At 63.1% G+C, this 47430-nt stretch carries 42 protein-coding genes; 18 read left to right on the forward strand and 24 right to left on the reverse strand.

Features of this window, described 5'->3' with window-relative positions; translation table 11 throughout:
- Positions 1 to 213: 213 nt before the first annotated feature.
- The 3 genes from hpnK to KHO23_RS32420 are packed head-to-tail and all read right to left on the reverse strand — an operon-like array spanning position 214 to position 2635.
- Complete coding sequence (gene hpnK / locus KHO23_RS32410; RefSeq protein WP_211616826.1) at positions 214 to 1038, reverse strand: hopanoid biosynthesis-associated protein HpnK; 825 nt, start codon at positions 1036 to 1038, stop codon at positions 214 to 216.
- Positions 1028 to 2281: a bacteriohopanetetrol glucosamine biosynthesis glycosyltransferase HpnI gene (hpnI, locus tag KHO23_RS32415; protein ID WP_211616828.1), complete on the reverse strand. Its 1254-nt coding sequence runs from the start codon at positions 2279 to 2281 to the stop codon at positions 1028 to 1030. The genes hpnK and hpnI (KHO23_RS32415) overlap by 11 nt, the downstream gene beginning before the upstream one ends.
- Before the next feature lie 12 nt (positions 2282 to 2293).
- On the reverse strand, positions 2294 to 2635 hold the full coding sequence (locus tag KHO23_RS32420) for a hypothetical protein (protein WP_211616830.1): 342 nt from the start codon (positions 2633 to 2635) through the stop codon (positions 2294 to 2296).
- Between the two features lie 352 nt (positions 2636 to 2987).
- Between KHO23_RS32420 and KHO23_RS32425 the strand changes: the two genes are divergently transcribed.
- Entirely contained in the window at positions 2988 to 3647 is a 660-nt protein-coding gene (locus tag KHO23_RS32425) for a response regulator (protein WP_211616832.1), read from the forward strand.
- Positions 3648 to 3658: 11 nt separating this feature from the next.
- Positions 3659 to 5062, forward strand: coding sequence for an ATP-binding protein (locus KHO23_RS32430; protein WP_211616901.1), 1404 nt, complete (start codon positions 3659 to 3661; stop codon positions 5060 to 5062).
- Between the two features lie 106 nt (positions 5063 to 5168).
- Here the strand turns inward: KHO23_RS32430 and KHO23_RS32435 are convergent, their stop codons facing one another.
- The 4 genes from KHO23_RS32435 to KHO23_RS32450 form a co-directional block, all read right to left on the reverse strand.
- Positions 5169 to 6203, reverse strand: coding sequence for a flippase-like domain-containing protein (locus tag KHO23_RS32435; protein WP_211616834.1), 1035 nt, complete (start codon positions 6201 to 6203; stop codon positions 5169 to 5171).
- Between the two features lie 125 nt (positions 6204 to 6328).
- On the reverse strand, positions 6329 to 7513 hold the full coding sequence (hpnI, locus tag KHO23_RS32440) for a bacteriohopanetetrol glucosamine biosynthesis glycosyltransferase HpnI (RefSeq protein WP_211616836.1): 1185 nt from the start codon (positions 7511 to 7513) through the stop codon (positions 6329 to 6331).
- Positions 7510 to 8931: a hopanoid biosynthesis associated radical SAM protein HpnJ gene (gene hpnJ / locus KHO23_RS32445; RefSeq protein WP_211616838.1), complete on the reverse strand. Its 1422-nt coding sequence runs from the start codon at positions 8929 to 8931 to the stop codon at positions 7510 to 7512. The genes hpnI (KHO23_RS32440) and hpnJ overlap by 4 nt, the downstream gene beginning before the upstream one ends.
- Before the next feature lie 375 nt (positions 8932 to 9306).
- Positions 9307 to 9510 carry a cold-shock protein gene (locus KHO23_RS32450; protein WP_007181784.1) on the reverse strand — a complete coding sequence of 68 codons (204 nt, stop codon included), beginning with the start codon at positions 9508 to 9510 and terminating at the stop codon, positions 9307 to 9309.
- 333 nt (positions 9511 to 9843) lie between these two features.
- On the opposite strand from KHO23_RS32450, the gene KHO23_RS32455 reads away from it, so the two are divergent.
- Together KHO23_RS32455 and KHO23_RS32460 are read left to right on the forward strand one after the other, a co-directional pair.
- On the forward strand, positions 9844 to 11289 hold the full coding sequence (locus KHO23_RS32455) for an NAD-dependent succinate-semialdehyde dehydrogenase (RefSeq protein ID WP_211616840.1): 1446 nt from the start codon (positions 9844 to 9846) through the stop codon (positions 11287 to 11289).
- A gap of 90 nt (positions 11290 to 11379) precedes the next feature.
- Positions 11380 to 11979: a GNAT family N-acetyltransferase gene (locus tag KHO23_RS32460; protein ID WP_211616842.1), complete on the forward strand. Its 600-nt coding sequence runs from the start codon at positions 11380 to 11382 to the stop codon at positions 11977 to 11979.
- Between the two features lie 64 nt (positions 11980 to 12043).
- Here the strand turns inward: KHO23_RS32460 and kdgT are convergent, their stop codons facing one another.
- A complete protein-coding gene (kdgT, locus tag KHO23_RS32465) occupies positions 12044 to 13063 on the reverse strand; it encodes a 2-keto-3-deoxygluconate transporter (RefSeq protein ID WP_211616844.1) in 1020 nt (339 codons plus the stop codon).
- A gap of 283 nt (positions 13064 to 13346) precedes the next feature.
- Here kdgT and kduD point away from each other — a divergent pair, with 283 nt between their 5' ends.
- On the forward strand, positions 13347 to 14102 hold the full coding sequence (kduD, locus tag KHO23_RS32470) for a 2-dehydro-3-deoxy-D-gluconate 5-dehydrogenase KduD (protein WP_211616846.1): 756 nt from the start codon (positions 13347 to 13349) through the stop codon (positions 14100 to 14102).
- A gap of 174 nt (positions 14103 to 14276) precedes the next feature.
- Positions 14277 to 15155: a DNA-binding transcriptional regulator KdgR gene (gene kdgR, locus KHO23_RS32475; RefSeq protein WP_211616848.1), complete on the forward strand. Its 879-nt coding sequence runs from the start codon at positions 14277 to 14279 to the stop codon at positions 15153 to 15155.
- Positions 15156 to 15161: 6 nt separating this feature from the next.
- Here the strand turns inward: kdgR and KHO23_RS32480 are convergent, their stop codons facing one another.
- The 11 genes from KHO23_RS32480 to KHO23_RS32530 form a co-directional block, all read right to left on the reverse strand.
- Positions 15162 to 15983 (reverse strand): ABC transporter ATP-binding protein, encoded by an 822-nt coding sequence (locus KHO23_RS32480; RefSeq protein ID WP_211616850.1) that lies wholly within the window; start codon positions 15981 to 15983, stop codon positions 15162 to 15164.
- Positions 15984 to 16041: 58 nt separating this feature from the next.
- Positions 16042 to 16524, reverse strand: a complete 483-nt coding sequence (gene tolR / locus KHO23_RS32485; protein WP_236067078.1) for a protein TolR — start codon at positions 16522 to 16524, stop codon at positions 16042 to 16044.
- The gene (locus KHO23_RS32490; protein ID WP_211616854.1) at positions 16472 to 17290 is read right to left on the reverse strand and encodes a MotA/TolQ/ExbB proton channel family protein; all 819 of its coding nucleotides are present in this window, start codon (positions 17288 to 17290) and stop codon (positions 16472 to 16474) included. Before KHO23_RS32490 ends, tolR begins: the two co-directional genes overlap by 53 nt.
- Positions 17291 to 17332: 42 nt before the next feature.
- Entirely contained in the window at positions 17333 to 18124 is a 792-nt protein-coding gene (locus KHO23_RS32495) for an energy transducer TonB (protein ID WP_211616856.1), read from the reverse strand.
- A gap of 51 nt (positions 18125 to 18175) precedes the next feature.
- Complete coding sequence (locus tag KHO23_RS32500) at positions 18176 to 19813, reverse strand: arylsulfatase (RefSeq protein WP_211616858.1); 1638 nt, start codon at positions 19811 to 19813, stop codon at positions 18176 to 18178.
- Between the two features lie 122 nt (positions 19814 to 19935).
- A complete protein-coding gene (locus tag KHO23_RS32505) occupies positions 19936 to 21468 on the reverse strand; it encodes an ABC transporter permease (protein ID WP_211616860.1) in 1533 nt (510 codons plus the stop codon).
- A 151-nt stretch (positions 21469 to 21619) separates the two neighbouring features.
- On the reverse strand, positions 21620 to 24001 hold the full coding sequence (locus tag KHO23_RS32510) for a TonB-dependent receptor (protein WP_211616862.1): 2382 nt from the start codon (positions 23999 to 24001) through the stop codon (positions 21620 to 21622).
- A 42-nt stretch (positions 24002 to 24043) separates the two neighbouring features.
- The gene (locus KHO23_RS32515) at positions 24044 to 25120 is read right to left on the reverse strand and encodes an ABC transporter substrate-binding protein (RefSeq protein ID WP_211616864.1); all 1077 of its coding nucleotides are present in this window, start codon (positions 25118 to 25120) and stop codon (positions 24044 to 24046) included.
- A gap of 116 nt (positions 25121 to 25236) precedes the next feature.
- Positions 25237 to 26169, reverse strand: a complete 933-nt coding sequence (locus tag KHO23_RS32520) for a TauD/TfdA dioxygenase family protein (protein ID WP_211616865.1) — start codon at positions 26167 to 26169, stop codon at positions 25237 to 25239.
- 376 nt (positions 26170 to 26545) lie between these two features.
- On the reverse strand, positions 26546 to 27418 hold the full coding sequence (locus KHO23_RS32525; RefSeq protein ID WP_211616867.1) for a Crp/Fnr family transcriptional regulator: 873 nt from the start codon (positions 27416 to 27418) through the stop codon (positions 26546 to 26548).
- Positions 27419 to 27720: 302 nt separating this feature from the next.
- A complete protein-coding gene (locus KHO23_RS32530) occupies positions 27721 to 28275 on the reverse strand; it encodes a cytochrome b (RefSeq protein WP_236067079.1) in 555 nt (184 codons plus the stop codon).
- A 554-nt stretch (positions 28276 to 28829) separates the two neighbouring features.
- Between KHO23_RS32530 and KHO23_RS35510 the strand changes: the two genes are divergently transcribed.
- The 3 genes from KHO23_RS35510 to KHO23_RS32540 all read left to right on the forward strand — a co-directional run bounded on the left by KHO23_RS35510 (position 28830) and on the right by KHO23_RS32540 (position 29737).
- Positions 28830 to 28952, forward strand: coding sequence for a hypothetical protein (locus KHO23_RS35510; RefSeq protein ID WP_268963969.1), 123 nt, complete (start codon positions 28830 to 28832; stop codon positions 28950 to 28952).
- A gap of 53 nt (positions 28953 to 29005) precedes the next feature.
- A complete protein-coding gene (locus KHO23_RS32535) occupies positions 29006 to 29410 on the forward strand; it encodes a hypothetical protein (RefSeq protein WP_211616869.1) in 405 nt (134 codons plus the stop codon).
- A gap of 78 nt (positions 29411 to 29488) precedes the next feature.
- Entirely contained in the window at positions 29489 to 29737 is a 249-nt protein-coding gene (locus tag KHO23_RS32540) for a hypothetical protein (RefSeq protein ID WP_211616871.1), read from the forward strand.
- A gap of 139 nt (positions 29738 to 29876) precedes the next feature.
- Here KHO23_RS32540 and KHO23_RS32545 read toward each other — a convergent pair whose 3' ends face one another.
- A complete protein-coding gene (locus tag KHO23_RS32545) occupies positions 29877 to 30125 on the reverse strand; it encodes a hypothetical protein (protein WP_211616873.1) in 249 nt (82 codons plus the stop codon).
- A 788-nt stretch (positions 30126 to 30913) separates the two neighbouring features.
- Between KHO23_RS32545 and aceB the strand changes: the two genes are divergently transcribed.
- The 9 genes from aceB to moeB all read left to right on the forward strand — a co-directional run bounded on the left by aceB (position 30914) and on the right by moeB (position 40467).
- Positions 30914 to 33409 carry a malate synthase A gene (gene aceB, locus KHO23_RS32550; RefSeq protein ID WP_236067080.1) on the forward strand — a complete coding sequence of 832 codons (2496 nt, stop codon included), beginning with the start codon at positions 30914 to 30916 and terminating at the stop codon, positions 33407 to 33409.
- A 36-nt stretch (positions 33410 to 33445) separates the two neighbouring features.
- Positions 33446 to 33709, forward strand: a complete 264-nt coding sequence (locus KHO23_RS32555; protein ID WP_211616877.1) for a MoaD/ThiS family protein — start codon at positions 33446 to 33448, stop codon at positions 33707 to 33709.
- Positions 33710 to 33750: 41 nt separating this feature from the next.
- Positions 33751 to 33990 carry an acyl carrier protein gene (locus KHO23_RS32560; protein WP_211616879.1) on the forward strand — a complete coding sequence of 80 codons (240 nt, stop codon included), beginning with the start codon at positions 33751 to 33753 and terminating at the stop codon, positions 33988 to 33990.
- 31 nt (positions 33991 to 34021) lie between these two features.
- Positions 34022 to 35083 (forward strand): LuxE/PaaK family acyltransferase, encoded by a 1062-nt coding sequence (locus KHO23_RS32565; protein WP_211616881.1) that lies wholly within the window; start codon positions 34022 to 34024, stop codon positions 35081 to 35083.
- Entirely contained in the window at positions 35080 to 35847 is a 768-nt protein-coding gene (fabI, locus tag KHO23_RS32570; protein ID WP_211616883.1) for an enoyl-ACP reductase FabI, read from the forward strand. The genes KHO23_RS32565 and fabI overlap by 4 nt, the downstream gene beginning before the upstream one ends.
- A gap of 29 nt (positions 35848 to 35876) precedes the next feature.
- On the forward strand, positions 35877 to 36644 hold the full coding sequence (locus KHO23_RS32575) for an SDR family NAD(P)-dependent oxidoreductase (RefSeq protein ID WP_211616885.1): 768 nt from the start codon (positions 35877 to 35879) through the stop codon (positions 36642 to 36644).
- Entirely contained in the window at positions 36641 to 38062 is a 1422-nt protein-coding gene (locus tag KHO23_RS32580; RefSeq protein WP_211616887.1) for an AMP-binding protein, read from the forward strand. Before KHO23_RS32575 ends, KHO23_RS32580 begins: the two co-directional genes overlap by 4 nt.
- 104 nt (positions 38063 to 38166) lie before the next feature.
- The gene (locus tag KHO23_RS32585; RefSeq protein WP_211616889.1) at positions 38167 to 39303 is read left to right on the forward strand and encodes an acyl-CoA reductase; all 1137 of its coding nucleotides are present in this window, start codon (positions 38167 to 38169) and stop codon (positions 39301 to 39303) included.
- An 18-nt stretch (positions 39304 to 39321) separates the two neighbouring features.
- Positions 39322 to 40467, forward strand: coding sequence for a molybdopterin-synthase adenylyltransferase MoeB (gene moeB / locus KHO23_RS32590; RefSeq protein WP_211616891.1), 1146 nt, complete (start codon positions 39322 to 39324; stop codon positions 40465 to 40467).
- Between the two features lie 40 nt (positions 40468 to 40507).
- On the opposite strand, the gene KHO23_RS32595 is transcribed toward moeB, so the two are convergent.
- The 4 genes from KHO23_RS32595 to mprF form a co-directional block, all read right to left on the reverse strand.
- A complete protein-coding gene (locus KHO23_RS32595) occupies positions 40508 to 41680 on the reverse strand; it encodes a 4-hydroxybenzoate 3-monooxygenase (RefSeq protein ID WP_211616893.1) in 1173 nt (390 codons plus the stop codon).
- A 356-nt stretch (positions 41681 to 42036) separates the two neighbouring features.
- Positions 42037 to 43608 carry a threonine ammonia-lyase, biosynthetic gene (ilvA, locus tag KHO23_RS32600; protein ID WP_211616895.1) on the reverse strand — a complete coding sequence of 524 codons (1572 nt, stop codon included), beginning with the start codon at positions 43606 to 43608 and terminating at the stop codon, positions 42037 to 42039.
- 269 nt (positions 43609 to 43877) lie between these two features.
- Positions 43878 to 45143, reverse strand: coding sequence for a virulence factor family protein (locus KHO23_RS32605; protein ID WP_211616897.1), 1266 nt, complete (start codon positions 45141 to 45143; stop codon positions 43878 to 43880).
- Positions 45140 to 47430 (reverse strand): bifunctional lysylphosphatidylglycerol flippase/synthetase MprF (mprF, locus tag KHO23_RS32610; protein WP_211616899.1); only part of this gene is annotated, 2291 nt, incomplete at its 5' end. The genes mprF and KHO23_RS32605, both read right to left, overlap by 4 nt.

A 47430-nucleotide genomic window follows, 5' to 3' on the forward strand; every position in this document is an offset into this window, starting at 1 on the left:
AGCTCAGGATCGGGTTTCACTCGTTTGTTGCGTTTCGCTACGGTCATCGTCGCTCCTGTTACTGACAGTCTCCTGCCAAATGACCGTTTACACAAAACTAATTACACCCTCTGCCGCCCCGCACAGGGGCAACGCTAATAGACCACTAACAAAACAAGGAAAGGCCAAAACCATAAAAACACAGCCAAACCGCCGCACAGGCAAAAAAAACCGTCAACTCTTCAACACATCCCCAAACCCCCCAACCCTGGCCCCCAACCCCCGAATCGCATCAGCGACCCTCGGCGACAAGAGCGCCTGCAACTCCTCAACATGCCGATAATCCCGCATCCCATCACTCAAAACCCGATCGCCGGCAAAAGCAGGATGACAATAAATCTCCCCCACCCCGTGAGGCAAATCAGCAAGCGCGGCAAGCCACGCCGCCTCGTCCATCCGCCCACTATTAGCAATCCCAACAACATAATCGTTGTGCGCGATCCCAGCCCGGTCCAACCTCGCCCGCACCCGTGAAATCCAAGGCCGCAACCACACCGGCGCGCTAACCTCGAACGGCAACCGCATCGCCCGCATCCCGTACTCGCGGCCGATCTCGAGAATCAATCCCAGCACCGTCGGATGCAGATGGAAATGCTTGTGCGTATTGACGTGATCAAGCGTCAAACCGGTCCTCGCAAAAGCCTCGAACTGTGCGCGAATCTCCCGCGCCAGCTGTTTGCGAACATGCGGCAAAAAGAAAAACCGTACGCCGTCGCGCACCATGTTGTCGCCGAAGCGCCCATGCTCGTTGAGCAATGCGGCAATTCCCGCGCGCGGCGTGACCGCGTCGCCATCGGCCAGCACCAGATGCAGGCCAACCCTCAACGCGGGAAGCGCGCGGGCACGCGCCACCGCATCGTCCGCGGCAGGTGCGCCGATCATCAGGCTCGCGGCCGTCAATACGCCATGCCGGTGAGCCTGCTCGACCGCCAGATTCACCCGTGGATGCAGACCGAAGTCGTCAGCCGTGACGATCAGCCCGCGTGGCTTAGCCGCCATCCGAAGTCTCCATCACACGCAACGACGCACCCTGCGTGCTCGACGCCGAGGCCTCGACCGGCACGCGGGCGCCGCGCCACACCACGTGCGAGCCGAACGCGCCCGTGAGCCATTGGATAGCCAGCAAGATGTCGCGCAACGGCACGAGCGGCAAGTCGCGCCAGAAAGTGCGTTCATGACGCGCGGAACGCAAATGCAGCAGCATGCGCGCGGCAAAGCCGGCCGCCGTGCTGACGCCGCTCGCCGCCGCCGCCCACAGGTGCAGGCCGTCGAACGTGCCGCTCGCGAGGCGCGCGGTGAGCCATGCGCCGGCAAGGAGCCACGGCGTCGGAAAGGTAATGAACAGAAACGCAAAGCCAAGCGGGTTCACCGAGCGGATCGTGCGCAGCCAGCGCGTCTCACGCTGCCACAAGGCGGTAAAGGTCGGCTCGATCACATCGGTCGCCACCATCACGCGTGAAAGCACCGTGCGAAGCCCAAGCGCGCGCACGTGTTCGGCGAGCCAGTAATCATCCGCGAGACAGTTTTTTAGCGCCTCGAAACCACCGATGCGCTCGAGCGTCGCGCGGCGTAAAGCGAGCGTCGCGCCGAAACCGAAGCGGCGCGACCCGGCCGCATGCGCGACACGCACTGAAGGCGCGAACCACTCGTTGATAAACAGCGCACCGAACCGCGGCCAGAAACCGCCGACGCCTTGCGCCACATAGAGACAGGTCACCACCCCCACACGCGGATCGGCGAGCGGCGCCGCCACGGTGTCGAGATAGTCGGCTTCGACCGCGATATCGCTATCCGCAATCACGATCACATCATGGCGCGCCCGCTCCGCCATGTTGATCAGATTGCTGACCTTGAGATTGCTGCCATGCACGCGGGTGTCGATCGCGAGCTCGATGTCGTGCAGCGGATAGGCGGCCTGCAGACGGCGCACCACGGCAATGGCGGGATCGTCCGGTGACGATACCCCGAGCACCAGCTGGAAATGCTCGTGGCGCTGATCGCAGAAGGTTCTCAGGTTCTCGTAGAGTCGCGGCTCGGCGCCGCACAGCGGCTTGAGCACGCTGACGCCGACTTTCGCAAAAGGCGGCAGAAGTTGGGATGCCTTCGCCGCAACACTCGCGCGCCCCCCGCGGCGCGCCGCGAAGAACGGCATCGCCACCGCCGCCACCATCGCATAGAGCGACGCCGACATGCAGCCGGCTAACAGGACCCATTGGTATGCTGTCAATACGTGCGCTGTCATCGCCTGCGTCCGTCAATGCCCGACCAGCACGAACGGTCTGCCCGTAAAGCGCAGATGAAGAACGACGAACCAGCGCCGCGGACAATCCGCTTCGATCAACACCGGCCGCCCAGCCGCCGTTGCGTGGCGGCCCTGAATGGCGAGGTCGAAAGCGGTGTGGGCGAACTGGCGCATCACGACGACGCCGCTCGCGATTAGCGCGAGCGCAAGGAGCTGAAATCTTGTGGAGCTGAAGACCTGCTGGGAAGCCGGCATGAACAGCAGTGCCAGCAACGCGAGCACTTCGGCACCCATGGCAGTGAGCGAAGCCGCCATGAGATGGGCTCGCAGCATGTCGATGGTGACTGGCTTCATGGCGTGATCTCGTGGCCTGAAGAAACGCACGCCGGCAAAAGCGCCGGTGAAGACGCCAGCAAAAGCGCTGGCGAAAGCGCCGACAGAAGCGCCGGCCGTACATTCGATCGATGTGCTTACGATTAAGTTGCGATTGTCTGACAACTCGACGTAGGGTCGCGTGCTCATGTCGGGCCACGCGACCGTAACCAATTCACGGGCGATAGTAGCGATTCTAACTGAAGGAAACCTTAAGGAAGAAAGAGGTATAAAGCGTGTCATGAGCATGATCGTTACACTTCGGATATGCGGTTCGGCGCTTACTTAAAAACCGTCGCCGCTATGCAAAAAACATCGAACGGAATCTCTTGTCATGCGCGTACTCCTCGTAGAAGACGACGACCTGATCGGCTGCGGCATCGAAGCGGGACTGCGTCAAGCCGGTTTCACGGTCGATTGGGCACGCGACGGCCATAAGGCCAGTCTTGCCCTCGATACTACCGCCTATGCGCTAGTGCTGCTTGATCTCGGCCTACCCAGGGTATCGGGTATGGAACTGCTGAAGCGGCTGCGCGACGCCGGCAAAGACGTGCCCGTGCTGGTGCTGACCGCGAGAGGCACGGTGGTGGACCGCGTCGACGGCCTCGAAGCCGGCGCCGACGACTACCTCGGCAAGCCCTTCGACCTGACCGAGCTGGTTGCCCGTTGCCGGGCCCTGCTGCGCCGCGCCCAGGGGCGCAGCGTTGAGGTGATCCGCTATCTGGATCTGACGGTCAATCCCGCGGCGCAAACCGTCGAAGTCGGCAAGACGCGCGTGCCGCTCACCTCGCGTGAATGGGCGATCCTGATGCAGTTGCTGACCAATCAGGGCATCCCCCAGTCGCGCTCGCGCCTGGAAGAAAGTTTGTATGGTTGGCAGGAAGAGATCGAAAGCAATGCGATCGAGGTCCATGTGTCCAACCTGCGCAAGAAACTCGGCGCCAAGCTGATCAGAACCGTGCGCAATATCGGCTATGTGATGGAGAAAGCGTAATGCCGGCGTCGATACACGGGGCGTCGATACGCCACCGCCTGATGCTGCTGGTCCTGACCAGCATCGCGCTGATCTGGGGCATCGCGCTCTTCTCGAGTTACCGTCAGGCCACGCGCGAAGTCAGTGAATGGGAAGAGGCACGCCTCGCGGAGCTCGCGCAAATCCTCGCGCTGCTTGACGAGCGGAATCTGACCACGCTGGCCAATGCGCGCATCGACGTGCGCGAAGAAGAAAAAGGCGGCGAACCGGGCGCCAACAACAGCGACGACGACGATTCCTTGCCGCGCGACGCGCTATTCCAGGTGCGCAGCGCGAACGGCGACGTGCTGGCGGGCAGTCCGCAACTGCGCGCGCTGCAAGCGTGGGACCTGCCCGTGCCGCCCGCCAGCGGCGCGCAAAGCATGACGCTGGGCGGTCAGGCATGGCACACGTTCACCTTGCGCGACACCGCGCTCGGCCACGTCGTGCGTGTGTTCGAACCGGCCAACACGCGCAGCGACCTGGTGAGCGGCGTCGCGAGCCGGATCGCCCGCCCCACGCTCCTCGCGTTGCCGGTGCTGGCGCTGCTGGTGTGGTTCAGCATCGGCTGGAGCCTCGTGCCGCTCAAGGTACTCTCGGGCGCTATTCGCGCACGCGACATCAACCGGCTGGAACCCGTCGACATCGGCCGGGCCCCGACCGAGGTGCGGCCGCTCGTCGACGCGATCAATCTGGTGCTGTCGCGCTTGCGGAACTCCATTGAGCGAGAACGCGCGTTCACCGCCGACGCCGCCCATGAACTGAAGACGCCGCTTGCCGCCATCAAGGTACAGGCGCAAGTCGCACTGGCCGAACCGAACACGGCGTTACAGCGTGTGGCAATGGAGCGCGTGGTGCAAGGCGTCGATCGCAGCGCGCGGCTCGCGGAGCAGTTGCTGCTGCTCGCGCGTCTGGATGTGCATGAGAAACTTTCCACCGTGCCGCTCAGACCCTCGGCGGTCGCGAAAGACGCGCTGCTCGCCAACGAACGCAACGCGCGGCAGAAGAATATCCACGTCACGCTCACCGGCGACATGCGCGCCGAGATCAACGCGGAGCCAGTCCTGATCGGCATCCTGCTCGACAATCTGCTCGATAACGCAATCAAGTATGGGCACACCGGCGGCAACGTCGAAGTGGCTGTGCAGCATGAGGACGGGCAGGTGCAGCTCACCGTGCGCGACGACGGCCCCGGCGTCGCACCTGGCGATCTCACGCGCCTCACCCACCGGTTTTTCCGCGCGACCGGCAATCAGGCGACCGGCAGCGGACTGGGTCTCTCGATCGTCGCGCGAATCGCCGAGCATTTTGGGGCGAGCCTGCATCTGGGCGCGGGTATCGGCGAGCGCGGCCTGGCGGTCAAAGTGTCGTTTCCCGCTTATGCGGGCACGGACTGAGGGTGGCGATGCCGAGGGTGTGTTGCTGATGGATAGTATCGGCGAAGCTGCCGCAGAGGCCGTCACCGGGTCCGGTAGCTAAGGGACCGTATGTCGTCCCGCCGCACTAGCGCTGGCTGGCTTCGCTCACGGCTGTCCGCCCTGCCCGTTCCGCCATGTTCGCCCGCTGCGGCTCGCGATTCGACGACTCGGCAAATTGCCACGCAATAAGTCCGGGCACGAACATCAGCAGATCGCGAATGCGCCGCGCGCCGGCGAGCGCGAGGCAGGTGGAAGGATCGAGGCCCAACGCGCCGCCGATCAGAATGAAACCGCCCTCCTGCACGCCCAGACCGCCCGGCACGAAGAAAGCCGCACTGCTGATCGCCTGGATCAACGATTCGATCACCACCGCCTCGACCAGCGTGACGTGCACGCCGAGAAAGTACAGCGCGAGCCAGATTTCGAGCGACGTCAGGAAACACTGCAGCGGTTGCCAGAAGAACAGATAGCGCAGCACCGGGCCGCGGCGGCGCCAGATCAGCTTGATGGCCTGGTCGATCTGCGCCGATTGCCCGACGAGCGTCGCGAGCTTGCCGCTCGTCATGCGATTGAGCGCACGGGTGATGCGCTCGAACGGGCTCGCATGCTGCACGAGTGCGAACAGCACCAGCAGCGGCGTCAGCACCACTACGCCCCACGCCAGTTGTCCGGCGAGCCGCAGCGTGTCGGAATGCGCATGTGCGAACAGAAAGCCGATGCCGACCATCGTGAACAGCAACTGGCTGATCACCGTGAGCTGCATATCGACAATGATGCTGCCGACCGCCGTAGACGGCCGCACGCCCCAGCGCTTGAGCATGCGAAACGACACCACCTCGCCGCCGATACGCGCCACCGGCAACATGCTATTGACGGATTCGCGCACCCAGACCAGATGCAGCATATTGGCAATGCTGGGCCGGTTCGCGCCGCGAATCAGCGAGCGCCAGTCGCAGGCATTGGCGATCATGGGCAACACGTGCGCGAGCGCCGCCAGAATGAGGCCGGCGCCTGCCGCGCGCAGTGCGCCGAGCACGGCGCCGGGATTGTCCTGCCAGACGAGCCATAGTGATACCAGCAAGCCGACAAGCGCGGCGATGCGGCCGAGATGCTTCATCATCCGGCCACCTTTGGCGCGCGCCTCAGTGCATGCTTCAGTGCATGCTTCAGTGCATGCTTCAGTGCATCCTTCAGGCACACAGCATTGTCCTCGCCATCCTCTTCCAGATACCCACGCGTCATTGCTTACCCAACCTGCTGTTCATCCGTCATTCCGTCCTGCACGGCCGACAACAGGCCGTCGCCATCCACCTTGAAACTGAAACCGCGCCAGATCACGCGCGAGGACCGGAAGCTCGCCACAAAAATCGCAAACGATACGATATCCCATAACGGCAATAGCCACAGGTCGCGATGCGCCTGCCGCAACGCGCGATCGGACAGCACTTTGAGCGCGAGCCGCGCGCATACGGCAACCAGCGCGAGCGGCCACGACCACGGCGCGCCGCCCGAGAAGGCGATGGCGAGCAGTGCGAAAGCGAGCGGATGAATCAGCGCCGAGCCGAGATGGCCCAACGGATCGATGCTGCGAATCGTGCGGCTCCAGCGCAGTTCGTGCGCGATCAGTTGCGTCGCGCTCGATTCCACGCAGGCATGCGAAATCGTGAACGGCGGAATCACCACCTTCTCGCCGATCATGCGCACGGCTTCGCCGATGGCATGGTCCTCGGCCAGATGCTTGACGAACGGTGTGAACCCGCCGATTTTTTCGAGGGTGTCGCGTCGCATCGCAATCGACTGTCCAAAGCATGGGCGCGCGAGACCGAGCGCGAGCCCCGTCACCACGCCAGGCAGGAATTGGTAGTTAGTGGCCTTGGCCGACATGCGCGGCCAGAAACCGGGATCGGGCGTACCGCGATACACGCAGGTCACGAGACCGACACCGGGCTTCTGCAATTCGCCGATCACGTTGCGCAGATAATCCGGCCCGACGCTCACGTCGCTGTCGGCGAACACCAGCACGTCGTGCTGGGCCTGCGGCAGCATATTGAGGATGTTGCTGATCTTGCGGTTTGGACCGTAAAGGCGCGCGTCGGCGACCACGGTGATGTCCGCTTCCGGATGCAGCCGCCGCAGATCTTCGACGGTTTGCAAGGCGGGGTCGGCCGAATCGTGCACGCCGAACAGGAATTGCACGGGGCCCGGATAGTCTTGCTGACAGAAGCTCGACAGATTGGCGAGCAACGCCCACTCGTTGCCGTGCAACGGTTTGACGATCGTGACCGGCGGAAAACTGGTCGGCTCGGACACCGCTCTCGCGAAGAACCGGCCGATCAGCGCACTCGCCAGCACCGTGTAGGCGATGCCGAAAATCGCACCCGCCGCACACGCATAGGCAAGCGTGACGGCGAGCAGATGCATGGCGCTCACGCTTGGTGGGCGCGCAGGAAGCGGAAGAATTCGACGCCTTCACGCAGGCGCCGTTTCATCATGTCCCAGCTCGTGAGCATCTCACGCAAAATTTCCCAGATCTTCGACGGGCGGAAATAGAAGCGCTTATAGAAGTTCTCAAGCTGATGATAGATCTCGTCGCGCGACAGATGCGGATAGCCGATCGCCGCGAGCTGCACCCCTGACTTGCTGACGAGGTTGATGACCTTGTTCTCTTCCAGCCAACCGTTCTCGACCGCCTGGTTGTAGAGCGTCGTGCCGGGATACGGCGCTGCGAGCGACACCTGGATCGTATGCGGATTGATTTCTTTCGCATACTCAATGGTCTTCTGGATCGTGTCCTGCGTCTCGCCGGGCAGCCCAAGAATGAAGGTGCCGTGAATCTTGATACCGAGCTTGCGGCAATCTTCGCTGAAACGGCGCGCGATATCCGTGCGCAGACCCTTCTTGATGTTCAGCAGAATCTGGTCGTCGCCCGACTCGTAGCCCACCAGCAACAGGCGCAGGCCGTTTTCCTTCATGATCTTCAGCGTCGCGTAGGGCACGTTCGCCTTCGCGTTGCACGACCACGTCACACCCAGCTTGCCCAGACCGCGGGCGATTTCCTCGACGCGCGGCTTGAAGTCGGTGAAGGTGTCGTCGTCGAACATGATCTCCTTGACTTCAGGCATGTTGTCGCGAATCCACTTCACTTCTTCGAGCACGTTCTCGGTCGAACGCGTACGGTAGCGATGCCCGCCCACCGTTTGCGGCCACAGGCAGAACGTGCATTTCGAGCGGCAGCCACGGCCCGTGTAGATCGACACGTACGGGTGCTTCAGGTAGCCGATGAAGTAGTTGTCGATCTTCAGATCGCGCTTGTAGACGGGCGCCACGAACGGCAGCTCGTCCATGTTCTCGAGGATCGGGCGCGCTTCGTTATGTTCGATCGAGCCGTCGGCGGCGCGATAGCTCATGCCCTTGATGCCGGTAAACGGCTTGCCTTCGGCGATTTCCTGGCAGGTGAAGTCGAATTCTTCACGGCAAACGAAATCGATCGCCTCGCTCGCGGTCAGCGAATTGTGCGGATCGACCGCGACCTTCGCGCCGACCATGCCGATCAGCACTGAAGGCTTGCGCTTCTTCAGGTCTTCGGCGAACAGAGCGTCGGTGGGGAAGGACGGCGTGCTGGTGTGGATAACCACCAGGTCGTATTGCTGCGCTATATCAAGCGATTCTTCGACGGACAGGCCGTCGGCGGGGGCGTCGAGTACACGGCTATCGGGGACGAGTGCGGCGGGCTGCGCGAGCCACGTCGGATACCAGAACGAGCGCACTTCGCGCTTGGCCTGGTAGCGCGAACCCGCGCCACCGTCGAAGCCGTCGTACGACGGCGCCTGCAAGAACAGGGTTTTCATGAATGCTCCAGCAAGCCTTTGATCGGCGCTTTCAGTTTTCTGTCGGAAAACTATTGGAACTATTGCCCGCACGGAATGCACGCGGGCACAGGGAATCGCGCAAATACTACGGAGCAAAGCTGAAGGAAACCTTAAGAAAAATACGCTGGTCTGCGCTGTTCTAAATGGTTAATACCGGGATTCACCCCGCTTGCGCTTCCGTAGTTTATACACGAAAAACATGACGATTGCCGCGCCGCTCAACATCGGCGTGCAATCCGTGCTGCCCGGCCGGGTCAGACTCCCGCTTCGCCTACAGAAACTGGAGGGATCGCCGGTGCCGCACGATAGATTCCGCCGGTCCGCACACCTGCGCATGCGGACCGGCCACTGCTGTCACACTGGCTTGATATCCGCGGCCTGCTTGCCCTTCGGTCCCTGCTTGATTTCGAAGCTGACCTTCTGGTTTTCCTGCAGCGATTTGAAACCTTCGCTGCGAATTTCCGAGAAATGGGCAAACAGATCCTCGCCACCGTCGTCCGGTGTGATAAAGCCAAAGCCCTTTGCATCATTGAACCACTTCACTGTACCGGTTGGCATGTCGATTCCTCGCTTGCACCTTGGTTGATTGGGTTGCATTCGCCGTCTTTCGCCGGTTTCTGCGACTGCTGCTTGACTTTACGCCTGTTTGCGCGGCGCCGCTCAGGTGGGCAATCGGGCAGGCAATCAGGCAGGCAATCGGGTAAGCGTGAGTCCGCGCGGCAGCCCAGGCAGCAAGGTTCGTGCCGCGCACCACCCGTGGGCACGCCGCCCATGCGATCGCGCGCAATCGGATAAGATAAACGCTATCGGCAGTCCATCCTTGGCCGCGCAGGTTCAGCCCAGCATTTCCCGCCGCGCGACCTATCGTTTTCCCACTTACAGGAACCCAGCATGGCCACCTCGAGCTATACCGATACCCGACTTCTGATTAACGGCGAGTGGTGCGACGCCGCCAGCGGCAAAACCCTCGACGTCATCAATCCCGCCACCGGCCAGGCGATCGGCAAGGTGGCCCATGCCGGCATCCCGGATCTGGACCGGGCGCTGGCCGCCGCACAGCGCGGCTTCGAAGCCTGGCGCAAGGTTCCGGCCAACGAACGCGCCACCACTATGCGCAAGGCCGCGGCGCTGGTGCGCGAGCGTGCGTCCGACATCGCCCGCCTGATGACGCTGGAACAGGGCAAGCCGTTTGCAGAGGCGCGCGTCGAAGTGCTGTCCGCGGCGGACATCATCGAATGGTTCGCCGACGAAGGCCGCCGCGTCTACGGCCGGATCGTGCCGTCGCGCAACCTCGCCGCGCAGCAAACCGTGCTCAAGGAGCCGATCGGCCCGGTGGCCGCGTTCACGCCGTGGAATTTCCCGGTCAACCAGGTCGTGCGCAAGCTGAGCGCCGCGCTCGCCTGCGGCTGCTCGTTCCTCGTGAAGGCGCCGGAAGAAACCCCGGCGTCGCCGGCTGCGCTGCTGCAGGCGTTCGTTGAAGCCGGCGTGCCGGCCGGTACGGTCGGCCTCGTGTTCGGCGACCCGGCGGAGATTTCCAGCTACCTGATTCCGCATCCGGTGATCCGCAAGGTCACCTTCACCGGCTCGACGCCGGTCGGCAAGCAACTCGCGGCACTCGCCGGCGCCCATATGAAGCGCGCGACGATGGAGCTGGGCGGCCATGCGCCGGTCATCGTGGCCGAAGACGCCGACGTGGCGCTGGCCGTGAAAGCGGCAGGCGGCGCGAAGTTCCGCAATGCCGGCCAGGTCTGCATTTCGCCGACACGCTTTCTGGTACATAACAGCATTCGCGAGGAATTCGCGGCGGCGCTCGTCAAGCACGCTGAAGGCCTCAAGCTCGGCGACGGCCTGGCTGAAGGCACGACGCTGGGGCCGCTCGCCAACGCGCGCCGTCTCACCGCAATGAGCAAGGTGCTCGACGACGCACGCAAGACCGGCGCCAAGGTCGAGACGGGCGGCGAGCGCGTGGGCTCGGAAGGCAACTTCTTCGCGCCGACCGTGCTGACCAACGTGTCGCTCGAAGCGGACGTGTTCAACAACGAGCCGTTCGGCCCGATCGCCGCGATCCGCGGTTTCGACACGCTCGAAGAAGCGATCGCCGAGGCGAATCGCCTGCCGTTTGGTCTCGCCGGTTATGCGTTCACGAAATCGTTCCGCAACGTGCATCTGCTGTCGCAACAGATGGAAGTCGGCATGCTGTGGATCAACCAGCCTGCCACGCCTTCGCCGGAAATGCCGTTTGGCGGCGTGAAGGATTCGGGCTATGGGTCGGAAGGCGGTCCGGAAGCCATGGAAGGCTATCTGGTCACCAAGGCGGTGTCGGTGATGGCGGTTTAAGGTCTTTTTAGACGCTGTCTGCGATGTCGTAGCGGGTCCGCGAACCAAGGTTCGCGGACCTTTTTTCTTGCATCGAAAATCTGCTTCATCATGAACGACCCCTCCTCCAGCCTCCTGCAACCCACCCTGACCGGACAGACCGTTGAACTCCGGCCGCTTCAGCAGGAACACGCGCAGGGTCTGCTCGACGCCGCTGCGGACGGTCAGTTGTGGAACATGAAGCTAACGGTAGTGCCGGGGCCGGAAACCATCGGCAGCTATATTGCAACCGCGCTCGACGGACGCGCGGCCGGCACGGTGATGCCTTTTGTGATCGTCAGGCGCGATACCGGGGCGATTGTCGGCAGCACGCGGTTCTGGAAGATCGATCGGGCGAACCGGAAGCTGGAAATTGGGCACACGTGGTTGAGTGAGTCGGCGCAGCGCTCGGCAGTGAATACCGAGGCGAAATACCTGCTGCTGAGTCACGCGTTCGAAGCGATGCAGTGCGTGCGCGTACAGTTCACCACGGACGAACTCAACGAGAAATCAAGGGCGGCGATTCTACGGATCGGCGCGAAACAGGAAGGGATTGTCCGGCACGAGCGGATCATGCCGGACGGGCGTAAGCGCAATTCGGTGCGCTTTAGCATCATCGATGAGGAATGGGCTGAGGTGAAGGCGATGCTGGAGGGGAAGCTGGGGCGGTAAAACCTGCCCCAAGCTAATCGCGTCACTCCGCGTTCAGGCGGAAACCAGCCGCCCCATTACCCCATCAAACATGCACGTCCCGCTCACCCAGCGGCGGTGGCGTCGTCGCCGCCTCAAACTCTTCAAGCAACGCATCCCGCGCCTGATGCCGGCGCACCCATAGCGCGGTGAGAATCGGCACAAGAATTGCCGTCACGAGACAGGCCGTCGCGACCATCGCCGTTGCCGCCGGCACCAGCGGCTTGAAGCGCGGAATCATCTCGCCGATGATCGCGGGGTTCGCCACGGCGGCCCCCGCCGTCGACGAAGCCGCCAACCCCGCGGCCCCATTGCCGCCCGCGATCCAGCGGTCCGCGAGAATCAGCGGAATACCCGTCACGACGATCACCCCGAGGCCCAGCACGACGCCCGGCAAGCCGCTCGTGACGATCACGTTCAGGTCGATACCGTTGCCGAGCGCGAAGCCGAAGAACGGAATCAGAGGATGCACGCAGCGGCCAAAGAACTCGCGCAGCTCGCTATCCAGGTTGCCCAGCGCAAAGCCGATCAGGAACGGCAGCACCGCGCCGACGAAAAGCCGCGGCTCAAAGAACGCCACGCCGGTCGCGCCGAGAATGATCATGCTGACGAGCGGCCCCGATTCGATCGACATCAGGACGAACGCGCCCGCCTCCTCCTTGCTGCCATATTGCTGCATCACCGCCGCATAGAGACCGCCGTTGGTCATGTCCATCGACGTTGTGATCGCGAGCACGGAAAGGCCGGCAAACAGGCCCGCCTTGACGCCGTCAACCGGAATGAAGTGCGAAGCGACGATTGTCGCGACCCATGCCACCAGCATTTTGGTCACGAGCAACGTGCCCGACTTGCGCAACACGGTGCCGGTCGCCCGCAGGTCGATCGTCGCGCCCATGCAGAAGAACCACACCGCGAGAATCGGCACGGTGCCGGTGATCAATCCATTGGTAAAAGAGCCGAGGTATTTCCCCCCGCCCGGCGCAAACGTGTGAACGCAGGCGCCGATCAGCAACGGCACCAGCATCAGGCCGCCTGGAATGCGGTCGATGGCCTTCTTGAGCTTCATGCCTCCTCCGTGGACTTTACGTCCGGTTGCCGGGCGAATCACCCGGGGTGATGTCCCGTTCTTGCGCTGGGCAGCTCCCTTTCGGCGCAATATAGCATCGTGATAGGAACAACGTTCCGATTTCGATAGCATTCCGGATCATCGTTTACCCGAGACAAACTAGCAAACCTTGCTACACCTGATGCGGCATTGCAATATTTTCGGACCGACGTTCCAAATTGAAAATTCTGCGCTACAGTCCGGAACAGACCGGCACTAAAGGCACCATAGGGACCTGCGCACAGTGAACACCTTCGATCTGACCGGCAAGGTCGCCATCGTCACCGGCAGCAACACGGGTCTCGGCGCCGGCATGGCTAGCGCGCTCGCCACGGCGGGCTGCGATATCGTCGGCGTGAGCCGCGCTGACGCCGGCGCGACGCCCATGTACGTCAAAGCGGCTGGCCGGCGCTTCGCGGATGTGCGCGCCGACCTCGCCTCGATCGCCCCAGTCGACGACATCGTGCGCGCCGCAGTCGAAGCATTCGGCCGCGTCGACGTGCTCGTGAACAACGCGGGGATCATCCGCCGCGAAGACGCATTCGACTTCAGCGAAGACGATTGGGACGCCGTCATGGACGTCAACCTGAAGAGCCTTTTCTTTCTTTCGCAAGCCGTAGCGCGGCAGTTCGTGAAGCAGCAAAGCGGCGGCAAGATCATCAACGTCGCGTCGATGCTGTCGTTCCAGGGCGGCCTACGCGTGGCGTCTTATACGGCGTCGAAAAGCGGCGTGCTCGGTCTCACGCGGCTGCTCGCGAACGAGTGGGCCGGGCACGGCATCAACGTGAACGCGATCGCGCCCGGCTACATGGCGACCGCGAACACGGCAGCGCTGCGCGGCGACACGCAGCGCAACGAAGAAATTCTCAGCCGCATTCCGGCAGGCCGCTGGGGCACGCCGGAGGACCTCGCGGGACCGGTCGTATTCCTCGCCTCTTCCGCGTCGGACTACGTGCATGGCCATACGCTTGCAGTAGACGGCGGCTGGCTCGCGCGCTAGCGTGACAGCAGCAAAGTCACGCGACTCGCCGAGCGCGGTATGCTCTCGGCGCCGGGAGGCGGCTGGCATCGGCTGAGTTCGGGCCGAGTGCGCGTTGTGATCGCGTTGTGATCGCGTTTTGATCGCGTTTTGATCGCGTTTTGATCGGTTCGGCATCAACAGGGAATGACGGAAATGGCAGCAATGGGCAAGCAGCGCAGGGACGACGACGCGCACGGGCAAGAAGCGGACAGCACGGGCGGCACGGCCAATGAGAAAGGCGAATCGGTCTCCTCGATCGGCAGGGTCTTCGCGATTCTCGGCGCGATCGGCGACAGCGGCGAGATCGGCATCAGCGAACTGTCGCAGCGGCTCGGTCTGTCGAAGACCACCGTGCACCGCGTGATCCAGACGCTGAAAGCGCTCGGCTACGTCACGCAGGAAATCGAAACCGAGCGCTACCGGTTGACCATCCGCCTGTTCGAACTCGGTGCGAAAGCACTGGAAAGCGTCGACCTGGTGCGCGAAGCCGACGTCGAGATGCGCCGCATCGGCCAGGCCACGCGCGAGGCGGTCCACCTCGGCGCGTTCGACGAAGACGCCATCATCTACATCCACAAGATCGACGCCGACTACGGGCTGCGCATGCAATCGCGAATCGGCCGCCGCAATCCACTGCACAGCACGGCAATCGGCAAGGTGCTGCTCGCGTGGATGGCGCCGGCCGAGGCGCGCAAAGTCCTCTCGCACGTGGAATTTCGCAAGTCGACGCAAAAGACGCTCGCCTCCGCCGACGCCGTGCTCAGCATCCTGCCGCGCGTGCGCGAACAAGGCTACGGCGAGGACAACGAGGAACAGGAAGACGGCCTGCGGTGTCTCGCGGTGCCGGTGTTCGACCGCTTCGGCCGCGTGATCGCCGGCCTGTCGATTTCGTTTCCGACGATGCGCTGTGGCGCCGACACGAAATCGCACTACATTGCGCTACTCAAGCAGTCGGGGCTCGCGATCTCGACGCGGCTCGGCTACCGTGAAGCGACGGCGCCGGAGCAGACAGCGATCGAAGGGTTGAGCTAAACATACTCACCACGCAAAACTCCCCAACTCGATCTCCCGAACCGGCGCGTGCAACCTGGCGTGCCCCGCCTCTTCGCCGAGTAGCGCCTCGGTGATCGTCTCGCGATACACATGAAAATCGTAGCTCGCACGGCTGCGCGGACGCGGCAGTGCGATCTCCACGACGCTCGCGATCGTGCCCGGCCGGGCTTTCATCACCACCACCCGATCGGCGAGAAACACCGCCTCGTCGACGTCATGCGTCACCAGCACCGTCGTGATGCGCTCGCGTTCGCGAATCCGCAAGAGTTCGTCCTGCATCTGGTGACGCGTCAGCGCGTCGAGCGCGCCGAACGGTTCGTCGAGTGTGAGGATGCGGGGACTGGCCACAAGACCGCGCGCAATGGCCACGCGCTGCGCCATGCCGCCCGACAGTTGATGCGGCAGCGCGTCCTCGAAGCCTTGCAGGCCGACCAGCCGGACCGCCTCCGCGACGCGCGATTGTGCCTCCTCCTCGGGCACATGCTGTGCGGCAAGACCGAGCGCGACGTTGCGTGTCACCGAAAGCCAGGGAAAGAGCCGATGCTCCTGAAACACGATCCCGCGTTCCGCGCCGATGCCGCGCACAGGCGCACCGTCGACGAGAATTTCACCGTCGAAACCCGCATCGAGACCCACCAGCAGCCGTAGCAAGGTCGACTTGCCACACCCGCTCGCACCGACGATCGCCACAAATTCGCCCTCGGCGATATCGAGCGAAAAATCGCGAATCGCTTCATAAGCACGGCCATTGACATCGAAAGTCCGGCCGACGCGCCGGAACGAAACAGCCGGTTGCGGATGACTCATCACAGACCCTCGCGAAGCGTTTTCATGGACCAAGCCGCTACTCATCCCCTTGCCCACCTCATTGCCCGCCAGCAGGTTCGGATACCAAAGCGATCTTCGTGAAGCCCGCTTCGTTGATCTCGCCCATCGTCTGCAACACGTTGCCGTACGGCAGCCCCTTATCACCTCGAATCTCGACGCGCCGCTCATGATCGCCCGAGGTTTCCCGTGTCAGCGTGCCGACGAGTTGTGCGCCGCTCACCTGAGTTTTATCGACATATACCGAACCGTCGCGCTTCAGACTGATCGCGACAGGCGGCTTGTCTTCGCTGAGCGGTTTGGCTCTCGCGGCAGGCAGATCGACTTTCACGCCCTGCGCCATGAGCGGCGCGGCCACCATGAAAACGATCAGGAGTACGAGCATCACGTCGACGAGCGGCGTCACGTTGATCTCGCTGACCGGCGCGGCGATGCGTCCGGCTTGTGCGGCTGGAATCCGGGCGGCCATCTCAAGCGCCTCCCGTGACGGTGCGAACGGCGGCATGCAATTCAGGGCGCGCATGCTTTTCGTGAACCACATGCTCGTGAACCGCATGCTCGTGAGATACAGGCTCGGCATCCACCACAAAATCCCCCGCCTCCAGTTGCCTCGACAACTGCACCTCGACGAGGCCCGTCAGTGTATCGAGCCGGTTCGCGTAAGCGTTCAGATCGCCCGACGCGCGGTTGTACGCCACCACGGCCGGAATCGCGGCGACCAGCCCGAGCGCGGTGGCAAACAGTGCTTCCGCAATGCCCGGCGCGACCACCGCAAGACTGGTGTTATTGCTCGCGGCAATCCCCTGAAACGCGTTGATGATCCCCCACACCGTGCCGAAGAGACCAACGAACGGCGCGACCGAACCCACCGTCGCGAGCACCGGCAAACCGCGCTGCAATTGCTCGATTTCGACGCCGCGCGTAATCAGCGCGACCCGCGCGACGCGCTCCTTGAGGCTCTCGCGGCCCGACTCGCTGTGCTGCAAGCCCTGCCGCCAGGTTTCGCGCCACTCGCCGACCACGGCACGGTAGACGCGTGCGAACGGATCGTCGGCGAATTCGCCAAGCGCCGTCGCGAGTTGCGCAAGCGAGCGCTGCGTCTGCAGTAGTTCGAGCCAGCGCGCGGCACGCCGCTGCAGCGCGCGAAAGCGAAACAGCTTGTCGACGATCACGCCCCAGCTCGCCACCGATGCCAGCGCGAGCAGCACCATGATGGACTTGACAATCAGATCCGCTTGCGCGAACAGCTGCAGCGGCGAAAGATGAGCAGCAACATTGGCAGGGTTCATGGCCATTCTCCAGAATGCGTCAGAAGGTGAAAGTGATGCGGGTCATTCGGTTAGTTGATAGACGATCGCGCCGGCGAGGCGATAGGCGCTCGCGCCGAGATCCGGCGGCTTCGGAAACGGGGCAGCGGATTTGATCGCTTCACGGGCGGCGTCGTCGAGCAGTTCGTTACCCGAGGACGTGATGTCCAGATGCACGACATGTCCTTGCGCGTCGAGCGTCAACGTGTACGCGATGCGGCCTTCCTCGTGACGCAGGCGCGCGGCGCGTGGGTAGCTGTCGGCGGCATAGCGGTTGATGCGCTCGAACACGCTCGCGGCGTAGTCGCTTGGGATGCCGTTCGTGTCGATCACGCGCGGCTTCGACGGCGCCGGGGTTTCTGCGGCGGCAAGCGGCGCCGAAGGTGCGGCAACGGGTTGTGCGACGCTCGGCGAGTCAGAAACTGCCGTTGCTGCGGACGCTGTGGGCACTGCGTGCGTGGCCGGCTTCGTGACCGGTGCGGCGCGCGTCACCGGGCTCGCGTGCTGCGGCTGGGGCACCGCGGGTCTCACCTGGGGTGGCGGTTTGAGTTGCGTTGGCGGCGTCACCGGTTGTGCAGGTTGCGGCGCCACCAACGGCTGCGGCGCCTCAGGCCGCGTCAGCGTCAACGCGATGGTCCGCGTGCGTGGCGGCGGCTCCGGTGCATGCGACCAGACCAGATACAGCGCGGCAAACAGCGCACCGTGCAGTGCCACCGACACCGCCGTGCCGGTCCGCGCATGACGGCGCCGTGCGCCACCCTGCCCGCCGGCGAACGGCGCCGCAAAAGCGGGTTCGTACAACGTTGATGTGCTCACGTCAGCATCCTCCTAAGCGGTAGCGGTAAGCGCGCCGTCATCGTCAGGCGCTCACGCGAACACGCGCGAGACGTCCTGCACGCCGTTTTCCACGACGTACGCCTGCCAGTGGTCGAGCAACGCGGCGAGTTTTTCCGGTTCGTCAGCCGCGCGATCGTGAGTCTCGCCTGGGTCCTGCCCGAGATCGTAGAGCTGCCATGCGCCCGGCCCGACCGGTTGCGGGATGAACACTGCTTTCCAGTCGCCCTGCCGCACCGCGCGCATGCCGAACAATTCCCAGCCTGTTACGCGATGCGCGTCATGCACGGTGTCTGAAGCACGATTCAGATACGCGAGCAGCGAGGCGCCCTTCGGCTGCGCGACTGTACGGCCTTTGTATGTGTGGCCCGGATGCTTCACGCCCGCGAGTTCGAGCACGGTGGGCACCACGTCCATCACCGTCGAAAACGCGTCGCCGATCTCGCCCTGGCGCGCGAGTGCCGGGTAACGCGCGAACGCGACCACGCGAATCCCGCCTTCGGTCGTGAACGCCTTGTAGAGCCGCGACGGCGCGGTCGCCGCCTGAGCCCAGCGCGGTCCGTACCACACATACGAGTTGCCGCGCCCGACATTGGGCAGGCTGTTGTCGTAGTGGTCGCCGATGAACTGCTGCAGGTTCGGGCCGAACACCGGCAGTGCTTCGAGCAACGCGCCCTCCGCGCCGTTGTCCGAGAGGAACAGCACGAAAGTATTGGCGAGTTCGCCAGTCGCTTTCAGATACTCGATCACACGGCCCACGTTCCAGTCCAGACGCTCGACCATCCCCGCATAGACTTCCATGGTGCGTGCCGAGAAGTCCCGTTCGTCGCCGGTAAGCTGATCCCATTCAGCGTTGCGCGCCACCACCGGATGCGCTTGCACGTTTTCGCCGAGCAGGCCGAGCGCGCGCTGTCTCGCAAGACGTTCTTCGCGCAGCGCGTCGGGGCCCGCCGCATAACGGCCGCGATAATGCTCAACGGTTTCGGCCGGCGCCTGCAACGGCCAGTGCGGCGCGGAAAACGGCAGATAGGCGAAAAAAGGACGGCCGTCGTCGGGACGTTCGCCGAGGTATTGCAGCAGCTTGTCCGTGAACGAGTCGGAGGAGTAGAAGTCTTCCGGCAGTTCGTCGACGAAGCGGTCGTCTTCGACATACAACGAGCGCGTCGAGCGAAGCAGACGGGGTTGCTCCGCATCGATCGCGACCGGTTCGAAGCCATAGTGATTCGCCGCGCCCGGCAGCAAGGCGAACGAACGCTCGAAGCCGCGTGCCGACGGTGCGCGCTCAAGCGTCAAGCCCAGATGCCATTTGCCGGCCATCGTCGTAAAGTAGCCCGCGTCGCGCAGCAGCTCGGGCAACGCCACCACGCGGTCGTTCAGATAGCCTTCATAACCCGGCTTGCCCTCGAGTTCCGGCGAGAGCGCCTCGGCCATCGTGCCGATCCCGGCGATGTGGTGATCGGTGCCGGTAAGCAGCATCGAACGGGTCGGCGAGCAGGCCGATGCCGTGTGGAAGTCGGTGAAGCGCACGCCTGCGTGCGCAAGCGCATCGAGATTGGGCGTCGCGATCTCGCCGCCGAATGCGCCGAGGTCGGAAAAACCCAGATCGTCGGCGACGATCACGAGAAAGTTGGGGCGCCTGGTTGGTGTGCGCGCTGCCGGATCAGAAGACATGGTGTTCCTTGATGAAGGGTTCAGTCACAGAATTCAATTCGTTCTTGAGGCGCGGTAAACGTCACTATCACGCCACCATCACGCCACCATCACGCCGCCGTCAGATCACGGCAAATCCGCTTCTAACGCGGCCCGCGCCAGCGTGCCGCCGCCGCTTCGAGCCGTCCGCCCAGCCAGCCGAACAGCGCGCCGAGCGCACCGACCACCACCGCCGCGCTCAACAACCGGTCCATGCGGAACAGCTGCTGCGCATCGAGCATGAAGTTGCCGATACCCACGCCCGAGGGCATGAAATACTCCGCGCCGATCGCGCCGAGCCACGCATAAACGAGCGCCAGCCGCAGTCCGGCGAACACACCCGGCACGATCGCCGGCAGAATCAGCCAGCGCAGCCGCTGCACGAAATCTAGCCGCAGCGTGTGCGCCACTTCGGCCAGTTGCGGCGAGAGATTGTCGACAGCGCGAGCAGTCGCCACCACCATCGGGAAGAAGGCGGCAAGCGCGACGAAGATCACCTTGGCGAGATCGTCGATACCGGCCCAGGCAGTGAGCAGCGGAATCCACGCGAAAATCGCGACCTGGCGCAGCGCGGCCAGCGTCGGGCCGACGGTACGCCGCAGCGCGGCGGTGAGGCCGAGCGCGAGACCCGATAGAACGCCGGCCGCCGTGCCGAGCGCGAGCCCTTCGATCGAGCGCAGCAAGGTATGCCATAGCGGGATCGGCAAGGCGCCGCTTGCCACGTCGTGCCATGTGCTGGTCAGCACAACCCGTGGCGCCGGCAGAATGCGGGCATCGATCCAATGTTCGCGCGCGGCCACGCTCCACACGAGTACCGCCAGCAGCGGCAGCACTGCGCCGTAGCCGTACGCGAGCCAACCTCGCCGTGCATGCGCGGCGTGCTCGGCCAACGCCGCGCGCGGCCAGCGGACCACACGCCGATCCAATGCATGAATCCCGTAGTCCATCGTGAACCCGATCACGCCGATCACGGCTATGCACACGAACACGATGTCGAGCTGGAACATCTGCCGGCCCCAGACCATCAGGTAGCCGATCCCTTCAGACGACGCGAGCAGTTCGACCGCGATCAGCGTGAGCCAGCCCTGCGCCAGCCCGAGACGCAGCCCGGTCAGAAATGGCGGCAGCGCCGCCGGCACGATCAATAAACGCACCGTCTGCCCGCGCGGCAAACGCAACACCGCCGCCATCTCGCGCAGGCGCGGCGGCACCGAGCGCACGCCGAGTTGCGTATGAATCGCCACCGGCACCAGCACGGCCTTGAAGATCAACACCACTTTCAGCGACTCGCCGATCCCTAGCACCACCATCAGCAGCGGCAGCCACGCGAGCGTCGGAATTTGCGCCAGCGCGTAGAAACTCGGCGCGATCACAGCATCGACGGTGCGGCTCGCGCCCATCGCGGCACCGAGCAGCGTGCCGCCCAGCACGCCTGCGGCGAGACCGAATGCGAGCCGCTTCAAGCTGATGAGCAGATTCGCCGCGAGGTTGTCGCCAAGCAGGTCGGCGGCGGTTTGCCAGACCAGTTCGGGCGTCGGCAGGATTTGCGGCGACATCCACTGATGATGCGAGGCGAACCACCATAGCGTGTACAGCAGCACCGGCAGCGTCCATCCTGACAGACCGCGCCAACTCACCGCACCGGCGCCGCGTGGACCGCGCGCGTGGCGTTCAGCCGTTGAGCGCGGCGGGGCTGACGGCCACCACGACAATCGCGTCGATGGCTGATTCGAAGTGGATAGAGTCGGTCTCAAAGTCGTGGTCCGTGAAGAGCGGCAGCCGGGCTGCTCAGTAGTCGTAGCGCAGCGTCGCGCCGAACATTCGCGAGTCGCCCACCGAGGCCGAGTACGCGCCGTTGAAGGTCGCGAACGAGGCCAGGTAATAGCGCTTGTCGAACAGGTTGCGCGCCCAGATCGACAGGTCCCATTGATGGCGTCCCGTGGCGAGCCGCCAGCCGGTCGCGACGTTGACGATTCCGTAGCCGGGCAGCTTGCCGTACTGCGAGTCGTCGAGCGTGCCGTACTGATTCGAGCGCAGCGAGTAAGCGGCGGCGAAGTATTCGTCGATGTCGTGCGCGAGACGGAACTGGTACTGCGCGCTCAGGTTCAGGATCCAGCGTGGCGCGCCGGCTACCGGCCGGCCGGTCAGGCTGCACGTTGCTTTCGGATTTGGGATCGCCACTTCCGACGGGCACGGCGCGTTCTCATACGACGTGTACGTCGCATCGATATACGAGGCGTTGAGACCCAATGTGAGGTTGCGGATCGGCATCGCCCGCAGATCGATTTCGGCGCCGCGGCTGCGCACGTCGGCGGCATTCGAGAGCACGGAGATCACGCCGGTGGGCGTGCCGACGAGACTGGTTGCCTGATAGCCGCTGATCTGCGTCCAGAACAGATTGGCATTGAGCATCAGGCGATGTTCGAGAAATTCGCTCTTGATGCCGAGTTCTGCGTTATTGGCGCGCTCCGGCCCGACGATCAGTGAATTCGCGCCTTGTGTGGGTGCGGACGACACCGCCATGTTCACGCCGCCCGATTTTTCGCCGTGGGACAGCGTCGCATAGGCGAGCACGTCGGGCGCGAGCTTGTAGCCGAAGTTCAGGAGCGCCGAGGGGCTCACATTCGACAGATGCAGATCGCCCGACGCATAGGCGCCGATCACGCTGTTGCGCACGGCCTGCGCGGCCGGTCCCACGCTTGCGCCGCCGATTGGCGCACTGCGGTTGACGTCGGCGGACTTCTCTTCATACGTGCCGCGCACGCCCGCGGTCAGGTCGGCACGCGAATCGATGTGCCACGTGCCCTGTGCGAACAGCGCGAAGCTGTTGGTCGTCATGTGCGCGGGCGCCGTCGAGGTGGTGTTGTCGAGCGCGCGGATATCGCGGCCGAGAATCACCGCGTCCGCGTCCGGACCGTAGTACGCGAAGGTGTTGTTGTTCAACTGCTGATAGAAGTAATACGCGCCCGCCACATAATCGATCGGACCGCCGGTGGGCGACGCCACCCGGAATTCCTGCGAGAACTGATGATCGTTGACCGATACGCCGGTATTGACGATTGCCGGCTTGTTCAGATAGTCGTCGTTGGCCGGGTCGAAATGCCAGAAGCGGCCGGCAGTAATGGACGTCAGCGTAAAACCGCTCGGCAGCGTGTCGTTCACCTCGACCGACAATCCGCCCTGATGCACGCTCACGTGCTGACGCGAATCGAGATTGACCTGGTAGAGCGAAGGATTCGTCACGGGCGATGCGCCGATCGACGCCGCCCGCCCGAGAAACTGATTCACACCGTTGACCGTGGGGCCGAGCCCGTACAGCACTTGCGTGCCGTAGCTCGAATCCTCGGTGTTGTAATCGGCAATCACCCGCACGTTCAGATCGCCGGTCGGCTTGAACAGCAATTCGCCGCGTCCGCCTTCACGCGTGCCGCCGTTCAGTTGCGAGCCGGTGTACAGGTTCTTGATATCGCCGTCGTCGTGAGTGCGGTAGAGCAGCAGGCGGCCTGCCAGCGTGTCGGTAATTGGGCCGGACAGCACCGCCCTGGTTTGCGCATAGCCCCGTTGGCCGATCGATTGTTCGATCGATGCTTCCGTCGTGAACGTCGGCCGTTTGGTCGTAATGTTCAGGATGCCGGCCGTGCTGTTCTTGCCGAACAACGTGCCTTGCGGCCCGCGCAGCAATTCAATCTGGCTGATGTCGAGCGCGTCGAACACCGCCATGCCGGGGCGGCCCAGATACACGTTGTCGAGATAGACGCCGACGCTGCCTTCGAGGCCGTCGTTTGCCGGATTGTTGCCGATGCCCCGCACGGAGATGCTCGACTGCCGCGCATGGATGTACGCGACGTTCGTGCTCGGCAAGGTGTTCTGCAAATCCTGCACGCGATAGTTGCGCTGCGCTTCGAGTTCGTCGCCGCTCACGGTCGAAATCGGCGCCGGCACTTTCTGCACGTTTTCCTTGCGGCGGCGCGCGGTCACGACCACTTCCTTCAACGCCGCCGGTGCGGCTTCCGTGCCCGCTTTGGCGGCCGATGCGGCTTCCGGCGCAGCCGCTTTGGCATGCTCCTGCACGCCCGGCGCATGACTGACGTCCTGTGCCCAGGCGGCCGTTACCGGCAGCAAGGCCGCTGCCATCAAGGTCAGGTTTCGGTGGGTTTTATTGTTTTTCATCGAGGTGTTTTTCTTGGAGCGCAAGGCGCATTCAGCCCGTGATCAAATCGACTTGTCGGCCTGACCGAAAGCGCGGTACGCCTGCCAATGATTCGTGAGGTTGAGCTCACGCAGCGCCTGAGTCAGATACGTGCGGTCGACCCACTGATCGACGTCGAACGGACGGCGAATCAGTCCCTGTTGCTTCGCGGTATCCACATCGCGCTTGAAGGCGTCGACGAAATAGGTGTCCAGCAGCGGCGAAAACGTCACCGACGGATCGCTCGACGCAAGTTCATTGCGCCATACCGTGGCCGGCACATTCGCCTGGTTCTGTTCCAGTGCGATATAAGCGTCGAGGTTGTGTTTATCGGAAAGCCATTGCGACGCTTGCACGACGGTGCGCACGACGCGCGTCGCCAGTTCCGGATGCGCCTTGAGAAAGTCCGATGACGCCACCAGCCCCGCCTTCAGCGTGCCGACGCCCTGCTTTCCCTGGGTGCTGACCGGTACCTCGGCAAGACCCTTGTCACGCAGCACGAACACGCCGGACGAACCCCATAGCGCGTCGATGCGGCGCGCAGCCAGCGCCGCGGCCGCCGCGTTCGGATCGAGATTGACCACGCGGAAATCGCGCTCGTTCAGTCCTTGCGCACGCAGCACGCTGTCGAACGACAGTTGCAGCGCGGTGCCGCGAAACACGGCGACTTGCTTGCCTTTCAATGCATTCAGATCGGTGACGCCCTGCCCCGGCACGACTGCGAGAAAGCCGTTGATGTCGCGGCCAAGCGCCGCGATCAGACGCGTATCGAGTCCGTTCGCCCGGCCGATCACGCCGGCCAGATCACCGAGAAAAGCCAGATCGACCTGATGGTTGGCGAGCGCTTCGTTGATCGCCGGGCCTGCGCCCTTGAAGAAGGTCCAGCGCACTTCCACGTTCTCCTTCGCGAACGCCTGGTCCAGCAGCTTGTTGACGTAGATCACGTCGACCACGCCGCCGCCCGCCGGCTTCGGCCCCGCGCTGATATCCGGCACGGCGATGCGGATTACCGTCTGCGCAGCGGCAAAACCAGGGGCCGCGAACAGCCATGCCAGCGCGATTAGCAACAACGGCCTGGCCCAATTGATCGAGCGGTTCATGGGTTCTCCTGAAGTTCGTGAAGATGAATGGAGCACGTACGCGGGCTGCATCAGGCAAGCGGCGTGAGCGGCCCGCGTGGCCCGCGTGGCCCGCGTGGCCCGCGTGGCCCGCGTGTTTAGGCTGCCTTCACAGCCGGTTTCGGTTCGACGCTGCGCGTCAAGCTGCGGCGGCCGTCGACGCTCACCGGCACGTCGCCCTTCAGGGTCACGCGACGCACCACCCGGTGGGCATCGCCATAGTCGTTGACGGCATAGTGCTGGGTCGCGCGGTTGTCCCAGATCGCCACGTCGCCTGCCTGCCAGCGCCAGCGCACGATGTTCTCGAGGCGCGTCACGTAGGCTTGCAGCAGTTCCAGCAAATGCGCCGACGCACTCGGCGTGAGCCCGACGAAGCTCTTCACGAAATGACCGAGAATCAGGGTCTTTTCGCCGGATTCCGGATGGACGCGCACCACCGGATGCTCGGTCTCGTAGCGGGTCGACACGAACACGTCGCGATAGCGTTTGAGCGCTTCGGCATCCCGCCCGCGCTCGCCGACATTGGCGTAGTTCGCGTAGTCGTATTCATTGCTGTGCACGGCCCACAACTGCTCCGCGAGCGCTTTGAGCGGCGGCGGCAAATCGTCGTAGGCGGTGGCGGTGTTGGCCCAGACGGTATCGCCACCCACCTCCGGAATCGTCACGCCACGCAGGATCGACGCTTGCGGATACGCATCGACGAACGTCACGTCCGTATGCCACGAATTTGCGCGGCCGCCGCGATGCGAATCGAGTTCGAGCAGATAGTCGGTGCCGTCCACCACCGGTACCGTGGGATGCGAGACCGGTTCACCGAGCAGCTTGGCGAAAGCTTCCTGATCGGCATCCTGCAGGTGCGTCTGGCCCCGGAAAAAGATCACCTTGTGGCGCACCAGCGCAGCGCGAATCGCTTCGACGGTTGCCGGTTCGAGCTGGCCCGACAGGCGGACGCCGCGAATTTCCGCGCCGATGCGGCCGGTGACGGGATGAATGTCCAATGCGTTGGACGTCGCGAGACTGAGATTCGACATGCGATGCAACTCCTAAGTTTGAGGACGAGACAGGTCAGCGCGCCACGAGGCACGCGGGGCGAAAATCTTTATCTGGAGGTGGCGCTGGTTCGAACCTTCTGAGCGCGGATCAGCTCAGAGGCGGCTCGGTTGAATCAACACGCGGGCACATTGCGGCGCGTTGAACACGCCGGACAGGAGCGGCGACACGACAACGCCCGGAACCCCGCGGAGGGTGGTTCGCGGCGGGCGGCTGAGTCGGCGGTATGGAGATGAATCGGCACTTGATAGGCTCTGTCGGCTGAATCGGTGAGTCATTATTGGCAGAGTGGGTGCCACGAATCTATCGCGCTTTGGACACTTGATAGAAGGGCTTTTTATATCGTTATGAGTTTTCTCACGCGGCGTCGCTCACATCCCGCAGCGCCTCCATATCGAGCACGGTAATCCGGCTATAGCGCACGTCCACGATGCCCTGCTGCACGAGCCAGCGCAGTTCCTTATTGATGCTTTGCCGGGACGCGGCCAATAATGCGGCGAGATCCTCCTGCGACAGCTTGATCGTCAGCTCCACGCCCCGCTCCGTTTCCTTGCCGTGCCATTCGGCAAGACCAAGCAACTGGTCCGCCACGCGCGCACGGAATCCGGCCAGCGCCGTCTTGCTCATCCGGCCATGCAGCGCGCGGCTGCGCAGGCAGATCAGATCGAGCACGTTGCGCAGCAGCGCGGGCTCGCGGGCGAAGAGTTCGAGTAAGGCGCTGCCGGGAATGTGGAACAGCGTCGTCGAGCCGTGCGCGCGCTGATCGTGCATCGAGCCACGCCGGTCCATCACCGGAATGAAGTTGATGACCTCGTTCGGCCACATGTACACCGCTACCGCGCGTGCGCCGGCCGAGTTGGTCCAGCTCATTTCGATCGCGCCGGAGAGGACGACCTGGATGTCGTCGCACGGTTCATCGCGCGCGAAGATCAGCTCGCCGTTGGTCCAGGTGCGCAATTGACCGGCGTCGCATAACGCGTCGATTGCATGCGCTGGCCAGCTTTTCAGGCAAGCGTTGGCGGTGAACGCAGCGTGAATCGCGTCACGAACGCCCGTGTCGAGCGAGCGCCCATCACGCCGCGATGAGAGCAAGGGCGCGGGCCGTGCCGGGGGGAGAGGCGCGGAAAGCAGCACGTCGAAATGCCCCGCGGAGGTTCGCCGCGCGGACCGCCGCCCCGCCGATGACCGTGCTGCGGTATCCGGGTTGAATGCTTCGGTAATTGTGCTCATGGCTGACCGGCAAGAGATGCGATTGGACTTGAATGACTGACAGGCAGTCGGTCCTTCGATCTAACCAGTGTTAGCGGCGCGCGTAAAAGACTTGTTTTTTATGTGCTTATCACGCATTCGGGCGTGACGATCGCGCGCGGATGCCATGACGTCGAAATCGCCAGGATCCAGGCGTCGGGGGAGGATATCGGTGAGCCCGCTGGCCGCCGACGAAAGGCAGCGGGCATGCGGGCCAACAAGGGGATCAGGGGATAAGCGGAAAACAGACGGGAAGTAACAGACGGCCAACGCAAACTAACGGGTCACGGCAGCATCCGTTGCAACGTCTGATCCTTGAGCACGAAGCGATGAAACAACGCCCCTGCGATATGCAGTGCGATCAACGCGAACAACACCCAGGCGAGATAGCCATGAATGTCGCCCATTTCATGCCCCACCGTCGAGCCTACCGGCGAGATGCTCGGGAACGGCAGCACGCCGAGCAGCTTGACGGACCATCCGCGCGAGGAGGCATTGGCCCATCCCAGCAAGGGCACAGCCACCAGCGCGAGATAAAGGAGACCGTGCGTGATGTGCGAAACGACACGGAGCAAAGGCGACAGCGATGCGGGGGCCGGCGCATGCGTGAGACGCCAGACGATTCTCACCACCACCGCGGCAATCAATGTTGCCCCCACGCCGAGGTGCCATGCGATCAGGCCGTCGGGTCGCGTACCCTTATGAATATCCGGCATGGTCCAACCGATCACGAATTGCGCCGCGATCAACAAGACCACTAGCCAATGAAGAAATTTGGCGACGCCGTCATAGCCTGATGCGGCGCGTAAAAAATGAGCCTGATCTGATCGCATAGTCATGAGAGTGTGTTAGTCGCAGTGAAGCCGTTGAATGGAGCGTGCCTATTTGCGCCGAAGATACACACATTGAAAGCGCAATGACGCGGGATGCTACGGGTCAAACCTTAAGAAAAGCTGATGCTACACCTAACAATTCCCATCAGGCGCATGAGGCGGTAACGCATCGGCAATGCCCCCGCGATCCCGTAGAAATTGCCGTCCGCGACGCATGACGCCATGCGTGCATCCCAAGTCTGCAACTGAATGTATCCGTGCGCCATACGCACCGGGATCAGCCACGTCACGCGTATTTCCATTGTTCATACGCGTGCGCATCGATCTGCCTGAGCACAGCGGATGCGCGAAGACACGACACTTTTCATAGCGCGCTCAACGGGTTGCCCGCCGGCATGTTGCCTGCGCAACGGCTATTCGTAGCGCAGCACCCTATCCCCACACGGTCTTGCGAAGGTGGCCGACATGCGAAGAAACCGACACGTCCTGTTACACACGAACACACCGGTAATCCAGCCGCTCAGTAGAGTTCGATCAAGCATAAAAGGGAGCGCACCGTCATGAAACGAATTTTCGCGCTGGTTCTGCTGGCCCTCACCCTCGGGAGCGCGTTGGGCGGTTGCATCGTCGTTCCCGAAGGCGGCTATCACGAGCACTACTACCACGATCACGACCATTATTAAGCGCTGTGCACGCGGCGCACCCCACACTCAATCGTAAAACTCGAGAATAAAACATGAACAATTCACGAAGCCGCTGGCTGTCCATGGCGATCGTTGCAGGTCTGGGGATCGGCGCATCTTCTGTCGCGTTGGCGCACGTCGATGTGGGCGTGAACATCGGTATTCCGGGCGTGGTCTATGCGCCCGAGCCGGTCTATGCCCCGCCGCCGCCTGTCTACGCGGTCCCGCCGCCGGTGGTGGTGGTGAGCCCTGGCTGGTACGGCGACCGTTATTACGACGGCCGCCGCTACTGGGAACGACACGATTGGGAGGAGCACCATCACGAGCGCGAATGGCATGACGCGCGCGGCTATCGTGACGGTCCGCACGGCGACTGGCACGACCACGGCCACGACCACGGTGGCGATCACGGCGATTGGCACGGCCATGGCGATGATCACGGCCACGGCGATCACTAAAGCATCTGTTGTGGCGGCGTCGCTGACGCCGCCGGTCCGGGCCGGCATTCGCGCCACACCTTTTCAAGGAGCGACGATTTGCTACGCAACGATCCACGGCGTGTAACGGCACACATCGACGGCACGGTCATTTCCGCCGAATACAGCGAGCAGACTGGCCAATTGTGTTTGCGTCAGGACGGCACCGTGCTTCGCGAATGGTTTCCACCTCACTCGTGGATCGCGATTGCATCGGTGGCCGGCGCGCGGCACTGGGGTACGCGGCCCACCGACGAGGATCTGCGGGCCTTGTTGCGCAACGAAATGACCCTGTTGCGCACGCCATAACCGCGCGACGGGCACAAAAAAGGCCGGCCATCGGCTATGTTCCGATGACCAGCCTCTTATCGTCGATTCACAGATATCGAATGAGTCGAACAGCGTGAATCGAACCGCGCCGCGATGATCCGCGTATTTCGTTTTACCCTTAACGTGCGTTATAGATAGGCGGCGAATAGGAGCTTATCGTCGTTTCATTGCCGTGACCGGCTTGCCACGTGCCACGACTGCCGGAACCATAACCGCTGGTATCGGCCTGACGTGCGCCTTGCTGTTCCGAAACTTGGGCCTGCGCGCCCTGCGCGTTTTGTGGGGCGGGCTGATTCGATTGCGCGAACGACGCGATCGGGGCGCCAAGAACAACAGCAATAGCAACAGCTTTGATGAGCGACTTCATGAAACCACCTCCAGAAATTAACCTGTACGCGCAATGTGGCGCGTGGTGCAGCTAGTGAGGACAGTCTAGAAGCGGTTCACGCGCGGATAAATCCTCCATTCCTGAATTCACTGTTGCTTTTGACACGACAATGGCAGGAGCCCGCCCATCAACGGCTTGCCGGCGGGTGCCGGGCTGACGGGATTCGTCTGATCAGAAAATTCCGGCGCATTTTCTTTAAACGCCGGCTATAAAAGGATGCGCCGATGCAAATCGTGTGCGGGTGTCGCAGCGCCGTAGTCGGCGCCGTCATTGCGTCACGATCGCATCGCCCGTGAAATTTTTATCCCGCCACGCAAAGCGCCGGGCTGTTCGCTCGCAAGCTCCATTGTCTTGATCCGAGGGTGTTTGAAAATTAACGTGGCGCCGCTATTCAATGCAATTAGCATCGAATCGTTTTATCAAATATTTTTAAATAATAATTAACCAAATTTCCCCATCGCAGCAAGCTACTGCATATTTTAATTTTACAAATCCAATTGACTTATACGCATTGTATTTCTAGCATGAACTCACGCTCTGGATGCGCGAGTGAGTCGAACATATTTAATAAATACATTCAGATTAGTGTCTGATGCCTGCGACACCCGCCGGATTCCGTTTGTCCATGCCTTGCGCTATTAAAATTAGCGCGTGGGCGCGGGACCTGGGCGAAGCACGCGGCGCGTAAAGAAAATAACTGGTCGCGAACACATCAACACCTCTGTGTGGAGTTCGATTTGATCACCAGAACTCGCTCGACCTGTGCCATGGAAGGTGAAGCGTTGGCGCAGTTCCCTGATCTCCTGTGCGCCGACGCTGCGAATTTTGTCGCTGCGTTGAATCGCGAATTCGCACAACCGCGGCAACGGATCCTCAGGGCCCGCGAGCAGAGCGCTCATCACCGGCAGCACGGTGGTTGCTTTGAATTCCTCATCAATACCCAAAGTACCCGCAACGATCCCGATTGGCGTGTTCCGCCGCCCCCCAGCGATCTGCTCGACAGGCGCGTGGAAATCGCGGGCCCGGCAAACAGTCGCAAGCTTGTCATCAACGCGCTCAATGCTCATGCACAGGTCTGGGTAGCAGACCTGGAAGATGCGCTATCACCCACTTGCCGGAACGTCATGGTGAGTCAACGCAACCTGCGCGACGCGGTTTGCGGTGACATCGGCTACCTGGACGCGACGGGTAAGCAATACCAGCTCGAGGATCGATCGACGGCGATTGTGGTCCGGCCGCGCGGCTGGCATTTGTCAGAAGCTCACTTACTTGTCGACGGACAAGCGGCATCGGCCAGTCTGGTTGATTTTGGACTGTACTTCTTCCACTGCGCACTCAAGCAAATCGAACGCGGTAGCGGTCCCTATTTCTACCTACCCAAACTGGAAAACCACCTCGAAGCGCAGCTCTGGAACGACGTGTTCGAGTTTGCCCAGGATTGGATCGGGATTGCACGCGGCAGCATCCGCGCCACGGTGATTATCGAGCATATCAACGCTGCATGCGAGATGGACGAGATACTGCACGCCCTGGGTCCGCATGCTGCCGGACTCACGGCCGGGCGCTGGGATTATCTGTTCAGTATCGCAAGGGAGTTCCGCCACCGGCCTGACTTCGTTCTTCCCGATCGATCGGAATTGACGATGGGTTTGCCGTTCATGCATGCCTACACAGAGTTGCTGCTTCGAACCTGCCATCGCCGCGGCACGCATGCCTTGGGTGGCGTCGCCACGCAGATCCCGGATCGGCACGATCCCGAGGCGCGCGCTCGCGCGATCGAGGCGGTGCGGCGCGACAAGGAGCGTGAAGCGGCCGAAGGTTTTGACGGCACCTGGGTCGTTCACCCAGACCTGGTTCCGGTCTGTCACGCTGCATTCGACCGCGTCCTCGCCGGTCGCGCGCATCAGATCGACCGTGCCCATGACGGCGCCGGGATAACGGCCTCGCAACTCGCGGCCGCCAACCGGATCGATGGTCGCGTCACCGAATACGGCTTGCGTTCCAACATTGCAGTCTCGATCCGCTATCTGGATGCGTGGTTACGCGGCAGCGGATCGGTCAGACTGTTCGGCCTCATGGAAGGCGTCGCGACTGTGGAGATCGCGCGCTCGCAGATCTGGCAGTGGCTGCACCATGGCACGCGTCTGCATGACGGACGTCGCGTGACACGCGAACTGGTGCGCGCTCTGCTTCTCGACGAGATCGGCAAATACCGCGCCGAATCGACCGAAGGTCTTTCAGCGCACGGCATCGAGCAGGCACAAGCCTTGTTCGAGGAGGTGGCCTTGCGGGAAGATTTCCCCGATTTCCTGACGATCCCCGGCTACGCGAGACTCAACCAGATACATTCGGCCTCGCATGACGCCCCGACCTCTGCTACGACGCTCCAGACCGAGGCCGCCCAACCTGTGCGCGACGTCAAGCCGGATCGCGAGACGCGCTTCACACTGACCTGCAGCAGCGGTATGTTCACGCATTTGCAACTCAAACCGCGCGTCGCGTTTTCATTTGGTTTCATGGGGTGGTCTGCGTGGCTGGTCGAGCATGCCGTCTCCCATCGGACGCTCATTCGCGATCACGCTACGGGTTTCGTGCCGATCGGCCTCGAGATCGAATACCTGCAACCGGCCACGTTCTACGATTGCGAATCGCTCACTGTCATCACCCGGGTTAGAACCTGGAACCCAAAACGCTTCCATAGCCTGCAGGACGTAGACGTGCTGCTGACAGCCGATCACGGCGCGCCCTTGGCCCGCATCTACCTGCAAGAGGTGTGCGTTCGCATCGAGTCGCCGGACACGCTCGCGGCCGCGCCGGGGCGCGTGCCCGCCGAATTGGTCTCGACGTTGCTAGACAGTCCTGACGACATCGACAAGCGGCCTGTGCTGCTCAATCGCGGTATAGCACGCGTACCGGCGAACGCAGAGGCCATCGCTGAATCCCGGCACGAATTCATCGTCTATCGCCACGCCTGCGAAGTGGCCGATCAATGGTATTCCGAGCACGTGTGCGATTACATCGGCGACAGCCGCGAGGCCATGGCGATCCAGCTTCTGCAGGAGCACCCGGGGCTGGTTGCGGGTCTCGCCAACCGGATCGAGCGGATCAGTATCGGCTTGCGTCGACCCTACATGCTATTCGACCGCGGCCAGATCGTGACCGGCGCATACCGCGTCGGTGCCGAGGTGCATTTCGTTCATCAACTACTGACCGCGTCGGGCGAACTCGCCGGTGACGCGATCGAAGTGTTCGCCCAGGCATGACGCCGCGCGCAAAAATGCACGAGAAAGGAACTGACCATGACGTTCGTGTTTTCCGGATCTTTACTCAGGCACGTTGGTTACCAGCGCCAGATCGGCTATGAGAAAGATACCCTCGCTGCCGCCCTTCGCGCGCTATTCGCCGACTACCCCGACCTGGAACAACTGTTGATGGCGCCGGACGGCGCGTTGCGCCGCACGCTGCGGCTAGCGATCAACAGTGAAGTGGTTCACAACGACCTCTCAAGGCCGCTCTCGGCCGGCGATTCGGTCCAGATCATGACCGCGATTGCCGGCGGTTAGCCGATGAAACGCGACAACAGCCAACCCAAGGAGAAGCCCTCATGTCGCTCGACATTAGACTGCGGTCGGTATTCGATACGGTACTGGAGCTGGATACGAAGCTGCCCGATTCGGCGTTGCGTTATCAGGAGACGCCGGGTTGGGATTCGCTCGGCGCCGTGCTGCTGATCTCCGCGATCGAAGACGAGTTTCACGTCGAGATCGATACCGCGCGCGCGTTGAAGATGGATACCTTCGACGCTGCCATGCACCTGCTACGCGATCTCGGCGCGCCGGACTAAGCCCGCTGCAGGCAGCAGACCGGAACCCGCCATGGAACATGGTTCGCCCCTAAGCTACCCGACGCGTCAGACAGTGCTTCTCGCGCGCCTGACCGAACTGATCGGCCATCATCGTCGGGCCTGTCCGGCCTATGCGCGCGTGCTGGATGCAATTGGCCACGCGGCGCAGCGGCGCTACTCCCGACTGGGAGAACTGCCCTGGTTGCCGGTGCGTCTGTTCAAGGAGCATCCGTTGATCAGCACCGAGCGCGAACAGGTGGCCGTGCTTACTTCGTCCGGTACCACCGGTACAGGCTTCAGCCGGATCGCACTGGACCGGGACGCCGCGGAACACCAGCGTCTCATGTTGACGGCGACACTCGAAAAACTGACCGGGCCGCGCCGTCTGCCGCTTCTGATTGTCGACTCGCCCTCGGCGGTGCGCGAGGAGCGCTCCTCGATTCGCGGCGCGACGGTGCTGGGCGTGATGAACGTCGGCCGGGAGCACGTCTTCGCGCTCACCGGCGAACAACGCATCGACGCCGGCGCGGTCGAACATTTCCTGCAACGCCACGGCCACGCAAGTTTCCTGATTTTCGGCTTTACGTCTTTGGTCTGGACACAGCTCTACGAATTGGCGCAAGCGCGGGCACTCGATCTGAGCAACGCCCTGCTGCTGCACACAGGTGGATGGAAAAAACTCGCCGACAAGTCGGTGTCGCCGCAGGAATTCCGCGAGCGCTTTCGTGATGCAACCGGCCTTCGCCGCTGTCACAACTTCTATGGGATGGTCGAGCAAGGCGGCACCATCCATGTCGAATCCGCTTCGGGCGACGGATTCTATTGCCCGGACTTTGCCGACGTCATCATCCGCGATCCGCATACCTGGGAAGAGGCCACTACCGGCACGCCAGGGATCATCGAGGTACTGAGTACCGCGCCGCGCGCGCATCCGGGTCACGTGCTGCTGACCGAGGATATGGGGGTCGTACACGGCATCGATGACGGCGAATGGCCTGGCAAGCGCTTCACTGTGCTGGGTAGGCTGGCGCGTGCCGAACCTCGCGGATGTGCTGACACACTGCCGGAAGACAAGTCTGGAGCACGACCATGAGTGGCCTGCTCGAAGGCAAATACCTGCTGATTACGGGCGTCATCGATCATGCTTCGATCGCCTTTGCCATTGCCAGGCTGGCCCAGGAACAAGGCGCGCAGATCGTGCTGACCGGCCACGGCCGGCTACATATGGTCGAGCACGCGGCAAGACGGCTGCCGCTACCGCCGCCGGTCGTCGAACTCGATGTCACTCACCCCGAGCAACTGGCCACGCTGGCCGAGCGTGTGCGTGCGCATTTACCGCGGCTGGACGGTGTCGTGCATTCGATCGCCTACGCGCCGCACGCGGCCATCTGCGGCGATTTTCTGGCCGCGACGTGGGCCGATGTCGCGACAACCCTGCAGGTGTCGGCTTATTCGCTCCAGGCGCTGAGTTCGGCCGTGTTGCCGTTGATGGATCGGGGCGGTGCGATTGTCGCGCTCGATTTCGATGCCTCGGTGGCCTGGTCCGGCTACAACTGGATGGGTGTGGCAAAGGCCGGACTAGAGTCGAGCGCGCGCTATCTGGCCCGTGACCTGGGCGCGCGCGGGATACGCGTCAATCTGATCGCGGCAGGTCCTTTGCGCACCGTTGCCGCTCGCGGCGAACCGCGATTCGACGACATCGTTGCCGCATGGCGGGCGCGCGCGCCGCTGGGCTGGAATCCGGCTGACGCCAGTGGCGTCGCACGGACCTGCGTCGCGTTGCTATCGGACTGGTTTCCCACCACCACTGGTGAAATCGTACATGCCGACGGGGGCTTTCACGCAGTAGGCGCCTGAACGGAAGACGTGCGGCTTTGAGGGCAGCGATGAATACGACAGCGTCAGACAATCTGCTTTTCAGCAATCGGGTTGCCGTGGTGATCGGCGGTACGCGCGGCATCGGCCAGGCATGCGCGCGCATGCTGGCCGCGGCGGGAGCCACGGTCGTGCTGACCGGCACAAACCGTGCAAAAGCGGAGCACGAAGCGCGGCAGCTTGCCGCCGATTATGGCATCACGTCAGCCGGCGTCGCGCTGGACCTGAGCGAATACGCGTCGATTGGCCCCACCATCAAAACCATCGCTGCCGAATATAACGGTATCGATGCCCTGGTGCTAAGTGCGGGCGTCCTGCAGAACACCCCGTTGGGTCTGATCAGCGAGCCCGTTGCGCGACATGTACTCGACGTCAACCTGCTCGGCGCCGTCGAAGTCCTGCAAGTCTCGGCGAAGGTGATGATGCGGCGCCGCCGCGGCGCCATCGTCTTGCTCAGTTCGCTGGTGGGAGAGCGCGGCGCCGCAGGCCAGGCGGTCTACGCGGCGAGTAAGGCGGGGATTGCCGCGCTGGCCCGCTCGGCTGCCAGGGAGCTGGGCCCGCTCGGTATCCGCGTGAACGCGGTGGCGCCGGGTCTTATCGACACTGATCTGCTCGCGAACGTCCCCGCCGACGTCATAGCGGCACGTTGCGCACAGACCTCACTACGTAGACTCGGCACCGCCGCCGAGGTGGCGGCCACGATTCGCTTCCTGCTCAGCGACGACGCATCCTTTATCACCGGCCACGTGCTGGGTGTCGACGGAGGTTTGTCCTTATGAAGGCATTCGGCGCCAACGCCCGCCTGATCGATGTCGCTCACGGCCAGACCTGGCATGGGTCTGAACTTGAAGCTCGAATTCAGACGATGGAAGACGAATTGCACACGATGCCAGCCGGCCTGCTCCTGCTGCCCGCCCCATGGACGATCGATACCGTGTGCCGCTATCTCGCCGCTCTGCGTCAGCACCGGCCGCTCGCGCTGCTCGACCCGCAAATCGGATCGGATACGCTTGCGGAGCTCGTTGAGCGATTTGAGCCGGCCGGCCTCTGGCAACCTGGCACCACACTGCCTGCACCGACCGATTACCGCAATGCCCAGTCCGGTTGGATCAAGTCGACGGGTGCGGCGGCAGTCCACCCTGATCTGGCCTTGTTGCTGACGACCTCCGGCTCGACCGGCGCCGCACGCATGGTGCGCCTCTCGCGTCAGGGTGTGCTCGCCAATGCCGACGCGATCGTGCAGGCACTTGGCATCAACCCTGAGGAAGTCGCGCCGACCAGCTTGCCGCTTCACCTGGGTTACGGCTTGTCGGTCCTGAACAGTCACCTGGCAGCCGGGGCCACGCTCGTCGTGACCACGCATCCCGTGATCGGAGCGGACTTCTGGACGGCCTTCGATACTCATCGCGCCACGTCGTTGGCCGCGGTATCGCATACCTATGAACTGCTCGCACGCTTGCGCTGGACGCCCTCTTCGCATCCCAGTCTGCGCACATTAACGCAATCCGGTAGCCGTATGCGTCCGGAACTGATCGCGCACATCGCCGAGGACATCGGCCGGGTGGGCGGCCGCTTCTTTCTCATGTACGGGCAAACTGAGGCAACGGCCAGAATGGCGGTTCTGCCCGCAAGGCGGGTTGCGGACAAGTCTGCTTCAGTCGGGCTGGCCGTACCCGGCGGTTGCCTGTCGATCCGTGACGAAACCGGCGAGGAAACGCGCCAACCCGGCATCACCGGCGAAGTTATCTACCGCGGCCCGAGCGTCATGATGGGCTACGCGGATAGCGCCACCGACCTCGCCCGTGGCGACGATCAAGGCGGCGTGCTGCATACCGGCGACATCGGCCGGTTCGACCCGGACGGCTATCTCTACCTTGAGGGTCGTCTCAAGCGAATGGCCAAGCTGTTCGGTCTACGTATCAATCTCGACGCCGTCGAACGCCTTGCCGCCGAAGCCGGTGTTGAAGGCACGAGTGCCGCCGTGTCGGTCGACGACGAGGTAATCGTGTTGTGGTGCGAAGGCGAAACCGGGCACTCCCGTCTGGAATCGATTGCCCGGCACGTTGCCGAACGCTTGCGCGTGAACCGGCATGGCGTCATTGCGCGCAGCATCGAAAGACTGCCGTTGCTGCGCAACGGCAAGATCGATTACCGGGCGCTCATTCACGCTGCTGCCAACGGCGAGGCACCAGGATGATTCTGTCGCTGTTTCCGCCGGCCGCTCCGAGCGAAGCAACGGCAGTGCTCGAGCCTTTGCTTGGCGCGCAAAACCGGCCTGCCTTGCAGGTGGGCGACGAGCGCATGCTGGATTTTCTCGATGCGGTCGGTCAGCGTCTGCGCACACCGGCGTTTGCCCGGCGCCACGCCGAATTGGGGCCACTCGGCGCCTACCTGCGTCGTGGCCACCTAAGCGCGGAATTGGCTCGGCTCGATGCCGGCAGCCGCATGACGCGCTTCGCGCGCTTCATACAACTCCCGTTGGGATTGGTGTTTCACGTTGCCCCGGGCAATGCCGATACGGTGTTCGTCTACTCCTGGGCCTTGGCCGCGCTAGCTGGCAACCGCAACGTCGTCCGCCTGTCGGAGCGCGGTGGTGAGGCAACGCAGGCAGTGTTGGCCGTGCTGATCGAGTGCCTGGATCAGGCCGATCCGGTCGTAGCCGGCACACAAAGGATCGTGAGCTACAGTCGCCATGACGAAGCCGCCACCACGGAATTTTCCGCCGCTTGCGACTTGCGCGTGCTGTGGGGCGGCGATCAGGCCATCCGCGACATTCGCCGCGGGCCGCTGCGGCCATCGGCGCGCGATCTCACCTTCCCAAACCGATCCTCGTTCGCGGCGATTTCCGCCTCGGCCTTTCTTGCAGCCGAGGCGCCCGATCGCAAGCGAGCGGTGGAGGCGTTCCATTCCGACGCTTACCTGTTCGGCCAGGCCGCCTGTGCATCGCCCGGCACCATTTTCTGGATCGGCACTGCGTCGGCGGTGGATGACGCACGGGCCTCGTTCATGACCTTGCTCAAACAGATCGTGGACGCCCGAGGGCCACGCGCCGATGCCGCCATGGCCATACAGAAGCACGTCGCTACCTATCGCCTCGCGGCCGAAGGTGTCGCCGATACGGTGTGTTTCATGGGTAATGAGATCGCCGCCGTGCAACTCACCTCGCCTGTCCGTCTGCCACGCAGGTGGCTCGGCACCGGCACCTTTCCCCAGTTGCGCCTGGACTCACTTGACGAACTGACGCCCCTGTTGCTGCGCCAGGACCAGACGCTGACGTATTTCGGCTTCAGCATCGATGAAATGTTGGCGTTCGCCCAGCGGCTTGACGGGCGCGGCCTTGATCGCATTGTCCCGATGGGGCGTGCGCTTGAATTTTCCGCGATCTGGGACGGCTATGACCTCTTGCGCGAGTTCACCCGCCTCGTCACGGTAAGCTGAATCCCCTGGAGTACCGCCATGAACGCAGCCATTGTCGAACTCGTCCCCCGTCAGGCCTATGAACGCCAGCAGTCGGGCGCGCTACTCGTCGACGTGCGTGAAGACGGAGAGCGCGCAGCGGGCACGGCACGAGGCGCAATAGGCGTCAGCAAGTCGCGGCTGGAGACCGACCCGAGCGCCTGGTTGCCGGACCCGGCAGCCGAAATCATGTTGATCTGCGCGGCAGGCGCACGCTCACGGCAATGTGCGAGCCTGCTGCAAACCCGCGGCTATCGACACATCTACTCGGTGAGCGGTGGAACCAGGGCGTGGGAAGCCGCCGGCTTGCCGATGAGCGAGGCCACCGCGAGCGCGGACTTCCTCGAACGCTATTCGCGTCATCTGCGCCTACCCGAAGTCGGACTAGCAGGACAATGCAAGCTTGCCGACGCCCGGGTTGCGCTGGTCGGCGCGGGTGGCCTCGGTTCGCCGGCCGCGATGTATCTGGCCGCAGCCGGAATCGGACATATCACGCTGATCGATGACGACGTTGTCGATCGCAGCAACTTGCAGCGGCAGGTGCTGCACCGCGATGCCGACGTTGGCACACCCAAGGTCGAATCGGCTTGCCGAACCTTGCAGGCGCTGAACCCTCATGTGACGGTCGAACGGCAGCGCACACGCCTGCTCGCGGACAATGTAGAGAGATTGCTGGGTGGGCACAACGTCGTGATCGACGGCTCGGATAATTTTTCCACCCGCTACCTCGTGAACGATGCATGCGTGCGGCTGGGCTTGCCACTGGTCTACGGCGCTGTACAAGGTTTCGATGGACAAGTCAGCGTGTTCTGGCCGGCGCACGAGGGCGGCAGTTGTTATCGCTGCCTGTTCGCCGAACCGCCGCCGCCGGAATTTGCTCCCAACTGCTCCGAGGCTGGTGTGCTTGGCGTGTTGCCGGGCGTGATCGGACTGTTACAGGCCACCGAAGCGATCAAGCTGATTCTGGGCATTGGCGAGTCCTTGTCCGGCGTCTTGCTGCAATTCGACGCGCTAGGCATGTGCTTCAATCGCTTGCGGCTACTGCGCGATCCGGCCTGCCCGTGTTGCGGCGATGGAGTCAAAACCAGCGACTATGTCGACTTGCCGACGGCCTGTGCGGCGTACCAGGATTTGCCGCTTAACTAAACCTCTCCTGTTTCGCACGCCGCAACCCGCTCGCTCGCCCTTACACCACGGCGATGCCGACGTAGTTCTCCGCCATCACGGTAGCCGCCGCGCGCGAGGTCGTCACGTATTCGAGCTCGGCCACCTGCAACTGACGTTCGAACGGCGTTGCGCCTTCAATACGATGCATCATGCTCGTCATCCAGTACGAGAAATGCTCGGCACGCCAGATCCGTTTGAGCGCGGTTTCGCTGTAACTGTCCAGCAGATCTGTGCGGTTTTCGACGTAAAACGCGTTCAGCGCCTGAGTCAACACACGCACGTCGGCAACGGCGAGGTTCATGCCCTTCGCGCCGGTTGGCGGCACGATATGCGCGGCATCGCCGGCGAGAAAGAGCCGGCCATGCTGCATGGTGGCCGACACGAAACTGCGCATGCCGACAATGTTCTTCTGGAAGATCTTGCCATCCACGATGGTCTGGCCGTCGTGTGAATCGACGCGTGCGTGCAATTCCGCCCAGATTCGATCGTCGGACCAGTTGTCGACGGAATCCTTGGGGTCGCATTGGAAATACATGCGCTGCACGTTCGCTGAGCGCGTGCTGACCAGTGCGAAACCGCGGTCGTGCCGCGCGTAGATCAATTCCTCCGATGAGGGCGGTCCTTCGCACAGAATGCCGAACCAGCCGAACGGATAAACGCGCTCGAAGTCTTTGCGCAACGCCTGCGGAATCGATGCACGCGACACCCCTTGCGAGCCGTCGCAGCCGATCACGAAGTCGCATTGCAATTCGCACGCTTCGCCTTCGTGGCGATAGCGGATCGACGGCTTGTCGGTATCGATGCCGTGCAGCGATGTCTCCGTCACGCCGAAGCGCAGCGCTCCGTTGGCAGCCACGCGCGCGGCGACCAGGTCCTTGATGACTTCGTGCTGCGCGTAGACCGTGATCGAATGGCCGGTGAGTCCGGTCAGGTCGATACGGCGCCGCTTGCCTTCGAAAGCCAGTTCGAAACCGTGATGCAGCGCGCCTTCGGCCTTCATGCGCGCGCCGACACCGGCTTCGGTGAGCAGGTCCATCGTGCCCTGTTCGAGCACGCCGGCGCGGATGGTGGATTCGATCTGTTCGCGGGTACGCGATTCGAGCACGACAGAATCGATGCCGCGCAAATGAAGAAGATGGGAAAGAAGCAGGCCCGCAGGGCCAGCGCCGATGATGCCAACTTGAGTACGCATGAGTTGTCTCCTGAATGCGGTGTTTGATTTGCATCCAGTTTGGCAATCATGGCCTGTATCGCGCAACGCGATATCGTGGATAGGTGCTATCGAGTTTTGAGATAATGGGCAGGTCTGTTTGCCCCGTCCCGCGGCGCACCAATGCTTCGCATCCTTACCCGGACGGCGATTGCGCTTATGCGGCTGAGTGCTGAGCGTCCAGATCGACTTGCGAATACTCGAGGTAAACCCTGGCCGAGTTGCGGACCTCGCAAGCGGCTTCTTGCGACGTGCCGCTGTCAATGCAGCACGTAGAGCGGCAGCGTCGCTTGTCGAAATGCGCGCCGCTGCCTGCTGTCACCTGGTCAATAGCCCGGTTACGCGAGGAACAAGCGATAAACCGGGTTCTGCGTCTCTTCCCAGTACGGATACCCCAGCGTCGCGAGAAAGCGCCCGAACTCGCTGTTCTCGCTCTCCGGCACCTGAATGCCGACCAGAATCGAACTGTAGTCCGCCCCCTGGTTGCGGTAGTGGAACAGGCTGATATTCCAGTTTGGTGCCATCGACGACAAGAACTTCATCAACGCGCCCGGCCGTTCCGGAAACTCGAAGCGGAACAGACGCTCGTCATGCGCCAGAGGCGAGCGCCCGCCAACCATGTAACGGATGTGCTGCTTGGACAGTTCGTCGAAGGTCAGGTCGACGGTGGCAAAGCCATGCGCTTCGAAGGCACCCGCGATCTGCGCCGATTCGCTGCGATTCCTGATCTGCACGCCGACAAAGATATGGGCGGATTGCGCATCCGCAATGCGGTAATTGAATTCGGTGACGCTGCGCGTGCCCACCAGTTCGCAGAAGCGGCGGAAACTGCCGCGCTCTTCAGGAATCGTCACGGCGAACACCGCTTCGCGTGCTTCACCGACTTCGGCGCGCTCCGCCACGAAACGCATGCGGTCGAAATTCATGTTCGCGCCGGACGTGATCGCAATCAGCGTCTGGTTCTCGAGGCCTTCGCGCTCGGCATACTGCTTGGCGCCCGCCACGGCCAGCGCGCCGGCCGGCTCCAGCACGCTGCGGGTGTCCTGGAACACGTCCTTGATCGCGGCACATAGCGCATCGGTGTTCACCAGCAGCACGTCGTCGAGATATTCGCTGCACAGGCGGAAGGTTTCCTCCCCCACCAGCTTGACGGCAGTGCCGTCCGAAAACAGGCCGACCTCGTTTAGCGTGACGCGTTCACCGGCTTTCAGCGACGCGGCCATCGCGCACGAGTCATCGGTCTGCACGCCGATCACCTTGATCTCCGGGCGCACCGATTTCACGTACGCCGCGACACCTGCCGCCAGGCCGCCGCCACCGATCGGCACGAAGATCGCGTGGATCGGGCCCTGGTGCTGGCTGAGAATCTCCATCGCGACCGTGCCCTGGCCGGCGATCACGTACGGATCGTCGAACGGGTGAACGAACGTGAGGCTGCGCTCTTCCTGCAGCTTTACCGCGTGCCCGTACGCGTCGCTATAGGACTCGCCGAACTGCACGACCTCGACCGTTGCCCCGCCATGCGCGCGCACGGCATCGACTTTCACCTGCGGAGTCGTCACCGGCACCACGATGATCGCCTTCACACCCATGCGGGCCGCTGACAGCGCCACGCCCTGCGCATGATTGCCCGCCGACGCGGTAATCACCCCACGCTCCAGCGCCTCCGCCGGAATATGCGCCATCTTGTTGTACGCGCCGCGTACCTTGAACGAGAACACCGGCTGGTTGTCCTCGCGCTTCAGATAAACCGGATTGCGCAAGCGTGCCGACAGATTCGGCGCACGTTCGAGTTCAGTCTCGCGGGCCACGTCATAGACGCGCGCGGTCAGGGTTTTCTTCAGATAGTCGTGACGCAACGCCACGCTGTCAGCGGCAACGGCCACCTGTTTGAGTTCATGTAACGGCACGGCAAGCTCCTGGGCAACAAGGGCAAATCAACAGAGAGAGCACCAGGAGGCAGGCAGCATGCGGACATAAAAAAACCCGCCTCGTGGGGCGGGTTATTGTCACTGCGTGTCACTGCTATCAGACGCGCGCTAACCCACCATTCGATGAATGGTGCTAATAATCAGCGCAATACGGATGTCGAGGCAGTTCATGCGGTTGATCTTCGTTGACTTTGCAGCCTTTGTCAATCCCTGTTCGTCACATCGGGCAGCGTCGTCATACGGTTGGACTATTGACGCACGCCGCTTTGCTTCCTGAACGCGTCCAGAATGTGCCGCTCGAGCGCGTTGTAGTCGCGGCCGAAGTGGTGATCGCCCGATGTACGAATCACCTCGATACCGGTTTTGGTCAGCGCCGGACATAAGGTGTCCTTCTCTTCTTCACCGTAGAAGCACTGCACGATCGCGGGCGGCACACGCGTCAATTCGGGCTGCACCTGCAAGGCCTTTTCGCTTGCCGGCATGCCGAGCCAGCCGCCCACACGGATCTGGAAATCGGCGTCGGGCGCGAAGCCCAGCAGCGCGATTAACGACACCTTCGCACGCAGCGCGTCAGGCAGGCGGTTATAGGCGAACGGCATCACGTCGGCGCCGAACGAATAGCCGACGAGCGCAATATGTTCCGCGTGCCAGCGCGCACCATAAGTCTGCATCACGCGTGCAAGATCGCGGCTCGTCTGCGCTGGCGTCTTTTCGCTCCAGAAATAGCGGAGGCTGTCGATACCGACCACCGACACGCCGTCTTTCTGCAACGCGAGCGAGATAGTCTTGTCGAGATCGCGCCAGCCGCCGTCGCCGGAAATCACAATCGCCATCAGGCCGTTCGGATGCGCCGCCGGCAATTCAATCAACGGCAGATCGGAGACGTCGTCGTCGCTCGTCGAGATCGTCTGCAAATGCGGCGTCACCATCGCCACGAGCCGCGTGCGATCGCCGTTGCCTGGCGCCGCCTTTTCGACGAAGCCGGGCACCTTGTCGCGAATGATCGTCGGGTCCGGCGGGCAAGGCTGAAAGCGTGGATCCAGAGTGCGCTCCGCATCCACCGAGACTGCGCCGGCAACCGTATTCGACGGCGCCTGTTCGAGCACATGCATCGCCAGCGTCGCGCCCTGCCCCGTCCCGGCGACGATCGGCGCGAAATAGCGGCTCGATTGCGATTGCCGTTCGAGTTGATGACTCAAGGCTTCAGCGTCGCCTACGAGTTGATGGCACGCTTCTTTTTTCGCACTCAGATTGGCCGCATAGCGCGCCGTATCCACGCCGACAGTCAACGCACCGGCCTTGGCGAGCGCATCGGCGGTTTGCTGGTCGGCTGGACTCCAGCCGCTGGCTGCGGAGTAAAGCACCACGAAGCCGCGCAAGGGGCCCACCGGCTGTGTCACCGTGACGTCGCCATAGCGGCCGCCAGACACGGTGGTGGTTGCGGCACAGGTGGCCGCGCTGCCAACAACGAGGCTCGCCGCCACGGCGAGCCTGAAAAACGGATGCAATGTCATGAACGCCGGCCTCCTGCCAGCAATGACAGGTCCGCGAGCGTGAAGAACACGCCCACCGAACCCGACGCCGCGAGATAGCGCGGCTCCCAATGCGGCTGGAACTTGCTCTTGAAAGCACGCAGTCCGCGGAAGTTATAGAAGCGGCCGCCGAAGCGCCACACGATGCCCGCCAGCCGATGCCAGCGCGACGCGAGCGGCGTCGGCTGCATGCCAGAAAGCGGCGCGATGCCGAGACTGAGCGAGCGGAAACCCGCCTGCTTCAGATGCAGCGCCAGTTGGGTGAACAGATATTCCATCGCATACGGCGACGCGCTTTCCACGTGACGCATCACGCCGACCGTCGCTTCGGTATTCATATCGGTCGTCATGAAAGTCACAAAAGCGGCCGGCTCGCCGTTCTGGCGCACCAGCATCACGGATTGCGCGGCGAGGTACTCGTCGGTAAACGCGGCCACGGAGAAGCTCTTTTCGCGCGCGTCGCGGCTATCGAGCCAGCCGTCGGAAATCTCGCGCAACGTTTCGAGCGACGCCGGCACGTCGGCCTGATCAATAACTTCGACGGTAAAACCGTCACGCTCGCCCCGTTTGAGCGCATAGCGAAGATGCGCGCGATGCGAGCCCTTCAGGTCGAAATCGTCGAGCACCACGTGCGCCTCTTCGCCAAGCTTCATCAGCGTGAGGCCCGCGTCGAGATAGAGCGGCAAGGCGTTGGCGCGCACCTGATAAAACGCCGCGCGGCCGCCGTGCGCATGCGCGAGCGCGACGAACTTGCTGATCAGCCCGGCCCACTCCTCGCGCGGACCGACAGGATCGTGAAGCGCGGCCCACGTGCGGCCATTTTTCGCGTACATCAGAAAGGCTTCGCGCGATTCGGAAAAGAGGAAGCTCTTGTCGCCCATCAGCGCGAGGCCGGCGTCGCTGCGCTCCTGGGCGCGCACAATGCGCGCCGCGTCGTGCAGATCTTGCGCCGCGGGCATAACGAACCGGCCCGCCGCGGGGCGCAGCAACTGCCAGAACGCGAACGTCGCGGCGAACAGGCTGGCGGCGAGTGTCGCGCGCAGCGCCCGCGGTGCGCGTTCGTCGAAAGCAAATTGCCACCACAGATCGCGCGTGTATGGCACGTCGCGGAACGCAAACAGCATGACCCACACGGCAAGCGCGAGCACCATCGCCACCGACACCAGCCAGCCAGCCGTAAAGCGCTCGGCAAACAGCGACGAATGACGGTTGAAGCGGCGGCGCGTGGACAGCAGCAGCGCGATCAGCATGCCGAGCACGCCCGCTTCCACGAATGCAAGGCCTTTGGTCAGCGACAGCGCGAGGCTCAACACCGCCAGCAGCAAGGTCATCCACCACGCGGCATCCAGACGCCGCAGCAAACCCCGCGCGACGAACAACAACAGCACGCCGAGCACGCTGCACAGCATCTGCGAGCTTTCGAGCACCCACAGCGGCACCACGTCGCGCAGGATCAGGATGCGTTGCCAGAACGCGGGCGTCGCGCTGGAAATCACCAGCATGCCGCCGACCACGAACGTCACCAGACTCAGAAACAGCGGCGCGAGTCTATACGCACCCGCCGCATGATGCAGCGGCAAACGGCTTTTCAGCGCGCGGCCTTCGAAGCCGGCGAGCAGCGCCGCCGAGACGATCAGCGGGACACCGAAGTAAATCGCGCGATACGCGAGCAGCGCCGCGACCATCTGATGCGTTTCTACGCTGCCGTTCAGCGTGAACACCATGGCGGCTTCGAACACCCCAACGCCGCCGGGCGTGTGGCCGATCATGCCGAGCAGCATCGCGGCGGCATAGACGGTTATGAACGTCACGAAGCTCACGTCGGCATGCGGCAGCAGCGCCCACAACGCGAGGCCCGCGGCCACCACGTCGAGTACGGCGAGCGCCACTTGCGCGAGCAGGTCGCGGCGTGCCGGGATATCGAACGACAGCCACTGCCAGCGCGTACGGATCGGGCGCGTTTCGCGACGGCAGGCGGCAGCCGCAAGTGCGAGCACGGTGAGCAGCGCAGCGCCGCTCCAGCGCAGCGTGAGCGGCGGGAGATGCAGCATCGCCGCGAGTGCATCAGCGAGGCACACCATGCCGAGCGCGGTCATCAGCACCAATGCGAGCGCCAGCGAAACGCTCGTGAACACGGTCATGCGGCCGATCTGCGCGGGCGTGACGTCCGACACCCCATAGACGCGCGCGCGCACGGCGCCGCCCGTCAGCGCGCCGAAGCCTGTCGCATTGCCGAGCGCGGAGCCCGCGGTCGAGCCGATCCACAGCG

It is taken from the genome of Paraburkholderia haematera, from assembly GCF_905220975.1.
Classification (GTDB): Bacteria; Pseudomonadota; Gammaproteobacteria; order Burkholderiales; family Burkholderiaceae; genus Paraburkholderia; species Paraburkholderia haematera.

Excerpts from the sequence above, each read along its gene's own strand:
- hpnK (WP_211616826.1), bottom strand. The coding sequence starts at position 1,038 with ATGGCGGCTAAGCCACGCGGGCTGATCGTCACGGCTGACGACTTCGGT.
- hpnI (WP_211616828.1), bottom strand. The coding sequence starts at position 2,281 with ATGACAGCGCACGTATTGACAGCATACCAATGGGTCCTGTTAGCCGGC.
- KHO23_RS32420 (WP_211616830.1), bottom strand. The coding sequence starts at position 2,635 with ATGAAGCCAGTCACCATCGACATGCTGCGAGCCCATCTCATGGCGGCT.
- KHO23_RS32425 (WP_211616832.1), top strand. The coding sequence starts at position 2,988 with ATGCGCGTACTCCTCGTAGAAGACGACGACCTGATCGGCTGCGGCATC.
- KHO23_RS32435 (WP_211616834.1), bottom strand. The coding sequence starts at position 6,203 with ATGATGAAGCATCTCGGCCGCATCGCCGCGCTTGTCGGCTTGCTGGTA.
- hpnJ (WP_211616838.1), bottom strand. The coding sequence starts at position 8,931 with ATGAAAACCCTGTTCTTGCAGGCGCCGTCGTACGACGGCTTCGACGGT.
- KHO23_RS32450 (WP_007181784.1), bottom strand. The coding sequence starts at position 9,510 with ATGCCAACCGGTACAGTGAAGTGGTTCAATGATGCAAAGGGCTTTGGC.
- KHO23_RS32455 (WP_211616840.1), top strand. The coding sequence starts at position 9,844 with ATGGCCACCTCGAGCTATACCGATACCCGACTTCTGATTAACGGCGAG.
- KHO23_RS32460 (WP_211616842.1), top strand. The coding sequence starts at position 11,380 with ATGAACGACCCCTCCTCCAGCCTCCTGCAACCCACCCTGACCGGACAG.
- kdgT (WP_211616844.1), bottom strand. The coding sequence starts at position 13,063 with ATGAAGCTCAAGAAGGCCATCGACCGCATTCCAGGCGGCCTGATGCTG.
- kdgR (WP_211616848.1), top strand. The coding sequence starts at position 14,277 with ATGGCAGCAATGGGCAAGCAGCGCAGGGACGACGACGCGCACGGGCAA.
- KHO23_RS32480 (WP_211616850.1), bottom strand. The coding sequence starts at position 15,983 with ATGAGTCATCCGCAACCGGCTGTTTCGTTCCGGCGCGTCGGCCGGACT.
- tolR (WP_236067078.1), bottom strand. The coding sequence starts at position 16,524 with ATGCGCGCCCTGAATTGCATGCCGCCGTTCGCACCGTCACGGGAGGCG.
- KHO23_RS32490 (WP_211616854.1), bottom strand. The coding sequence starts at position 17,290 with ATGAACCCTGCCAATGTTGCTGCTCATCTTTCGCCGCTGCAGCTGTTC.
- KHO23_RS32500 (WP_211616858.1), bottom strand. The coding sequence starts at position 19,813 with ATGTCTTCTGATCCGGCAGCGCGCACACCAACCAGGCGCCCCAACTTT.
- KHO23_RS32510 (WP_211616862.1), bottom strand. The coding sequence starts at position 24,001 with ATGAAAAACAATAAAACCCACCGAAACCTGACCTTGATGGCAGCGGCC.
- KHO23_RS32515 (WP_211616864.1), bottom strand. The coding sequence starts at position 25,120 with ATGAACCGCTCGATCAATTGGGCCAGGCCGTTGTTGCTAATCGCGCTG.
- KHO23_RS32520 (WP_211616865.1), bottom strand. The coding sequence starts at position 26,169 with ATGTCGAATCTCAGTCTCGCGACGTCCAACGCATTGGACATTCATCCC.
- KHO23_RS32525 (WP_211616867.1), bottom strand. The coding sequence starts at position 27,418 with ATGAGCACAATTACCGAAGCATTCAACCCGGATACCGCAGCACGGTCA.
- KHO23_RS32530 (WP_236067079.1), bottom strand. The coding sequence starts at position 28,275 with ATGACTATGCGATCAGATCAGGCTCATTTTTTACGCGCCGCATCAGGC.
- KHO23_RS35510 (WP_268963969.1), top strand. The coding sequence starts at position 28,830 with ATGAAACGAATTTTCGCGCTGGTTCTGCTGGCCCTCACCCTCGGGAGC.
- KHO23_RS32535 (WP_211616869.1), top strand. The coding sequence starts at position 29,006 with ATGAACAATTCACGAAGCCGCTGGCTGTCCATGGCGATCGTTGCAGGT.
- KHO23_RS32545 (WP_211616873.1), bottom strand. The coding sequence starts at position 30,125 with ATGAAGTCGCTCATCAAAGCTGTTGCTATTGCTGTTGTTCTTGGCGCC.
- aceB (WP_236067080.1), top strand. The coding sequence starts at position 30,914 with ATGGAAGGTGAAGCGTTGGCGCAGTTCCCTGATCTCCTGTGCGCCGAC.
- KHO23_RS32555 (WP_211616877.1), top strand. The coding sequence starts at position 33,446 with ATGACGTTCGTGTTTTCCGGATCTTTACTCAGGCACGTTGGTTACCAG.
- KHO23_RS32560 (WP_211616879.1), top strand. The coding sequence starts at position 33,751 with ATGTCGCTCGACATTAGACTGCGGTCGGTATTCGATACGGTACTGGAG.
- KHO23_RS32565 (WP_211616881.1), top strand. The coding sequence starts at position 34,022 with ATGGAACATGGTTCGCCCCTAAGCTACCCGACGCGTCAGACAGTGCTT.
- fabI (WP_211616883.1), top strand. The coding sequence starts at position 35,080 with ATGAGTGGCCTGCTCGAAGGCAAATACCTGCTGATTACGGGCGTCATC.
- KHO23_RS32575 (WP_211616885.1), top strand. The coding sequence starts at position 35,877 with ATGAATACGACAGCGTCAGACAATCTGCTTTTCAGCAATCGGGTTGCC.
- KHO23_RS32580 (WP_211616887.1), top strand. The coding sequence starts at position 36,641 with ATGAAGGCATTCGGCGCCAACGCCCGCCTGATCGATGTCGCTCACGGC.
- KHO23_RS32585 (WP_211616889.1), top strand. The coding sequence starts at position 38,167 with ATGCTGGATTTTCTCGATGCGGTCGGTCAGCGTCTGCGCACACCGGCG.
- moeB (WP_211616891.1), top strand. The coding sequence starts at position 39,322 with ATGAACGCAGCCATTGTCGAACTCGTCCCCCGTCAGGCCTATGAACGC.
- KHO23_RS32595 (WP_211616893.1), bottom strand. The coding sequence starts at position 41,680 with ATGCGTACTCAAGTTGGCATCATCGGCGCTGGCCCTGCGGGCCTGCTT.
- KHO23_RS32605 (WP_211616897.1), bottom strand. The coding sequence starts at position 45,143 with ATGACATTGCATCCGTTTTTCAGGCTCGCCGTGGCGGCGAGCCTCGTT.